Source organism: Bradyrhizobium sp. MOS001 (genome assembly GCF_004634465.1).
In the GTDB taxonomy this organism is placed as follows: domain Bacteria; phylum Pseudomonadota; class Alphaproteobacteria; order Rhizobiales; family Xanthobacteraceae; genus Bradyrhizobium; species Bradyrhizobium barranii.
This window is the reverse complement of sequence record NZ_SPVJ01000030.1, coordinates 1-56793: the sequence shown is the minus strand read 5'-3', so window position 1 is coordinate 56793 and position 56793 is coordinate 1. Positions and strand designations below refer to the sequence as shown.

Annotated in this window: 50 protein-coding genes and 2 pseudogenes (1 of these 52 only partly in view); 24 read left to right on the top strand and 28 right to left on the bottom strand. The window is 64.2% G+C overall.

Annotation, left to right across the window (positions count from 1 at the left end; all coding sequences use genetic code 11):
* Positions 1-1380: the 3' portion of an FMN-binding glutamate synthase family protein gene (locus CT676_RS28810; RefSeq protein ID WP_085398313.1), read on the top strand. 246 nt of this gene lie to the left of the window's left edge; the window shows 1380 of its 1626 coding nt (coding positions 247-1626); its start codon lies beyond the left edge, outside the window; its stop codon occupies positions 1378-1380.
* A 102-nt stretch (positions 1381-1482) separates the two neighbouring features.
* Positions 1483-1722: a PilZ domain-containing protein gene (locus CT676_RS28805; RefSeq protein WP_085398309.1), complete on the top strand. Its 240-nt coding sequence runs from the start codon at positions 1483-1485 to the stop codon at positions 1720-1722.
* A gap of 118 nt (positions 1723-1840) precedes the next feature.
* Here the strand turns inward: CT676_RS28805 and CT676_RS28800 are convergent, their stop codons facing one another.
* The 6 genes from CT676_RS28800 to CT676_RS28775 form a co-directional block, all read right to left on the bottom strand.
* On the bottom strand, positions 1841-3136 hold the full coding sequence (locus CT676_RS28800; protein ID WP_135215892.1) for a hemolysin family protein: 1296 nt from the start codon (positions 3134-3136) through the stop codon (positions 1841-1843).
* A 110-nt stretch (positions 3137-3246) separates the two neighbouring features.
* A complete protein-coding gene (locus CT676_RS28795; protein WP_085398312.1) occupies positions 3247-4560 on the bottom strand; it encodes a nitrate/sulfonate/bicarbonate ABC transporter ATP-binding protein in 1314 nt (437 codons plus the stop codon).
* A 13-nt stretch (positions 4561-4573) separates the two neighbouring features.
* Positions 4574-6307 (bottom strand): ABC transporter permease subunit, encoded by a 1734-nt coding sequence (locus CT676_RS28790; RefSeq protein WP_085404099.1) that lies wholly within the window; start codon positions 6305-6307, stop codon positions 4574-4576.
* Between the two features lie 28 nt (positions 6308-6335).
* The gene (locus CT676_RS28785) at positions 6336-8303 is read right to left on the bottom strand and encodes a carbohydrate porin (protein WP_135215891.1); all 1968 of its coding nucleotides are present in this window, start codon (positions 8301-8303) and stop codon (positions 6336-6338) included.
* Positions 8304-8699: 396 nt separating this feature from the next.
* On the bottom strand, positions 8700-8963 hold the full coding sequence (locus tag CT676_RS28780) for a hypothetical protein (protein WP_028170409.1): 264 nt from the start codon (positions 8961-8963) through the stop codon (positions 8700-8702).
* Positions 8964-9102: 139 nt separating this feature from the next.
* Entirely contained in the window at positions 9103-9909 is an 807-nt protein-coding gene (locus tag CT676_RS28775; protein ID WP_085402679.1) for a creatininase family protein, read from the bottom strand.
* A gap of 139 nt (positions 9910-10048) precedes the next feature.
* Here CT676_RS28775 and CT676_RS28770 point away from each other — a divergent pair, with 139 nt between their 5' ends.
* The 7 genes from CT676_RS28770 (at position 10049) to CT676_RS28740 (ending at position 16314) form a co-directional block, all read left to right on the top strand.
* Positions 10049-11071 carry an ABC transporter substrate-binding protein gene (locus tag CT676_RS28770; protein WP_085402695.1) on the top strand — a complete coding sequence of 341 codons (1023 nt, stop codon included), beginning with the start codon at positions 10049-10051 and terminating at the stop codon, positions 11069-11071.
* 10 nt (positions 11072-11081) lie between these two features.
* Entirely contained in the window at positions 11082-11897 is an 816-nt protein-coding gene (locus CT676_RS28765) for an ABC transporter ATP-binding protein (RefSeq protein ID WP_135215890.1), read from the top strand.
* A complete protein-coding gene (locus tag CT676_RS28760) occupies positions 11894-12712 on the top strand; it encodes an ABC transporter permease (protein ID WP_085402677.1) in 819 nt (272 codons plus the stop codon). The genes CT676_RS28765 and CT676_RS28760 overlap by 4 nt, the downstream gene beginning before the upstream one ends.
* Entirely contained in the window at positions 12712-13701 is a 990-nt protein-coding gene (locus CT676_RS28755) for a 2-hydroxyacid dehydrogenase (protein ID WP_085402676.1), read from the top strand. Before CT676_RS28760 ends, CT676_RS28755 begins: the two co-directional genes overlap by 1 nt.
* Positions 13701-14393 carry an AprI/Inh family metalloprotease inhibitor gene (locus CT676_RS28750; protein WP_085402675.1) on the top strand — a complete coding sequence of 231 codons (693 nt, stop codon included), beginning with the start codon at positions 13701-13703 and terminating at the stop codon, positions 14391-14393. Before CT676_RS28755 ends, CT676_RS28750 begins: the two co-directional genes overlap by 1 nt.
* A 99-nt stretch (positions 14394-14492) precedes the next feature.
* Positions 14493-14900: a YciI family protein gene (locus CT676_RS28745; protein ID WP_085402674.1), complete on the top strand. Its 408-nt coding sequence runs from the start codon at positions 14493-14495 to the stop codon at positions 14898-14900.
* A 133-nt stretch (positions 14901-15033) separates the two neighbouring features.
* The gene (locus CT676_RS28740) at positions 15034-16314 is read left to right on the top strand and encodes an RNA polymerase sigma factor (RefSeq protein WP_085402673.1); all 1281 of its coding nucleotides are present in this window, start codon (positions 15034-15036) and stop codon (positions 16312-16314) included.
* 14 nt (positions 16315-16328) lie between these two features.
* On the opposite strand, the gene CT676_RS28735 is transcribed toward CT676_RS28740, so the two are convergent.
* A complete protein-coding gene (locus CT676_RS28735; protein WP_085402672.1) occupies positions 16329-17717 on the bottom strand; it encodes a peptidoglycan-binding protein in 1389 nt (462 codons plus the stop codon).
* Between the two features lie 268 nt (positions 17718-17985).
* Between CT676_RS28735 and CT676_RS28730 the strand changes: the two are divergent.
* From CT676_RS28730 to CT676_RS28720, 3 genes and pseudogenes are all read left to right on the top strand, one after another.
* Positions 17986-18359, top strand: a pseudogene (locus CT676_RS28730) (hypothetical protein).
* A gap of 164 nt (positions 18360-18523) precedes the next feature.
* Positions 18524-18844, top strand: a complete 321-nt coding sequence (locus CT676_RS28725) for a hypothetical protein (RefSeq protein WP_063980706.1) — start codon at positions 18524-18526, stop codon at positions 18842-18844.
* 105 nt (positions 18845-18949) lie between these two features.
* Positions 18950-19813, top strand: coding sequence for a hypothetical protein (locus tag CT676_RS28720; RefSeq protein ID WP_244623292.1), 864 nt, complete (start codon positions 18950-18952; stop codon positions 19811-19813).
* 26 nt (positions 19814-19839) lie between these two features.
* On the opposite strand, the gene CT676_RS28715 is transcribed toward CT676_RS28720, so the two are convergent.
* Positions 19840-20628, bottom strand: coding sequence for a DUF4239 domain-containing protein (locus CT676_RS28715; protein WP_085402671.1), 789 nt, complete (start codon positions 20626-20628; stop codon positions 19840-19842).
* 27 nt (positions 20629-20655) lie between these two features.
* Positions 20656-20817: pseudogene (locus CT676_RS28710) on the bottom strand (JAB domain-containing protein); the annotation flags it as partial.
* A 1048-nt stretch (positions 20818-21865) separates the two neighbouring features.
* Here CT676_RS28710 and CT676_RS28705 point away from each other — a divergent pair.
* A complete protein-coding gene (locus tag CT676_RS28705; RefSeq protein ID WP_135215889.1) occupies positions 21866-22111 on the top strand; it encodes a hypothetical protein in 246 nt (81 codons plus the stop codon).
* 376 nt (positions 22112-22487) lie between these two features.
* Here the strand turns inward: CT676_RS28705 and CT676_RS45405 are convergent, their stop codons facing one another.
* From CT676_RS45405 to CT676_RS28690, 3 genes are all read right to left on the bottom strand, one after another.
* Positions 22488-25412 (bottom strand): autotransporter outer membrane beta-barrel domain-containing protein, encoded by a 2925-nt coding sequence (locus CT676_RS45405; protein WP_244623291.1) that lies wholly within the window; start codon positions 25410-25412, stop codon positions 22488-22490.
* A gap of 278 nt (positions 25413-25690) precedes the next feature.
* Positions 25691-26404 carry a DNA repair protein RadC gene (gene radC / locus CT676_RS28695; protein WP_085402669.1) on the bottom strand — a complete coding sequence of 238 codons (714 nt, stop codon included), beginning with the start codon at positions 26402-26404 and terminating at the stop codon, positions 25691-25693.
* 99 nt (positions 26405-26503) lie between these two features.
* The gene (locus CT676_RS28690) at positions 26504-26890 is read right to left on the bottom strand and encodes a VOC family protein (protein ID WP_135215888.1); all 387 of its coding nucleotides are present in this window, start codon (positions 26888-26890) and stop codon (positions 26504-26506) included.
* A 416-nt stretch (positions 26891-27306) separates the two neighbouring features.
* Here CT676_RS28690 and CT676_RS28685 point away from each other — a divergent pair, with 416 nt between their 5' ends.
* A complete protein-coding gene (locus CT676_RS28685; protein ID WP_244623290.1) occupies positions 27307-27747 on the top strand; it encodes an antibiotic biosynthesis monooxygenase family protein in 441 nt (146 codons plus the stop codon).
* A gap of 50 nt (positions 27748-27797) precedes the next feature.
* On the opposite strand, the gene CT676_RS28680 is transcribed toward CT676_RS28685, so the two are convergent.
* Positions 27798-28736, bottom strand: a complete 939-nt coding sequence (locus CT676_RS28680; RefSeq protein WP_085402666.1) for an EamA family transporter — start codon at positions 28734-28736, stop codon at positions 27798-27800.
* A gap of 133 nt (positions 28737-28869) precedes the next feature.
* On the opposite strand from CT676_RS28680, the gene CT676_RS28675 reads away from it, so the two are divergent.
* The 3 genes from CT676_RS28675 (at position 28870) to CT676_RS28665 (ending at position 30908) form a co-directional block, all read left to right on the top strand.
* A complete protein-coding gene (locus CT676_RS28675) occupies positions 28870-29466 on the top strand; it encodes an Ada metal-binding domain-containing protein (protein ID WP_135215887.1) in 597 nt (198 codons plus the stop codon).
* Positions 29467-29569: 103 nt separating this feature from the next.
* Positions 29570-30136, top strand: coding sequence for a TetR/AcrR family transcriptional regulator (locus CT676_RS28670; RefSeq protein WP_085402664.1), 567 nt, complete (start codon positions 29570-29572; stop codon positions 30134-30136).
* A 49-nt stretch (positions 30137-30185) separates the two neighbouring features.
* Positions 30186-30908: a 3-oxoacyl-ACP reductase family protein gene (locus CT676_RS28665; protein ID WP_094184218.1), complete on the top strand. Its 723-nt coding sequence runs from the start codon at positions 30186-30188 to the stop codon at positions 30906-30908.
* 72 nt (positions 30909-30980) lie between these two features.
* Here CT676_RS28665 and map read toward each other — a convergent pair whose 3' ends face one another.
* Positions 30981-31799: a type I methionyl aminopeptidase gene (gene map / locus CT676_RS28660; RefSeq protein ID WP_063980716.1), complete on the bottom strand. Its 819-nt coding sequence runs from the start codon at positions 31797-31799 to the stop codon at positions 30981-30983.
* 107 nt (positions 31800-31906) lie between these two features.
* Positions 31907-33223, bottom strand: a complete 1317-nt coding sequence (locus CT676_RS28655; RefSeq protein WP_085402663.1) for a mechanosensitive ion channel domain-containing protein — start codon at positions 33221-33223, stop codon at positions 31907-31909.
* A 210-nt stretch (positions 33224-33433) separates the two neighbouring features.
* Between CT676_RS28655 and CT676_RS28650 the strand changes: the two genes are divergently transcribed.
* Positions 33434-35227, top strand: a complete 1794-nt coding sequence (locus tag CT676_RS28650) for a potassium/proton antiporter (RefSeq protein ID WP_085402662.1) — start codon at positions 33434-33436, stop codon at positions 35225-35227.
* Positions 35228-35403: 176 nt separating this feature from the next.
* On the opposite strand, the gene modC is transcribed toward CT676_RS28650, so the two are convergent.
* The 5 genes from modC to mepA form a co-directional block, all read right to left on the bottom strand.
* The gene (gene modC / locus CT676_RS28645) at positions 35404-36066 is read right to left on the bottom strand and encodes a molybdenum ABC transporter ATP-binding protein (protein ID WP_085402661.1); all 663 of its coding nucleotides are present in this window, start codon (positions 36064-36066) and stop codon (positions 35404-35406) included.
* Between the two features lie 2 nt (positions 36067-36068).
* A complete protein-coding gene (gene modB / locus CT676_RS28640) occupies positions 36069-36764 on the bottom strand; it encodes a molybdate ABC transporter permease subunit (RefSeq protein ID WP_028148288.1) in 696 nt (231 codons plus the stop codon).
* A 13-nt stretch (positions 36765-36777) separates the two neighbouring features.
* Positions 36778-37563 carry a molybdate ABC transporter substrate-binding protein gene (gene modA, locus CT676_RS28635; RefSeq protein WP_085402660.1) on the bottom strand — a complete coding sequence of 262 codons (786 nt, stop codon included), beginning with the start codon at positions 37561-37563 and terminating at the stop codon, positions 36778-36780.
* A gap of 182 nt (positions 37564-37745) precedes the next feature.
* Positions 37746-38249, bottom strand: coding sequence for a hypothetical protein (locus CT676_RS28630; RefSeq protein ID WP_085402659.1), 504 nt, complete (start codon positions 38247-38249; stop codon positions 37746-37748).
* A 342-nt stretch (positions 38250-38591) separates the two neighbouring features.
* Complete coding sequence (gene mepA, locus CT676_RS28625) at positions 38592-39536, bottom strand: penicillin-insensitive murein endopeptidase (protein WP_085402658.1); 945 nt, start codon at positions 39534-39536, stop codon at positions 38592-38594.
* A 468-nt stretch (positions 39537-40004) separates the two neighbouring features.
* Between mepA and CT676_RS28620 the strand changes: the two genes are divergently transcribed.
* A complete protein-coding gene (locus CT676_RS28620; RefSeq protein WP_135215886.1) occupies positions 40005-42170 on the top strand; it encodes an EAL domain-containing protein in 2166 nt (721 codons plus the stop codon).
* 204 nt (positions 42171-42374) lie between these two features.
* Here CT676_RS28620 and CT676_RS28615 read toward each other — a convergent pair whose 3' ends face one another.
* The 4 genes from CT676_RS28615 to CT676_RS28600 form a co-directional block, all read right to left on the bottom strand.
* Positions 42375-43529, bottom strand: coding sequence for an acyl-CoA dehydrogenase family protein (locus CT676_RS28615; RefSeq protein WP_135215885.1), 1155 nt, complete (start codon positions 43527-43529; stop codon positions 42375-42377).
* An 11-nt stretch (positions 43530-43540) separates the two neighbouring features.
* Positions 43541-44761, bottom strand: a complete 1221-nt coding sequence (locus CT676_RS28610; RefSeq protein WP_135215884.1) for an MFS transporter — start codon at positions 44759-44761, stop codon at positions 43541-43543.
* Positions 44762-44920: 159 nt separating this feature from the next.
* Positions 44921-46030: a winged helix-turn-helix domain-containing protein gene (locus CT676_RS28605; protein ID WP_085402654.1), complete on the bottom strand. Its 1110-nt coding sequence runs from the start codon at positions 46028-46030 to the stop codon at positions 44921-44923.
* A 111-nt stretch (positions 46031-46141) separates the two neighbouring features.
* The gene (locus CT676_RS28600; RefSeq protein WP_085402653.1) at positions 46142-47728 is read right to left on the bottom strand and encodes a winged helix-turn-helix domain-containing protein; all 1587 of its coding nucleotides are present in this window, start codon (positions 47726-47728) and stop codon (positions 46142-46144) included.
* Positions 47729-47881: 153 nt separating this feature from the next.
* On the opposite strand from CT676_RS28600, the gene CT676_RS28595 reads away from it, so the two are divergent.
* The 3 genes from CT676_RS28595 to CT676_RS28585 are packed head-to-tail and all read left to right on the top strand — an operon-like array spanning position 47882 to position 50861.
* Positions 47882-48799, top strand: a complete 918-nt coding sequence (locus CT676_RS28595) for a DUF1127 domain-containing protein (RefSeq protein ID WP_085402652.1) — start codon at positions 47882-47884, stop codon at positions 48797-48799.
* Positions 48800-48845: 46 nt separating this feature from the next.
* Positions 48846-49820, top strand: coding sequence for a tripartite tricarboxylate transporter substrate-binding protein (locus CT676_RS28590; RefSeq protein WP_085402651.1), 975 nt, complete (start codon positions 48846-48848; stop codon positions 49818-49820).
* 24 nt (positions 49821-49844) lie between these two features.
* On the top strand, positions 49845-50861 hold the full coding sequence (locus tag CT676_RS28585; RefSeq protein ID WP_085402650.1) for a methyltransferase: 1017 nt from the start codon (positions 49845-49847) through the stop codon (positions 50859-50861).
* Positions 50862-50920: 59 nt separating this feature from the next.
* Here CT676_RS28585 and CT676_RS28580 read toward each other — a convergent pair whose 3' ends face one another.
* Both CT676_RS28580 and CT676_RS28575 read right to left on the bottom strand, forming a co-directional pair.
* The gene (locus CT676_RS28580) at positions 50921-51166 is read right to left on the bottom strand and encodes a hypothetical protein (protein ID WP_085402649.1); all 246 of its coding nucleotides are present in this window, start codon (positions 51164-51166) and stop codon (positions 50921-50923) included.
* Between the two features lie 129 nt (positions 51167-51295).
* Positions 51296-51505 (bottom strand): hypothetical protein, encoded by a 210-nt coding sequence (locus CT676_RS28575; RefSeq protein WP_014498566.1) that lies wholly within the window; start codon positions 51503-51505, stop codon positions 51296-51298.
* 299 nt (positions 51506-51804) lie between these two features.
* Between CT676_RS28575 and CT676_RS28570 the strand changes: the two genes are divergently transcribed.
* Positions 51805-52221 carry an SRPBCC family protein gene (locus CT676_RS28570; RefSeq protein WP_085402692.1) on the top strand — a complete coding sequence of 139 codons (417 nt, stop codon included), beginning with the start codon at positions 51805-51807 and terminating at the stop codon, positions 52219-52221.
* A gap of 192 nt (positions 52222-52413) precedes the next feature.
* On the opposite strand, the gene CT676_RS28565 is transcribed toward CT676_RS28570, so the two are convergent.
* A complete protein-coding gene (locus CT676_RS28565; protein WP_135215883.1) occupies positions 52414-53787 on the bottom strand; it encodes a (Fe-S)-binding protein in 1374 nt (457 codons plus the stop codon).
* Between the two features lie 530 nt (positions 53788-54317).
* On the opposite strand from CT676_RS28565, the gene CT676_RS28560 reads away from it, so the two are divergent.
* Positions 54318-55877, top strand: a complete 1560-nt coding sequence (locus CT676_RS28560) for a glycosyl hydrolase family 17 protein (protein ID WP_085402691.1) — start codon at positions 54318-54320, stop codon at positions 55875-55877.
* 674 nt (positions 55878-56551) lie between these two features.
* Here CT676_RS28560 and CT676_RS44875 read toward each other — a convergent pair.
* The coding region (locus tag CT676_RS44875) for a hypothetical protein (protein WP_205124613.1) at positions 56552-56793 on the bottom strand (242 nt) is incomplete at its 5' end.

The following is a 56793-nucleotide window of genomic DNA, read 5'->3' as shown; positions in this document are numbered from 1 at the left end:
CCCGAGATGCGGCAGTATTTCTTCGAGAGCGAGAAGGACGGCATGCCGTTCTCGCGCGATATCCGCGCGGTGGTCTATCAGCGCGCCAAGATGGAGCTCGACAAGCGTCCGTTCGGCACCCAGGAGGACGTCTACCGCGAGGGTTACGAGTGGATGCATCACTCGGTCTCGCCGAAGACGCACGCCGAGGAGAAGTTTCGCGTCCCCATCGGCGGCCCCGATTGCGCAAAGCCATATTCGGCATCGGTGTTCAACATCTCCGCGATGAGCTTCGGCGCGCTCAGCCCGAACGCCGTGCGCGCGCTCAATGCCGGCGCCAGGAAGGGCGGCTTCGCGCATGACACCGGCGAGGGCGGCTTCAGCCCCTACCATCGCGAGATGGGCGGCGACATCATCTGGGAGATCGGCTCCGGCTATTTCGGTTGCCGTCATCTCGACGGCACGTTCGATCCCGAGGCGTTCGCGCGCGTCGCGAGCCAGGACCAGATCAAGATGGTCGAGCTCAAGATCAGCCAGGGCGCCAAGCCCGGCCATGGCGGCGTGCTGCCGGCCGCGAAGGTGTCGGAGGAGATCTCAAAAATCCGCGGCGTCACGATGGGCGAGGACTGCATCTCGCCGGCCTCGCACCGCGCCTTCTCGACGCCAACAGGCATGATGCAGTTCATCGCCGAGATGCGACGCTTGTCCGGCGGCAAGCCGGCCGGCTTCAAGCTATGCATCGGTCATCCCTGGGAATTCCTGGCGATCTGCAAGGCGATGCTGGAGACCGGCATCTATCCTGATTTCATCGTCGTTGACGGCAATGAAGGCGGCACCGGCGCGGCGCCGCTGGAGTTCATGGATCACCTCGGCATGCCGATGCGCGAGGGCGTCAATTTCGTCCACAACGCGCTGGTCGGCATCAATGCGCGCGACCGCATCAGGATCGGCGCGTCCGGCAAGATCGCGACTGCCTTCGACATGGCGCGGGCGATGGCGATCGGCGCCGACTATTGCAACTCGGCGCGCGGCTTCATGTTCTCGCTGGGTTGCATCCAGTCGCTGAGCTGCCACACCGACCGCTGCCCGACCGGGGTTGCGACCCAGGACCCGACGCGTGCGCGTGCGCTCTACGTGCCGCTCAAGATCGACCGCGTGCATAATTATCACCATGCCACGCTGCACTCGCTCACCGAGCTGATCGCCGCGGCCGGTCTCGAACACCCGCAGCAGCTGCGCCCGATCCACTTTAGCCAGCGGACATCGACCACCCAGGTGCGATCCTTTGCACAGCTCTATCCGTCGCTGCGTCCGGGCGAGCTGCTCGAAGGCACCGAAGATCCGCGCTTCCGTGAAGCCTGGCAGATGGCGCGGGCGGAGACGTTCCAGCCGGCGCCGTAGGGGTCACCGCATGATACGGCCGCATCCTGCGGCGGTGAAAATTCATCGGGGATTGTGGTTGTGTTTTAACGTCTGTGTCAGCTTGGGGTGTAGATTGGCCCCATGGACGAGCGACGCGACAAAGCTAGGCGCCGCGTGCTGAAAGCCGGAACCATCGAGTTCGGCGGCGGCGCGATCGACTGCACCATCCGTAATTTCTCCGACACCGGCGCCGCGCTCGATGTCACCAGTCCGGTCGGTATCCCCGAGCGGTTCACCCTGGTCATCCAGGCCGACGGAACGCATCTCGCCTGCACGGTCGTCTGGCGCAAGGAGAAGCGGATCGGGGTGCGGTTCGGGTGATGGGTGCGCGTTTGGCGCGAGCGCGCACCACAAGCTCCGCTGTCGTCCCGGGGCACGACAAAGTCGCGCGCTTAGGGCGCGCTTGTCCGGGACGACGGGTGGAGGGTTGGGTGCGCGATCACCCCGTCTCGACCTCACTCAACCGGCCCGCCAGAATCTTGTCGATCCTGCGTCCGTCGAGATCGACCACCTCGATATGCCAGCCGGCGAAGTCGAAGGCATCGCCGACATTAGGCAGCACGTTGAACTGTTGCAGCACCAGGCCCGCCACCGTGTTGTAGCGGTGCGGCGGCAGCTCGACGCCGAGCAACTCGCCGAACTCGTCGACCGGCATCCAGCCGGAGACCAGCAGCGAGCCGTCATCGCGCCTGACATAGGCCGGCTCCGGCGGTCCCTCCTCGGAATGGAAGGCGCCGACGATCGATTCCAGAATGTCAGCCGTCGTCACGATACCCTCGAAGGCGCCGTATTCGTCGTAGACCAGGCCGACATGAACCGGAGCGGCTTTCAGGATCGCCAGCACGTCGCGGGCGTCGGCTGATGCCGGAATGCCGGGCGCCTCGCGCACCAGCGCTCGCAGATCCGGCGTGCGCTCGTTCATGTAGGCGACCAGCAGGTCCTTGGCCTGGAGCACGCCGATCGGCTTGTCGCGATCGCCGTCCGAGACGGGAAAGCGCGAATGCGGGCTCTTCGCGATGATCGCTTGAATGGCCTCCGGCGTATCGTTCAGATCGATCTCGTTGACCTCCGTGCGCGGCGTCATGATTGCGCCGACCGGCCGGTCGCCGAGCCGCATGACGCCCGCGATCATCTCCTTTTCGCCCGACTCCAGCACGCCCGCGTTCTCGGCTTCGCTGACGAGGTGATGGATCTCGTCCTCCGAGACCTTCTCCTCGGCCTTGCCGCCGCGGCCGAGCAGCGTGAGGATCAGCTTGCCGGAGAGATCGAGCAGGAAGACGAGCGGTAGCGAGATTCGCGCCAGAACGTGCATCGCGGGCGCGACCTTGACCGCGATGCTCTCGGGGTCGCGCAGCGCCACCTGCTTCGGCACCAGTTCGCCGACGATCAGGGTGGCGTAGGTGATGAGCGTGACGACGATGCCGACGCCGACGATGTCGGCAATCCCTGAGGACAGGCCGAGCTCGACCAGCCATTGCGTCAGCCGCTGTCCGAGCGTCGCGCCGGAGAACGCGCCGGAGAGCACGCCGACCAGCGTGATACCGATCTGCACCGTCGAGAGGAACTTTCCGGGGTCGGCCGCCAGCGTCAGCGCCCGCTCGGCGCCGCGCACCCCCTTGGCCGCGAGCAGCGACAGCCGGGCCGGGCGGGACGAGACCACGGCCAGCTCGGACATGGACAACAGGCCGTTAATGACGATCAGGACGACGACGATGATGATTTCGACGGACAACATTGTGCGCAAGGAGAAGGGATACTTGACCCGGCGAACGCCGGACCAAGCCCCTTATATATGAACTCGATGCACAATTTGTCCGGTTCCCGACCAAATTGCCGCAGGCGGGATCAAGCGCTCTCGCCCGGGTTTTCGAGGCTGAACGTCTCCGACTGCTCGTCATATGCGAACAGCTCGCCATAACGTCCCCAGGACACGACGGTCCTGAGCGTCTCGTCCGCATAGTCCTCGGACATGTAATCTTCGAGCTCGTTGCGGAACCGTGCCGCGGGGGCGGTATGGGAGGGACGTTCGTCGAGCACGCGGCGAATCAATCCCATCACCGGCACGTAAGTGACGAGATGTTCGGCGAACAGCTTCTTGCGTGCGTCGGTTTCGAGATGGGCAAAACGCTTGCCCGTGTCGGTGAGCATCAGGTCACCTTCGCTCAGCTGGGCGAAGCGCAGCAGTTGCAGGGACTCGCCGAGGTGGAGGATCTCGTCGGCCTCGAGCTGGAGCTGGCTTGCGAGCACGGGCAGGTCGGCGTGTCCGTGATAGGGCGGCCCCGCCAGCGTCTCGATCAGGCCCGACAGCACGTTGGACGAGACGTGGTGCAGGGTCATGCCGACACCGGAGCCGAGGATGCCTTCGACGGGGGGCGCCTTCGGTTCGGCGCGTTGGGTCATGCGCGCGTAGATGTTGTCGACGAGCTGCCGGAAATGGGGGTCGAGCCGGTTGCGCGGATGCGGCATGTCGACCTTGATCTCGGCGGCGACACGCCCTGGATTGGATGAGAACACCAGGATGCGATCGCACATCAGGACCGCCTCCTCGATATTGTGCGTCACCATCAGGATCGATTTGATCGGCAACCGGCCCTCGATCCAGAGGTCGATCAGGTCCGTGCGCAGTGTCTCGGCCGTGAGGACGTCGAGTGCCGAGAACGGCTCGTCCATCAGCAGGAGGTCCGGATGCACCACCAGCGCGCGGGCGAAGCCGACGCGCTGCCGCATGCCACCCGACAGTTCCTTCGGGAAGGCGGACTCAAACCCGTCAAGGCCGATCAGGTCGATCGCAGCAAGAGCGCGCTTGTGGCGCTCGGTGGCATCGACGCCCAGCGCTTCGAGCCCGAGCTCGACGTTCTGGAGCACGGTCAACCAGGGAAACAACGCGAATGACTGGAACACCATGGCGACGCCGTTCGGTGGCCCGACGATGATCTCGCCGCGACAGGTCGCCTGTCCCGCAGACGGGCTGACCAGACCGGCGATGATCCGCAGCAAGGTGGACTTGCCGGAGCCGGAGCGGCCGAGCAGGCCGACGATCTCGCCCGAGCGGATCGTCAGGTCGACCTTGTCCAGCACCAGGAGCTGTTCGCCGCTGCCTTTCGGGAAGGATCGGCAGACACCGCGGATGTCGATGAGCGGAGAGGGTTGATCGAGCATGAGGGTCTCCTCGTCAGCCGAGCCGCAGGCGACGCTCGCCGAAGGCATAGAGCGGCCGCCAGACCAGACGATTGAACAACGTCACCAGAATGCACATCGTGGCAATTCCGAGCACGACGCGCGGGAAGTCACCGGCTTCCGTGGCGGAAGCAATATAGGCACCGAGCCCGGTGGCCTTCAGATGCGTGTCGCCCCAGCTTGCGACCTCCGCGACGATCGACGCATTCCAGGAGCCGCCGGACGCCGTGATCGCGCCGGTGATGTAATAAGGAAAGACGCCGGGCAGTATCACCTTGAACCACCATCGCCATCCCCGGAGATGGAAGCTGCCGGCGGCTTCGCGCAGATCGGTCGGAAAGGCGCTCGCGCCCGCGATCACGTTGAACAGGATGTACCACTGCGTGCCCAGGATCATCAGCGGGCTCAGCCAGATGTCTGGATTGAGCTTGAAGCTGACAATGGCGACGACAAAGACGGGGAAGGCGAGATTGGCCGGGAAGGCCGCCAGAAACTGGGCCAGCGGTTGGATTCGTTCGGCGAGCTTCGGGCGAAGCCCGATCCACACGCCAACCGGCACCCAGATCAGCGTGGCGAGGCTGATCAGGATGGCGACGCGCAACAACGTGATGAGCCCGTCCCTGATGACGACGAGAACGTCGGACATTCCGAGACTGGCCGAGAGATAGCGATAGGTCAGCCAGGCGGCATAGGCCGTGCCGGCGAGGATCAATGCGATCCAGACCGTATCGACGAGGCGTGACGTCTGGTCTTTACCTGGTGCCGCGGGCGGCAGCTTTGGCAGCGGAATGCGCAAGTTCGAGATCGCGCGGTTCAGCGCCGCGAAAGGAAGGGTCAGCGCACGCAGCGCCCGAGTCCGGCGGAACAGGTCGAGCATCCAGGAGGCCGGCGCCTCGCCTGAGGCGGTCTGCTCGAAGCGGAATTTGTCGGCCCAGGCGACGATGGGGCGGAACAGCAGCTGATCATAGGCGATGATCACGAGCAGCATCGCCAGCATGGCGTAGAGGATCGCCGGCAAATCCTGCTGCTGAATTGCCATCGCGACATAGGAGCCGATGCCCGGCAGCGTCACCGTGGTGTTGCCGACCGTGATCGCCTCCGAGGCCACCACGAAGAACCAGCCGCCCGACATCGACATCATCGCGTTCCAGATCAGGCCGGGCATCGCGAAGGGGACGTCGAGGCGCCAGAAGCGCTGCCAGCCGGACAAATGGAAGCTTTGCGTGGCCTCTTCCAGATCCTTCGGAACGTTGCGGATCGACTGGTACAGGCTGAACGTCATGTTCCAGGCCTGGCTGGTGAAGATCGCGAACACCGAGGCGAGCTCGGCGCCGAGCACCTGCCCCGGAAACAAATTCATGAAGAACACGACGGTGAAGGTGAGGAAGCCCAGGATCGGGACGGATTGCAAAATATCCAGCAGCGGGATCATCACCAATTCGGCTCGCCGGCTCTTGGCTGCGATCGCCGCGTAGATGAAGGTGAAGACCGTCGAACAGACGATGGCGAGCAGCATCCGTAAGACGGTGCGCAAGGCGTAAAGCGGAAGGTTTGCCGGATCGAGCGTGACCGGTGCGCGCTCGAGCTCGGACAGCGGCACCGTGGTCTGCTCGCCGCCATAGACGATCAGGACCATGGCGCCGATCACGAGGATCAGCGCCGCGACGTCCCAGACATTGGGGAGTAGCGCCCGGCCGATCGCGGCCGTGCGGATATCTCTCGGCTTCATAGGCCCGCCCTTGGGCTGGAATTTTGGGCTAGAACTCTGCGTGCAGGCGGCCCGAGAAGATCGAGACCGGCCCGCGGTCGGCGTTATAGGCCGGGTTTGTGATCAATTGATAGTCCGCGGTCAGCGTGACGTTCTTGTTCACCGAATAGGCATAGTAGGCCTCAAGGATGCGCTCCTTGCGGTAGTTGAGAGCGCCGTCGCCGATGAGAACACCGAGGCCGCCGGCGGCCAGGAAGTCGCGATAATCCTGCGAGATGGCATTGACCGCGCCGCCGATGCCGACGACGTCGTCAGGCCGGCCCCATTTCGTGCCCTTGATCGACAGTCCGCCGGCTAGGCTGCTGTTGATGTCGGTGAAGGCGAGTGTTTCGGTCTTGCCGTCGTTCCAGCTCCAGCGGCCGAACAGCCCGATATCTTCTGTGATCGCCTGCTCGAGGTTGACGACGTAGCCGACCTTGAGGCGGCCGCGGCGGGTCTGCGCGATGTCGAGATTGAGCGCAGGATTGTCCAGCGTCTCGCGGAAGCTGCCCATGTTGGCGCTGTCGACCCAGCCCATGGTCCTGAGCTTGCCAGGTTGGCCGAGCAGCGAGAACCGCGTCTCCAGCTCGATCGCGTACTGACCGCGTTCCCCGACCCTGGTGTCGAAATGATTCGAATTGGACTCCGCGACCATCAGGAAATAGCCGCCGCGCAGCGCCCATTGCTTCTGGTTGAGCTCGGCGGTGACGCCATAGGTGAGACCGACCTTGTCGGCGGAATAGTCGAAGGCGCCCGGCGCCCACAGCGACCAGTTCATGAAATCCTTGCGGGTGTCCTTGGCAAAGGCATTGCCGTCGAACACGTCGATCACCGCGAACTTGCCGGCCTGCACTGTGAGGCGGGAAATGTCGACCTTCTGCGCAAGCTGCAATTGGCCGCTCGCGAGCTCTTCCTGCTCGCCGCCAAAGCCGAACGTCTGGCGCACGAACAGCCGCGAGGTGTTGTAATGCGGATAGGGGAAGTTCGACTTCTGCGCTTCGCCGTTGGGGAAGCCTGCCGCGCCCACCGTGTCGTTCAGTCCAAATCCCTGGAGCAGTTCGGGATTGTAGTAGACCTCGCCGCCGTCCCACAGCCGCGCGTTCAGGAACAGGCTGTTGCTCCAGGTCGCCTTGGCCTGGGTTGAAGGCGAGAGCGAGTTTGTTCCGCTGTAGAGAGCGGGGAACGACGGATAGCCTTGCGGCAGATAAGTGCTCTGACCGTGAATCTCCCAGCGATCCGATTCCGTGTCGATCAGGGAGCTCTTCGGATTGTAGCTCGGCATGCCCGGCCAATCGACCTTGCGGTTGAGCCCGAGCCTGATCGACTGGAAGTCGAGCGACGAGGAGGTGTATTGGGCCCCCGTGGAGAAGGCGACGTTGGCGCCGTCGAAGCGGCTATAGAGATATTCGAGCCGTGCGCTCCAATGCGGCGCGAAGCCGTATTCGATGCCGGCACCCGCGATCCAGCCGGGCCGCGTGTTCAGGATTTTCGGGACGTCGCCCGCGGCCGGCGTGTCGAAATAGCGCTCGCCCATCCACGCAAAGCCGCCGGTGGCATAGACGAGCCATGGACCGCTGGTGTAGCCGACGCGGCCGCGCAGGCTGGCGGTGTAGTCCCACTGCTGGATGACCGTGTTGGCAGGTGTCGCGAGGAAGGAAACGATCGAGTTGGAGGTGATGTAATTGGGAAACGAAAAATCGCCTTCGACGCCGACGAGCCAGCCGGAGTTGAGCCGGTAGTTGTAGCCGGCCTGCACGCCGCCGATCATGCCGCTGAAGACGCCGCTGCCGTTGATCGCGGTGCCGTCGTTCAGCGCGAAGCTGGACGAGCCACGGCTGTAGCCGGCATGCGCGCCGATATAGAGGCCGGTCCAGTCATAGACCGCTTTCAGCGCCGGCGCCTTCAGCGGCAGATCGGCCGCGTGTACGGCGGCGGGAAAAGCCAGCACGCCCGAGGCAATCGCCGCGGCCGTTCGCAAATACCGGTGTCGGTGACCTCTCAACTTCAAAACGCACGCCCCCAAACGCGAATGTGTCCCATTCGCCGCGATATCCCTGCAGATTCGCGGCGGCCCTGTCACGAAGTCTTGGTTGTTCACGCGATCGGACCAGACGATCCCGATTCGACGCGATTTCTTCCCAAGCCCCTGTGCCTGCTATCAACCTTATTGCGATTAATTCGCAATAGCAACTGGCGCCGATTGCCGCAGCGGATGGTTCGCACTCTTGTGTGACGGAGCTGCAACAAATTCTCAGGTCCAAAATGAATGACCCGCCCGGGGGGACAGCCGGGCGGGTCGGGGGCACGACACGGGGTGGATGAGGCGCCCGTGTCGAACGCAGGATCCACGTGAGATCGGCCTCAGGTACCCAAATCAGTAGCAAGAACGAACGCGGCCGACGTACTGGCCAAAGGCGTTGTACTGGGCGACCCAGCCGCAGCGGTGATAGCCGTAGTAATAGGGGTCGTTGCTGGCGGCGATCGCGGAGCCGACGACGGCGGCGGTGGCGATGCCGGCACCCACACCCCAGACCCAGCCGGGCTGCTTGGCTTCGGCCGAGGAGGTGGTCGACACGATGCTGCCGGTAACGGCGAGGGCAGCGAGCGCGACGGCGGCAATCCTGGTCTTGATCGACATGTGAAACTCCATCCGGGTTGAGGCGGTCCGTTGTGGCCCGCGTGCCCAGTTGGACGGAGGCTTGTCGCGTCCGGTTCGAATCCCGCAAAAGCAGGCGTGTAGCCCGGCTGTTTCCTGAATGATTCCAGTCGGATGCGAGCTAGCCGAGAGGCCCTTTGGCGAGCCTGTTCACGTCGAAGTTATCGACCTCGGCGAGCAGCTCGCAAAAGGCGCGTGCCCCCTGATCGACGAGCTGCTCACCCTTCTCGGGGACGGCCAGCGTCGCATTGCCGATCGCCCCGCTCGTGTGGAGATCCTGCGCCTGCCAGGCGAACGGCGCGGGCCGCTGCGTCGACAGCCAGCGATACTGCTTGTCCATGGCGATGCTGCTCGCGGGAAAATCCGCGATCGCATCCTTGCGCACCTGATCGGGATAGCGCGCCAGCATGATCGACGTCTCGACGGCGCCGCCGTGAATGCCGTGGCGCACTTCATCCGCCGGGAACAGTTTCTCCGCGCCCGACAGCCGCGACCACGACGTCGTCACCACAAAGAGCTTGCGATGCGCGCGAAGATCCTGCGCGACCAGCATCATTGCCGCGCTGTTGCCGCCATGGCTGGTGATGATGACGAGCTTCTTCAAGCCGCGCCGCGCGACGTCCTCGCCGATTGCGGTCCATCGCTTCAGCGCCACCTCGGTCGGCAGCGTCTGCGTGCCCGGAAAGTCGATATGCTCGGTGGAAATCCCGACCGGTTCAACGGGCAGGAACGTCGCCGGAACATTTGCGGGCAACAGCTCGCGCACGCGCGCGAGATACGCGTCCGCGATCAGCACGTCGGTCTCGAGCGGCAGATGCGGGCCGTGCTGCTCGGTCGCCGCCAGCGGCAGCACCGCGATCCAGCGCGACACGTCTGCAAGGCTCCCATCGGCCCAGTTGATGTCGATCCAGTCGCGGGACGGCGTCATCGTGGTTTCTTTGCCCGAATTTGTCGCGTATTTTGGGGTTATCAGGGGACGCGGGCCTGGCCGGCTCGCGTCCCCGAACTTCATGCGGTTCTATCGCGTTGCCCTCACATCGGCCAGCCACGATCGACGGAGTGCCATCATGACCCCCTCTCATCTGCGGCGAGCGTTAACGGCGAGCTTGATGGCCGCTTTCGTCTCTCTCGCGCCGGTGCGTGCAGAGACGCTGGACAAGGTCACCTTCGGCACGAACTGGGTCGCCGAGGCGGAGCATGGCGGTTTCTTCCAGGCGGTCGCCGACGGCACCTACAAGAAATACGGGCTCGACGTCACCATCGTTCCCGGCGGTCCGAACGAGAACAACCGGATGCTGCTGATCGCCGGCAAGATCGATTTCTTCATGGCCGCGAACACGCTGATGTCGTTCGACGCGGTGGCGAATAACGTCCCCGTCGTCACCATCGCAGCGGTCTTCCAGAAGGATCCGCAGGTGATGCTGACGCAGCCGGACGCCAAGGTCGCCAAGATCGAGGATCTCAAGCCGCTGACTTTGTTCGTCTCCAAGGAGGGCATGACCAGCTACTTCCAGTGGCTGAAGTCCGAATACGGCTTCAACGAGAAGAACGTCCGTCCCTACAATTTCAATCCGCAGCCCTTCATCGCCAACCCCAAGAGCGCGATGCAGGGCTACGTCACCTCCGAACCCTTCGCGGTCGAGAAGGCCGCCGGCTTCAAGCCGAATGTGCTGCTGCTCGCCGATTACGGCTTCAACACCTATTCGACCCTGATCGAGACCCGCCGCGACATGGTCGAGAAGAAGCCGGACCTGGTGCAGCGCTTCGTCGATGCCTCCATGGTCGGCTGGTACAATTACATCTACCGCGACAATTCCGCGGGCAATGCCATGATCAAGAAGCTCAACCCGGAGATGACCGACGAGCTGCTCGCCTATTCCGTCGCCAAGATGAAGGAATACGGCATCGTCGATTCCGGCGAGTCCTTGAAGAACGGCATCGGCGCGATGAGCGACGAGCGCTACACGTCCTTCTTCAACAAGATGGTGAAGGCCGGCGTCGTGAAGGCGGATCTCGACTTCCGCAAGTCCTATACGCTGCGCTTCGTCAACAAGGGCGTCGGCGTCGAGCTGCGCCCGAGCAAGCCGTAGCGCAAGGTCCATGTCATCCGTCAAAAGCTCGTCCGGGGTCGAGGCCGGACTGACGGCTCTCGCCGTCAGCCTGCGCGGCGTGACGAAGGCGTATGACAATGGCGTCATGGCGCTCGGCCCGCTCGACCTTGCCGTTCGCAAGGGCGAGTTCATCTCGCTGTTGGGCCCGTCCGGTTGCGGCAAGTCCACTGCGCTGCGCCTGATCTCAGAGCTCAGCGCGCCATCGTCCGGCATCGTGCGGGTGGCGCGCCACGAGGGCGATGTGCTGCCGGGGCATGGCATCGGCTTCGTGTTCCAGGAGCCGACGCTGATGCCCTGGACCAGCGTGCGCGAGAATGTGCGGCTGCCCTTGAGGCTCGCAGGCGTTCCGAAGGCGGAGGCGCGCGCGCGGGCAGATGAGGCATTGGCCAGCGTGGGTCTTGCCGATTTCGCCGATGCTTTCCCACGCGAGCTCTCCGGCGGCATGAAGATGCGAGTGTCGCTGGCGCGTGCGCTCGTCACCGACCCTGATATCCTCCTGATGGATGAGCCGTTCGCCGCGCTCGACGAGATCACGCGCTTTCGCCTCAACAACGACCTGCTCGCGCTGTGGCGAGCCCTGGGCAAGACCGTCATCTTCGTCACCCATTCGGTGTTCGAATCCGTCTACCTGTCGCAGCGGGTCGTGGTCATGACCGCGCGGCCCGGCCGCATCCAGGCCGATATCCGCATCGAGACGGTCGAGCCGCGCGGTGAGGAGTTTCGGACCTCGGCCGCCTATTCCAATTATTGCCGGAAAGTGTCGGCCGCGCTGGCGCCGTCCTATTCGGGAAAATCGATGCTATGAACGCGCAAGCTACCGTCACCGCAAAACCATCCGGCGCGCAACGCGCGATGCGCTTCGTGCTTCCCGTCATCGTGTTCGCAGCCGGACTCGCGGCCTGGGAACTGGTCGTCCGCATCAAGGACATCCCGCCTTACGTTCTGCCAGCACCCTCCGTCATCTTCCTGACCTTGATCAAGGACTGGGCGGTGCTGTCACAATCGCTCGCGACCACGCTGCTGACCACGCTCGAAGGTTTTGTCGCCGCCAGCATCGGCGGCATCGCGCTGGCGCTGCTGTTCAACCAGTCGAAATGGGTGGAATATTCGCTATTCCCCTATGCAATCGTCCTCCAGGTGACTCCTGTCATCGCGATTGCACCGCTGCTCCTGATCTATCTGGAGCAGCAGACCGCGGTCGTCGTCTGCGCCTTCATCGTTGCCTTTTTCCCGGTGCTGTCCAACACCACGCTCGGGCTGAATTCGGTCGATCGCAACCTTGCCGGCCTGTTCCAGCTCTATGGCGCCTCGCCGCCGCAAACCCTGCGCTTCCTGAAGCTGCCGGCGGCGCTGCCCTATATCCTCGGGGGCCTGCGCATTGCCGGCGGCCTGTCGCTGATTGGCGCGGTCGTGGCTGAGATTGCGGCCGGAACGGCCGGCGCAGGCTCCGGACTCGCCTACAGGATCGCCGAATCCGGCTATCGATTGAACATACCCCGCATGTTCGCAGCGCTGCTGCTGTTGTCGCTGGCCGGGATTGTCATCTATGGGGTGCTGGCGCTAGTTTCCCACCTCGTTTTACGGCGCTGGCACGAGAGCGCGCTTGGAAAGGAAAACTGATGACTACCGGTTCGATTTCGTCCGAAAAGATCGACCTTCTGATCTATGGGCCGGTGCGGCCAATTCTCGACAACGGCTTTTCCGATCATTTCGTCGTGCACAAGGCGGAGACCCGGGGCGATCTCGAGCGGCTGACACCGGCGATCCGCGAAAAAATCCGCGGCGTGGCGGTGACCTATCACACCGTGCGTGCCGACAGGGACTCGCTGTCGCAATTGCCCAAGATCGAGATGGTGGCGAGCTTCGGCGTCGGCTACGACCACGTCGACGCCAAATACGCGGCCGAGCACAACATCATCGTCACCAACACGCCCGACGTGCTGACCGAGGAGGTCGCCGACGTCGCGATGGGTCTTCTGATCTCCACCGTGCGTGAGTTCATCAAGGCCGACCGCTACGTCCGCTCCGGCCTCTGGCAGACGCAGAACTATCCGCTCAGCGTCGGCTCGCTGCGCGACCGCAAGGTCGGCATCGTCGGCATGGGCCGGATCGGCCAGGCCATCGCGCGCCGGCTCGATGCCTCGCTGGTGCCGGTGGTCTACCACTCCCGCAATCCGTCGAAGGACGTCTCCTACAAGCACTATCCCGATCTGATCGAGATGGCGAAGGCGGTGGACACGCTGATGGTGATCGTGCCCGGCGGCGCCTCGACCAACAAGATGATCAATGCCGAGGTGCTGAAGGCGCTCGGTCCGCGCGGCGTGCTGGTCAACGTGGCGCGCGGCTCGGTGGTCGACGAGGCGGCGCTGGTCCAGGCGCTGAAATCAGGCACCATCCTCGCCGCCGGTCTCGACGTGTTCGCGGCCGAGCCGAGCGTACCGGACGAGCTCAAGACCATGCAGAACGTCGTGCTGCTGCCGCATATCGGCTCGGCGTCGGTGGTGACGCGCAACGCGATGGATCAGCTCGTGGTCGACAACCTCAAGTCCTGGTTCGCCGGCAAGGCGCCGTTGACGCCGGTTGCGGAAACGCCGTTCAAGGGGCGCTGATGAGAGGTCTTCGGGTCGTTGCATTCGCCGTCGCGGCCTGCGTGGCCGCGATCGGCATCGCGCATGCGCAGGATGCGACGACCCTGAAGAAGACGATGCCCGGGCAGTGGGAGCTCTCGACCACCGAGCGCAGCAAGACCTGCGTCGTCACGATGAAGGGCGATGCCGCGGCGCAGGGTTTCAAGCTGGAGCTGGAGCCGGCCTGCAAGACCACGCTGCCCTTTACGAAGGATATCGTTGCCTGGAGCGTCAGGGGCCTCGACATCGTTCGTTTGCAGGACGCGACCGGTGAAGCCGTGATCGACTTCACCGAGGTCGAGGCCGGCATCTTCGAAGGCCTGCGGCAGGGCGAGGGCGTCTACATCCTCCAGGATCTCGCCGCCGCCCGCTCGATGGCCAAGTCGATGGACCAGATGATCGGCGACTGGTCGATGGTGCGCGGCAACGGCCAGCCGGTGTGCGGGCTGACGCTGACCAACACGGAAGCCGGCCCGGACAATTTCCAGGTCTTCGTCAAGCCGAAATGCGATCCGGCGATCGCTCAGTTCAATCCGGCGCAATGGCGGCTCGAGCGCGGCCAGATCGTCCTGATGTCGAAATCAGGCGAGGCCTGGCAGTTCGAGGCCGATGACAACGCGCAATGGCGGCGCGTCCCCGATACCGCCGATCCCCTGATCATGCTGCGGCAATAAATCTTCCGGTCGATGTCGATTTAGCCAAGGCTCAATCGTCACATCCATAGCGAGCCGGTTTGCAGCCGGAGCGGCTGCTGCTCGCCAAGGGAGTTTTTCATGCGCTTCATGTACATCGTCACCTCCAGCCAGCCGATGGCTGCCCCGAGCCCGGCGCTGATGGAGGCCATGCAGGACATATCCGAGCGGGAGATCAAGGCCGGTCGAATGATCGACAATGGCGGCCTGATGCCGCTTGCGACCGGCGCACGGGTGCGAATCGTCGACGGTGAGCTCAGCGTCATCGACGGCCCCTTCGTCGAGGCCAAGGAAGTGATCGGCGGCTATGCCATTTTCGAGCTGCGCGACAAGGCGGAAGCCGTGGCCATGGCGAAGGAATTCATGCAGCTGCACCTCGATCACATGCCGGGCTGGGAGGGGACCTGCGAATTACGGGCATTCGCCACGCCGGGCGTGGAGATCGCCTGCCAGGTCGACGCGCAGTCCAGGGTGGCTGCCCACGCCTGATGGACACCACCGCTCGTCCTGGAGCGTTTTCTCGCGAAGTGAATACCGTTTCGCGTCAAGAAAACGCGTCAAAACAAGAATCTAGAGCCCCGTTCCGATTCCATCGGAACGGAAAGGGCTCTGGTCGGCGGCGATGACGACCGCCGACATCGATCACGCGATCCGCGCCGCGATTCACGCAACCTGGCGCGTCGCGCAGCCACGGCTGATCGCCACGCTGTCGCGCATGCTGCGCGACGTGCCGCTGGCGGAGGAATTGACCCAGGACGCTCTGGTCGCAGCGCTGGAAGCGTGGCCGCACAGCGGGGTGCCGGACAATCCCGGCGCCTGGCTGGTTGCGACGGCCAAGCGCCGCGGGCTCGATCATCTGCGCCGGGCAAAGATGCTCACCCGCAAGCAGGACCTGCTGACGCACGAGCTGATGCAGGAGCAGGACGCGATGCCGGATTTCGACGCCGCCCTCGACGACGATATCGGTGACGAATGGTTGCGGCTGATCTTCACGGCCTGTCACCCGCTGCTGCCGCGGCAGGCCCGCGCGGCGCTGGCATTGCGCATGATCTGCGGCCTGACCACCGACGAGATCGCGCGCGCCTTCCTGGTCACGGAGGCAACCATCGCCCAGCGCATCGTCCGCGCCAAGCGCACGCTGTCGCGGTCGGGCCTGAGCTACGAGATCCCGGGCGGCGAGGCGCTTTCGGAGCGTCTCGCCTCGGTGCTCGAGGTCGTCTATCTCATATTCAACGAGGGCTATTCGGCCTCAGGCGGCGAGGAGTGGCTGCGGCCGCAGCTCTGCGACGAGGCTCTGCGCATGGGGCGGGTGCTGGTCGGGCTCGCGCCCCTCGAGCCCGAGGTCCACGGTCTGATGGCGCTGATGGAGCTGAATGCCGCGCGGAAGCAGGCGCGCACCGGCATCGATGGCGAGCCCATCCTGCTCATGGACCAGGACCGCAGGCTCTGGGACCGGCGCCAGATTGGTGGCGGCCTTCGCGCGCTCGATCGCGCGCGCGAGCTCGGTGGTGCCGGCCGGTTCTACACGCTGCAGGCCACGATCGTCGCGTGTCACGCGACGGCGGAGACGGCCGCTGCCACCGACTGGCGCCGCATTGCGGAACTCTATGGCCAGCTTGCGGCGCTGGTGCGCTCGCCGGTGATCGAGCTCAACCGGGCGGTCGCGCTTGGCATGGCCGAAGGGCCGCAGGCCGGTCTCGATCTCGTGGACATGATCGCTGACGAACCGGCGCTCGGGGCCTACCACCATCTCCATTCCGTCCGCGGCGACCTCCTGGAGAAGCTCGGCCGCTTCGCCGAGGCGCGATTATCGTTCGAGACCGCCGCACGTCTCGCGAACAATGCGCGCGAGCGCGTGTTGATGGAGCGGCGTGCGGCAGCTATTGCCAATGCCGACGGCTGAAGACGCAAACGGCTTTACGTCGTCGGCTTCGGCGGCGGCGCGGTGCCTTGCGCCCACTTCTCGAACTTGCCGAGCACGCCCCAGGCCGTGAGCGCCAGCGAGATCGGCATCGCGAACTGGCCGAGGCCCGGCACCGCCGATACGATCGTTCCGAGCAGTCCGGCAATACCGCCTGCATTCGGGCTCGCGGTCACCGAAGAGAGCAGCGCAGTGAGCACCGAGCCGCCGATGCCAAGTGCCGTCTTCTTGCCGTCGAGCAGCTTGCCGATGGTCTCGCCGAGCGCGCCGTTGACCTGGCCGAGCATGGGCTTGCCGTCCTTGTTGAGCAAGGTGCTGAGCAGGTCGACGACCTGCTTCAACTGATCGACGGGGGCCGGGTTGGTCGGACTGACCGGTCCTGGCACGGGCGCCGTCTTGTTGATGAGGGAGAAGAGCCGTTCGAACAGGCTGATCGGATCGTTGGTGGCGGGCAGCGTGTTGCCCGGTGTCGTCGTTCCCGGTGTTACGCCGCCGGCTGCCGGTCGCAGCAACTGTGCGAGGTCTTCCAGCCGCTTCAGGACCTTGGAAATATCGCCACTCGGCAGGGAGCCTCCCGCCTGCGTTGCACGCGTGAGCGCCGCGACCGTGGCCCCGTCGAGAAGCCCGGTATCCCTCAGGCCGTTCTGCTGCTGAAATTGCGAGACCGCGGCCCCGGTCTTCGGTCCACTGATGCCGTCCTCGACGAGCGGCGGATTGGCGCCGAGCTTGTTGAGCGCCTGCTGCATCAGAACAATCGTCGACGCGGCATCGTCCTCGGGCTCGGTGCGGCCGGCGAATTGCGGGCTACCGTCGAGGGTGATCGAGGAATCGAGCGACATCATCGCATGCAAGATCACCGCCGTGCCGAGCTGGGAATCGACGTGGTTCGAGTCGAACACGTGGTCGCGGACGAATTTGCCGGCCCTCGCCTCGGGCGGGCCGTACAGCGTCGAACCGCCATAGAGGTAGGGCGAATTGCAGCCCTTCGAGTGATAGCCGAAGCCGTTGAACGCCTCGAGCCGGAACAGCATCCGCGCGATGCCCCAGTCGTGGGCGCCGATGAAGTTCTCGATTCTGAACGCGTCCACGGCGCCGTCCACGAACGTGGTAAAGGGGCCGCGCCCCTTCGGAACGATGCTCGTCACGCGATGAAGCGTTTCGCCGTTGCCGAGATAGGTGTCGAAATCGAAGTTGGATTCGCGGTAGTGGCACAGCGCGGCAAAATACCAGGGGACTCCGGTCAGCCGCTCGATCTGCTGATAGGTCGCCTTGCCGTTGATCGCCTTGCGCGCGACTCCATTCGCGTCGGCGAGGCGGGAAGGCCGGATCTCGAGATTGGACCAATTCCGCTCGTACTCGCTTTTCAGATTCTCGAATGAGACCATCTTCCGCTCCCGAAAATTGATGAATTATCGAAATTTCGTGCAAGTCAGATATGGACGAGGCGCCGTGATAGGGGTGTGACTCCAACGGGATCTCCGGCAAATGTGGCAGGTTGCCGGCCCGGCGCATGTGAAATGGCTTACAGCCTGGGCGGGAAAATGTGCCGCAGGACGGGACCCGCGCCTTCGCCGGCGGCGCGACCCGCCAGTGGGGGAACCGGCAAGGTCGTTCGTCCGTTAGCATTTTAGATGATGCGGTAGGGAGCCCTGCATGGCCAAGCGCGTCCTCGCGATCGGCATCGAACCCGGCAGTGCGGATTACAGCGCATTCCGCAGCTCACGCCGGAGCTCGTGCGCCATTACATCGAAGCGCAATTGCTGCGCCTGCGTGATCTCGGCTACGAGGTCACGAGCTGCCTGATCGATCTCGACGCGACCGCCGAAGCCGGCGTCACGGCCGCACTGCGCGACGAGCGCTTCGACTGCATCGTGATCGGCGCGGGGCTGCGCGAGCCGAAAGAGCGCCCGCTGCTGTTCGAGAAGGTGCTCAACCTCGTCCATCAACTGGCGCCTGACGCCGCGATCTGCTTCAACTTCACGCCGGCCGACACCGCCGAGGCCGTGCAGCGCTGGATCTATCCCTGACGTCCGATTGGCCGGCCTGTGCGTCGCTCGCGGCATGGTTTGAGCCGTCTTCGCGCTGCGCCTCCGGCGCCATCGCGTAGGCGTCGCGAGCCGCGCTGCCGGCTATTTGTCTGGTCCGAATCCGCTTCCGGCGCTATGACTGGCTCATCACAGGGAGGGCGAGCATGCTTCGAGGTCTTCGCATTGGAAGTTTTGGAATCGCGGCATGTCTGACGGTCGCGATGGCGATGCCGGCGCATGAGGCTGCAGCCCAGGATGCCATCGGCGGTGCGATCATCGGCGGTGTCGGCGGGGCGATCCTCGGTGGTGCGCTCGGCGGAGGCCGCGGCGCCGCAATCGGCGCCGTCGTCGGTGCCGGCACGGGCGCTGCGATCGCTTCCGAGGGCGAGCGCCGCCGCTCCGGTTACTACGCCTATCAGCGCGGCTGTTATGTGCAGCGTCCCGACGGCTATTACGTCCGGGTCAGCCAACGCTATTGCTATTGATCGATCAACCGCCGGCGCCCACAGGATTGACGGCGCCCGGCAGTAGATTGGACGCGGAGGGGTGAGTATCGGCCGGCGAGCCGCTCTCCCGAGCTGGTGGTTCGCATGAGCATCCGATCTCGCATATGCCGGTGGCTGATCGCCGCGATCGTGGCCGGCGATCTCGTCGGAGCCGGGGCTGCCCGGGCGCAACAGATTCCAGCCGACGAACCCGCGTTTACGGCTTTCGTGGCCGAGCGTATCCGCGCCGAGATTCGTGACACCCCGGTCGTGATCAAGGGACCGCTGACGCTGTCGGTCGGTCCACTGCAAACCAACATCGACCGCATCTACGCCTTCTGCAAGGCCAATACGGGCGGCTGCGCCAGGGAGATCGGCGCCTATGTCAGCGGCGTCAAGGCAACGGCGAGCAGCCGGAACGATCCGCCGACCCGAGCAGCCCTTCGCGTGGTCGTGCGCTCGGCTGACTACATGCGGCAGGCGCTTCGGGAGGTCGATGCGCGCGGCCCGGCGCAGACGCGGCCCCTGGCAGAGGGGCTGGTGATCGTCCCGGTGCTGGACTCGCCGCGGGCGGTCAAGGTGTTCAACGACAAGGATCGTGCCGCGCTCGGCTTGACGCAGGACCAGGTCTTCGACATCGCCATCGCCAATCTGCGCAGCAGCGTGAAGCCGCTCACGACCGTTGCAAAAGCGGTCCCATCAGGACAGTTTGGCACGCTGACGGGGGACTATTATCAGACCAGCCGGCTCGCGCTGATCGACAGCTGGGCGCCGCTCGCGCAGGCCCAGGGCGGTGTCCTGATCGTCGCGGCGCCGTCGGCCGATCTCGTGCTCTATGCAAGCGAAGACGGCAGTGCCGCGATCGACGCGCTGCGGACGCTGGCCCGGAACATGATGGCGCGCGCCCCGAAGCCGCTGTCCGGCACGCTGCTGCGCTGGACGCCGAAGGGATGGCAACTCGTCCGGTGAGATGCCCTCTCGGGCGGCCGCTCTGCTCAACTCTTGCCGGGGTCTGCCGGCATGATCTGGAGCAGCGGCTCCGGCTGGATCGAGATCTGGCCGGCGAACGGCCGGTCATGCGCGGCGATGAGCAGCACGGAGGTGGCGACGCCGGTGGCGAACAGGCCCATCGCGATTGCCGATCCCAGCCGGTTGTCGCAATGAACGAGGCCGATCACCAGCAGCGCGCAGGCCGCCTGGAGGTACAGGCACCACCATTTGACCGGGTTCACTGCGGCGAGGCTGACGATGATCCGCTGCCGCCGCGCGTCCAGCGCCTGCTCCAGCGCGGCGATGAGCTCGCGCTGCACATTCGCCTGCCCGGGGCCTTGCGGCGTCATGGCAACGACGAACTGCAGGGCTTCGGCGAGCGCCGGCGGTGTGACCTTCAGCGACACCTCCTGATGCGCCATCATCGGCCATTCCACCGCGACGGCCTGCCCGACATAGTCGCGCACCAGGCCGCGCAGCTTCGTCTCCTGCTCCGCCGGCAGGCCGGCGGCCAGCAGCACGGCGCTGCGCAGCGCACTGGCCTCGCGGCTCACCGCAGCGCTGGCGCGGTCGCTGTCGCCCCAGACCTGCGCGGCGATGAAGGCGACGAACAGGCCGAAGATGATGCCGAGCACCGGCAGCATGCCCGGCGAGATCGCCTTCAGCGACTTCGCGCGCTCCTCCGTTGCGACCAGCGCGATGCCTGCGAAGATGGCCGCGGCGAGCAGGTACGTGAATCCAAAGATCACCAGCGCCATTGCAGGCACCGGCAGATTGTGCAGCCAGTCGCTCATTGTGTCCTTGTCATCTGATTTGAGGCTCTAGATCAACCGCATCCCGCGCAGCCTGGCATGCCTGCTCTTGCCGACGATGATGTGGTCGTGCACGGCGATGCCGAGCGGCTTTGCGATGTCGATGATGGCCTTGGTCATCTGGATGTCGGCCTGTGACGGCGAGGGATCGCCTGAGGGGTGATTGTGGATGAATCTATCGCTTCACGTAATGCGTTGAACACACAATAGATTTTTTAGGTTGGGTAGTAGCAGGGGACTGTAAGCAGTGATCGTTCGTGATGATCACGTTAACACGTGGAAGCGCCTTTATAAGCCATTTCACTCACTAGGGACCATCAGCGGACTTCAGCTCTCACCTCAGTGGCGGACATTCTGCTTCGGCGTCGTGAGGTCCGAGACGGGCCGATTGTGTTGCAAAAGTCGAAAGTTGCAGGGCTCAAGATTTTTCGCGAAAACACTAAGCAGCGAGCGATCGCTGATTCGTATGACCTCAATCGCGCTACCGAAGTCGCCTGTGAATTTTGCGTGAGGCCGTGAGGTCCCCCGCATCTTGTACGCGAAAGTCGCGCCCACGGCCCGCAGAATTTTGGTCATCGGCGAAAATCGACTTTTGCAACAATATCGGCCAGAAGCGGAAGTCGCCGTAAACAGATCAGCGCAAGTGATGCTTCAGTCCGACGCGCACGATGCAGCCCGGAATTGTCGTCATTTGAGCTGCGCGCAACAATTAGCACGGCGCGGCTGCGGCTTTATCCGGTGGCAGTATGGCCGCGCGCGCCTCGTCGAGATGCAGAAACAGCTATGTCTGATCCAGACGAACAGCGCTGAAATCCCGGAAGCGGATAGCAACGTCAGCAGTTCTGACGGAGCTAGTGATCGGGTTAGTGGCTTAGGCGACTGGCAGCACCAAGACCGCCGTCCGAGGCCAAGCTGAACGGTCTCAGAGAGCCGCTCCAAAGAGAGCCCCGACCGTAACAGCCGGGGCTCCAGGCCAGATCCGCGCGGCCGGGAGAGCAAGCCGCGCAATTTCGGAGTATGCCTGAGTCCATGCTGCCTCCTGTGATGGAAGTGCGGCGGTCCACAGGAAAGGCTGCTCAAAGCAATCCGCTCGCCACGAACATGCAACGAGTGGCCGCCACCGCGTAACAAGTGAGGTGAACTCCAGAACGCCACTGCCGCGCCACCAAATCGCCTAACGACTCAACGACGCATGTTGCATCGGGCCGGGGCGATGCGCATGGGTGGTGTAGTGATGCGCAATTGGTCCAATGTTTATGTGACTGCGTCCGTGAGCGGGCTGATGGTCACGATGCTTTTGCTTGGCGCGATCCTCGCTCGAAATGTCGGACTGGCGGAGAAGAAAGGCGACCGGGTCATCGCTGTGTCAGCGCACAGCGAGGCCCGCACCCAGACGACTTCTGAGAACGGTGGCGGAGCCACGGTAGATTTTGGTGTCGCGGACCTTAGAGGGTCGCTGCCGTAAGGAAGTGATCATCGGCCCGCCCTGCCGAGCTCGCTGAGAGACCTTCCGGCTGGCCAGTCATCTTGCCTAAAGCGCGATGAGATTGGGATGAATCGTCATCGCGCTTTAGGTTGTTGTTTGAGCATGATCTCCGCGCAAACGCGCTCCGCGTTTGTCGCGAGGGAAAACCGCTGCGCACTTTTCCGGATCATGCTTTAGCCGAGGCGATCGGCGCGTTGTAGGCTGCCAATCCGGGGCATTGGTGACCAAGCGAAGACGGCCGCATGGAAGCGGCCAAACAGGGCCGCATCCGGACATGCACATAGTGTATACGGCAGGCCGCGGAATGCGGGCCTCGCTGCGCGTAGAGATCGCAAGCAGCTTGATGAAACCCTATTCACCAGCTGTAGCGTATGCCCGCGGTGCCTTTGGCGCCTTGCGGGCCCGCGTTGACCGTGCTGCCGACCTCGAATTGATAACCGAATTGAGCATAGACGCTGTAGCTCTTGTCGAGCTTGCCGGTGAAGCCGACGAAAGTTTCGACCGTCTGCATCTTCTGCAGCAGCAGCACTTGATCGATGCCAAAAGTGGTGTCCGCTCCCGCGCCCCAGCTGCGCCAGTAATTGACGCCTGCATAAGGCTGCCAGAGCATCCCGTTGCTGCTCGTGGTATTCCACTGCCCGCGCAGGCCGAGCCGTCCGATCGGACCCGACGTCGTGCCCAGCCCGACCGGGCCCAGGCCGTCATTGGCTTCGTCGAACGAGACCCGTTGCCAGATGATCTGGGCCTGCGGCTCGAGCACGAAGCCTGGGCCAAGCGGCATCGGGATTGGATAGCCCGTCTCCAGCGAAGCAACGAAGCCGGCGCCCGTGAGCGGCAATTGCGTGAATTGCGTCGTCGCGTTGCCGCGATAGAGCGTCCCCTGCAGGATCGCGTCGAGGTACCAGCCGGTCGGACCGTAGTGTGTCCAGTAGCCGCCGGCCGAGTAAGCCTGGATGTCGTTGGTCCCGGTGTGGGTGAGCATGTAGCCAGTGGCCGCCGGGTTTGTGACCAGCCCGGTCACGTCGGCCCGCGCCTGGGTATAGGCGAAGTAAAGTCCAGCAGAGTCGCGGTGACCGGGGATGGTGCTGCCGCGCCAGAGATCGATTCCGCCTTGGAAGCCCGCCAGCCAGCCATCGGTGCGCGGGTCGGCGAAGGCCTGGTAGTGGCCGTTGATCTGCTGACCGAAAACGCGCGCCCAGTCTGACCGGCCCCAGCCATTGGGGTCGGCACCCGCATTCAACAATGTCATTGTGTCGCCGACTCGCTGGTTGAGCGTACCAAGCGTGGCGAGGCCGATTTGCCGGGCCATAGGTTGAACGGACCCGTAGGTTGCAAGTCCAGGCCCGATGATTGGGTAGGAGCCGGGCGGCAGGCCGTCCGGCGGCGGATCGGGCGGCAGGATCGGCGGCGGGACAATCGGCGGGTCCGGGGGTGTCGGCCCCGAATCGAAAGTCGAGCGCAGGAACCAATCCTGGGGCGCATTGCCGTTAATGCCGCCGCGAAACAGGAAGTAATCATAAGCGCCGCCGCGCACCTCGCCGGCGAGCGAGAAAGCGCCGGGCGCCGTGGTGGCGTTGTTGACGGTCTGCACCAAAAGGATGCCGTTCGCAACGGTCTGATCGCCGGGACCGGTCGTGTTCAATACTCTGAGAGCTGTCGAGCCCGTCGCTGCGCCGCCGTTGATGACTAACCTGTCGGATGGCGAAGTGTCGTTGCCGAGAAAAGTATTGAGCGTGATCGAGCCGCCTGCGCCCCCATAGTTATTCGCAATCAGCGTCTTGTAGCTCGACAGTTGTGTGGGGTCCGCGGTCGGCGGGGTGAAGATGATCTCACTGCTGTTGTTGGTCAGGTTGGTTGCGTTCGAATTGCCCGTCATCGTCCAGACGGTATTCTGCGCAAGGGTGACTGTGCTGATGCCGCCGGCCGCCGTCGTGATCACCCCTCGCAAGGTCGATGCCTGTGCGTTGAACGTCGTGCTGGCTCCAGACACCGTTTCGAGCAGGGTGTTGTTATTTGTTACTGCGACGGCATTACTAAGACTGATGTTGGCCGCGGCGCCCTGCACCGAGAAGGAGGCGGCGCTGGCCACGATGGTGGCGTTGCTGTACTGCAACGTGTTTCCGCTACCGTTGAACAGAAAGCCGAAGCCGCCATTTCCTGACGCGGTCGCGTCGGTTCCGGTCATAGTTACGTTGCCGCCGTTCTGCAGCAGCCCGCCCGCGCCGTTGACGACGGACACCGAGCCACCACTCGTCGTAACGGTGCCGCCAGTCGTCGCATTCACTCCAGCGTTTCCACCGCCTCCCGTCACGCTGACGACCACATCGTTTGCGGTAACCAGGCTGTTCGCCCCCGTCGCCCGAAGTCCTATCTCCCCGCCGCCAATGCCCGGAACGGTAACGGAGCCGCGCGTCAACGTTACCTGGCCCCCGGACACGGCGTTCACACCGACATCACCACCGCCATTACCTACCGACAAGCTCAGATCGGTCGCCGTGATCGAACTGTTGGCCCCTGTTGCCGATAGGCCGGTATTCCCGCCGCCTCCGGCGAACGTGATGCTGCTGCCGCTCGCGAGCTGGATACTCCCCCCGTTCTGCGCCGTAGCCGCGGTCATGCCGCCCGAAACACCCATGTTCACGGAAAGACCATTGGCGATGATTTGGCTTGTCGCACCGTCGGCGGTCATCAACTTGCCGAAGCCACCGGCGAGATTGATCGACGAGCCAGGTGTGAATTGAATCAGACCTCCCGCCGTGGCCTGCACTACCCCGCCCACCCCGACCGCGGCGCCGCCGTTCCAATTCACGGTCGTGCTATTCGCGATGATCGTGCCGGTGGTGGCGATCATGGCCGCGCCGCCGCCGCCAGAATTCGCCAGGGTGATCGCATTAATGATGATCGTGCCGCCGGTGTTCGCAATCAGGCCAGTGCTGGCGGCGGTTACATTTGCGTTTGCGGTGACCGTGGCGTTGGTGGTGGCCTGGATTCCTGTTCCACCACCATTGGCCGACACCGTGCCATTGGTCGTCACGTTTGCGCCGTTCAACGCGCTGACCGCGATGTTGAAACCGGTGCTCACCGGATTATTGGCTACGCAGGTTCCGCCGTTCTGAAGGATGCCGCCGTTGACGGGATCAGTTGTACATTGAGCGCGGGCCGCTTGCGGTGCGGCGATGATAATCACGCAAGGCAGAACAACGGAAAGCACCCGTGCTCGCAGAGGGTGCCGACGCGGCGCCTGACCGGCAAGTAATCGCAAAGGCTTGCGCAGTTCCATTTTGTTGCGCCCGATCACACGCGATCGCGAAAGGCAACGAGCACCAGAATTGTTGTGCGAAGACGCCGCATCTGTGGCGATCGCGGCAGCAATCCATTATCCCGACCGCTGTCGCTTACGAGTCACGCATGGGACAACAATGCTGATCCAACGGATCTACGCCGTGCTCTCTGGACAACCTCGAGTTGCCAGCGGGACTGATGACTGCTCTGGGGCAATCGCGTCGTTTTGCGAGGTTCGCGGTAAGGTCCGCTTTAGCCCCCAAGAGGGGACGTCGTTTAGATCAGCTTCAGTCCCTTCAGACTGGCGTGACCTTGTTTGCCGACGATGATGTGGTCGTGCACGGCGATGCCGAGCGGCTTGGCGATGTCGATGATGGCCTTGGTCATCTGGATGTCGGCCTGTGACGGCGAGGGATCGCCGCTGGGGTGGTTGTGCACCAGGATCAGCGCGGTCGCCGACAGCTCCAGCGCGCGCTTGATCACCTCGCGCGGATAGACCGGGGTGTGGTCGACGGTGCCGGTTTGCTGCACCTCGTCGGCGATGAGCTGGTTGCGCTTGTCGAGGAAGAGCAGGCGGAATTGCTCCTTGTCGGCAAAGGCCATGCTGGAGCGGCAATAATCGATTACTTCGTTCCAGGACGACAGCGCGTTGCGGCTGTTGACCTCGCCCTTGGCGACGCGATGGGTCGCCGCCGCGATCAGCTTGAGCTGGTGGATCGCGGCTTCGCCGATGCCGTCGACCTCGCGCAGGCGTGCCACCGGCGCGTGCACGACCTCGGCGAACGAGCCAAAGGTCTTGATCAGCATTTTCGCCAGCGGTTTGGTGTCGCGCCGCGGCAGCGCCGGAAACAGCGCCATCTCCAGCAGCTCGTAGTCGCTGAGCGCATCCGCGCCGGCGCTGTAGAAGCGCTCGCGCAGCCGCTCGCGATGGCCGTGATAGTGCGGCGCGTCCTCGGGCTTGCTCTTGTCGTGGTCGGTCTTGGCGGGCATCAGGCATAACCATGCCGTACGGCGCGTGTTTTGCAACCGGGAAGTGTCCGGCCCCGGCGGCTCGCTCATTGGCACGACCGCCGGCGCCTCGTCGTCCGCCTACGGCGAAAGCCCTCCCGGCGGGGGGCAGACCTCGACCAGGACATTGCCCGGCGCGGTGACATAGAAGTGCGGGACGCGGACGCCGCCGCCACGGTCCATGGAGGCGATCCTGCTCGGGTTGAGGCCCGCGGCCTTTAGCTCGGCGTGCTTGGCTTCCACCTCGGCGGCCTCGTCGTAGTAGAAGCCGATATGGAAATTGGCGGGATATTCGGCCGGCTCGCCTGTCTTGCCGCGCATCACGGTCAGGATGAAATCCTCCTTGTTGCGCAGGACGACGAGGGCTTCGCCGCGCGAGGCATAGGGTGCAAAGCGGAAGAAGCGCTGGAAGAAGGCGGCAAGCGCGGTGACGTCCGAGGTCACGAGGTTGAGATGTTGCAGTCGCATAGGTGCTCTCCGGTCAGGTGAAGGAACGGACGGAACGAGATTCCACACTGAGCGGCGGCCGAGTTGACACGATGACATGACCCGCCGAGCAGCGTGACGATCGCGTCACTCTGTCCGGCCGTGGGTCCTACCGTGGAGACGGTGGCAGAATTCCTGGCAAGTCAGGAACAGGCCGGGCTTACCAATCCGGCCATGCCTTTTTCGGCGCGCTCCGGGTAGCAGAGTTCGCGCGCATCGGCAACGCCGGGAGCCGGTCAGGATGTTGCCGGCCCGGATTCCCGGCGCCGCCTATGCTCGGGGCGATTGAGCCGTCGGAAAAAATTTCACACCAGCTGTCTTCGTTCTCCTGCCTCGTTCGTCTCAGCGCTGTTGGCCGGTCGAGTGGCCAGCCGATCTTCCGCAACAGGAGAATATCAATGTCCCGGACCAGACCTGAGCCGTCGCGCCGTGCCTTCGTTGCCACCGGCCTCGGAGCGGGCGTCTTGCTCGTCGCGCAAGCGGCGCCGTCCCACAGCCAGAACAGGAGTTCGAAAATGGAAGCGACCATTCGCACCGGTAGCGACGTCACGACCCTCGTCAACGTCTTCACGGTCGAGCCGGACAACCAGCAAAAGCTGGTTCAGTTGCTGAAGGAGGGCACCGAGACCTTCTTCAGCAAGCAGCCCGGGTTCATCTCGTCCAGCGTCCACGCCAGCAAGGAGGGCCGGCGCGCGATCAACTACTCGCAATGGGCAAGCGCGGGGGACATCGAGAATTTTCGCCGGGATCCGCGATTTGCGCCGTACATCCAGAGCCTTGCGGCGCTGTCGAAGGCCGAGACGATCCTGTGCGAGGTCGTCGAGGTCAATCACGCCTGATCGGTAACGGCGGTTCGGGGGCGGTCCAAGAGACCGCCCCGCTGACGCTCTCACTGTTCGAGACCACGCTGCCGCGCCGGCAGGGGCATCGTGATGGCGATGACCCCGGCGAGAATGAGCGTCATGCCTGCAAGGGCCGACCAGGTGAAGCGTTCGCCAAGCCATGCCGTGCCGAGCGCCACCGCGAAGCCGGCGCGCAGATAGCTGCCGCTGGTCGTGCCGAGTGGGCCGAGCGTGCGGATCAGGCGGAAATAGATCACCATCGCGAGCGCCGTGCAGATCACCGCGAGGCTGACGACGGCCGCGACCGCGTGCGAAGTCGGTGCCAGCGTCCAGGGTCGCTCGAGGACGAGTGCGGCAGGGACCATGAGGATCGCGGCACAGCTCATGGCGCCGGCCGCCGTGACGGTGGCGGGAAAGCCGGAGAACCGCTGCCCCCATATCGGTGCGAGCGCGTAGCAGAGGCTTGCGCCGAGCACGGCGGCCTGCGCCAGCGGGGCCGTCGTGCCCAAGGCGGACAGCGCATCGATGCCGATCGTCACCGCGACGCCCGCAAGACCGAGCGCGACGCCGATGATCTTCCGGCTGCTGATCGCCTGTCGCCCGCGTCCGGTCATCATCGCGATCGCGAGCACGAACATCGGCGGGGTCGCATTGAGCACGCCGGCGAGACCGCTTGCGATATGCAGCTCGCCCCAGCTGATCAGGGTAAACGGCAGCGCGCTCTGTAGCAGCCCCTGCGCGAAGAAAGCCGCCCACACCGGTCCCCGGGCGGGAAGAGCGTGCCCCTGAGCGCGAGCGATCGCGATCAGGAGAATGGCCGCGATCGTCACGCGCGCGGCGACCATCGTGAACGGCGGGATCGTCGGGATTGCGACCTTGATCAGCGTGAACGAGCTGCCCCAGATTAATGAGAGGAGGAGCAGGAGCCCGATCTCGAACGTGAGCGTGGTTTGTCCTGACGTCGTTTGTTGGGCCTGCGTGTGCATTGCGAATCTGCTCCGGGATGGACCGGGACCATGATCCGGCGTGGTGGCGCAGGCTGGCTGGATTCGGACCTCATCGCCCGATCGAGTCCGATTCCAGCTACTCGGCGGGCTGCGATGAAACTATTCTTCCGCCATGGCAACAGGCTCGGCACATCGGCAAACGCTGCCGCCGCATCTCGACTGGGACACCTGCGATCGGGCGCGGCTGGCGCGGGCACGCGCGTTCGACGGGCTGTTCTTCTCCGGCGTTCGCTCGACGAGGATCTACTGCCGGCCGGTCTGCCCGGTTCGCCCGGCGCGCTCCGAGAACGTCACCTTTTATGCGACCGCCGCTGCCGCCGAGCGCGCCGGCTTTCGCCCGTGCCTGCGCTGCCGGCCGGAAACCGCGCCGGGATCGCCGGCCTGGATGGGAACGGCCACCACCGTCGCGCGCGGGATGCGCCTGATCAATGACGGATTCCTGGATCGCGCGTCGATGATGGACCTTGCGGAAGTCCTGGGAGTCGGGCCGCGCCATCTGCTCCGCCTGTTCATGCGCCACGCCGGTGCGAGCCCGAGCGAGATCGCCGCGACCCGCCGTGTGCAGGAAGCCAAGCGTCTGATCGACCAGACCAGCATGACATTGTCGGAGATCGCCTTCGCCGCCGGTTTCGGCAGCGTTCGCAGATTCAACGATGCATTTGTCGCGACCTACAAGCGGCTGCCGTCGTCATTCCGGCGCCGCCACTAGGCCGCCGAGCCAGGCATCACCCGATCTGCTTCCCGCCATGTCGCGGGCAATGCCGCTGCATTTGATAATTGACTATTCGTTCCAGAATAACTATTGTCGTATCATGGCAAGGACCAAGGAATTCGATCAGGACGAGGCGCTCGATGCCGCGATCGGTGCGTTTCGCGAGCACGGTTTCGAGGGAACCTCTACGCCGATGCTTGTTGACGCCATGGGGATCGGCCGCCAGAGCATCTACGATACGTTTGGCGACAAATGGCAACTCTATTGCGCCGCGGTGCGCCGCTACGCGGCCAGCGAGGTCGAAGCCCATCTTGCCGCGCTGCGGGCGCCGCCGCGCGCGATTGACGGCCTCAGGGCGATGATCGACCGCGTCGTTCGCGACGCGAACGAGGCTTGCCTGGGCATCGGCTCGATCAGCGAGTTCGGCCGCTCGCGGGATGACCTCACCAGCATCCATGCGGCGTCAGGCCGCGCGCTCCAGGGCGCTGTTTCGAAACGCTTGCGCGAAGCGCAGGCCGACGGCGACGTGGCGCGGGATCTCGACGCCGACGACGCAGCCGAGTTTCTGCTGGCGAATGTTGCCGGTATTCGAATCGCCGCGCGCGGTGGCGCCAGGCCGCGCCAATTACGGGCGCTCGGCGCAATCGCATTGCGCGCCCTCGGGTAATTTTTTTTTGTCAAATCTGGAACGATCGTTCAAAAAGAGGAGAGAGAAAATGAGCAGCAAAGTCGCGTTGGTGTTTGGTGGAGCGCGCGGCATTGGCGCCGCGATCGCGGTCCGTCTCGCACGGGACGGGTTCGATATCGCGCTAACCTACGTGTCGCGACCGGACAGTGCCGCCGAAATCGTGGCCGCGATCGAGAACGCTGGCCGCAAGGCCATCGCGATCAAGGCCGATAGCGCCGATCCCGCCGCGATTCGCGCGGCCGTCGCCGAGACCGTGAGCCGGCTTGGGGTGCTTGATGCGGTCGTCGTCAACGCGGGCATTCTCCGCCTCGGTCCCGTCGAGCAGTTCAGCCTGGAAGACCTCGACCTCATTCTCGATGTGAATATCCGCGGCGTCTTTCTGGCCATCCAGGCGGCAGCCGGGCAGATGCGTGACGGCGGCCGCATCATCACGATCGGGAGCAACACGGCGATCCGGACAGGGACGCCGGGAGGCAGCGTCTATGCCATGACGAAGGCCGCCGTTGCCTCCTTGGTCCGCGGCGTTGCGCTCGACCTGGCGCCTCGCCGGATCACGGTCAACAACGTCCAGCCGGGCCCGACCGAGACCGACATGACGGCCACGATGGTGTCGCGGCTGAAAGAGATCGTTCCGTTGAAGCGCGTCGGTGAGCCCGGCGAGATCGCCGCGCTGGTGTCATATGTGGCGGGCCCGGAATCCGGCTATATGACCGGCGCCAGCCTCACCATCGATGGTGGCTACGTGCTGTAAGAGGTCCGCCTCTGACGACGGATCGTCGCCGGCGAACAGGATGGCAGGATCGCATCGCGGTCCTGCCGGGCATCACCCGATCTGCGTCTCGCCGTGCCGCTTCGACAGCGTGAAGATCTCGACGCCTGTCGCGGTCACGCCGACGGAGTGCTCGAACTGCGCCGACAGCGAGCGGTCGCGGGTCACCGCGGTCCAGCCGTCGGAGAGGATCTTCACGTGCGGCTTGCCGAGATTGATCATCGGCTCGATGGTGAAGAACATGCCGGGCTTGAGCTGAACGCCTTCGCCGGGCCGGCCGATATGGATGATGTTCGGCTCGTCGTGGAACATGCGCCCCAGGCCATGGCCGCAGAAATCGCGCACCACGCTCATGCCTTGCGGCTCGACGAAGCTCTGGATGGCGTGGCCGATGTCGCCGGTGGTGGCGCCCGGCTTGACCGCGGCGATGCCGCGCATCATCGCCTCATACGTCACCTCGATCAGCCGCTCGGCCTTGCGGGCGATCGGGCCGACCGCATACATCCGGCTGGAATCGCCGTACCAGCCGTCGACGATGAAGGTGACGTCGATGTTGACGATGTCGCCTTCCTTCAACGGACGGTCACCGGGCATGCCGTGGCAGACCACGTGGTTGAGCGAGGTGCAGGTCGAGTAGCGGTAGCCGCGATACATCAGCGTCGCCGGATAGGCGCCGTGGCTGAAAGCGAAGTCGCGGACGAACTGGTCGATGCGCTCGGTCGGCACGCCGGGCCCGACGATATCGGTGAGCTCGTCGAGGCACTTCGCCACCAGCGCGCCCGCCTTGTGCATGCCGGCGAAGGCGCTCGGCCCGTGCAGCTTGATCTGTCCGGTCTTGCGCAGGGAGGTATCGGAGGCTTCGACGTAGCTCATGCGGGGCTGGTCTCGATGTCGGCGGAAGGGCTTGATTTCAGGGCCATAATCTAATGATCACGGGCCCTCATGCAAGTCAGGTGTGGCTCTTGCGCCCGAAACAGGGCCTAATTCGGGACTTCTACGGTGGTTTCCACCGGCAGGGCGCCGCCCCGGACGCGAATCTCGCGGACGGGATAGGGAACCCGGATGCCCTCGCGCTTGAAGGCCTCCCATAGCGCCAGCATCACGTCACTCTTGACGCCATCCATGCCGTCGGGGTCCGCGATCCAGAAGGTCAGCGAGAACTTCATCCCGGCTTCCGCGAACTCGGTCAGGATGCTGTTCGGCGGCTTGCCCTTCTGCGCGCGGGGATGGGCGGCCGCGGTCTCCGCGGCGAGCTTGCAAACCAGCCGCGGGTCGGCGTCGTAATTGGTGCCGAAGGCGATCTTCACCAGCGTGTTCTTGTCGGTATAGGTCCAGTTGACGACCTTCTGCGTCACCAGGTCCTCGTTCGGCACCAGGAATTCGCGGCCATCGCCGGCGGCGACGGAAATATAGCGCGTCTTCATCGCGCTGATGCGCCCGGTATTGTCGCCGATGGTGACGAGGTCGCCCGGCTTCACCGACTTGTCCGCAAGCAGGATGATGCCCGAGATGAAGTTGGCGACGATCTTCTGTAGGCCGATACCGATGCCGACGCCGACCGCGCCGGAGAACACCGCGAGCGCCGAGAGATCGATACCGACCGCGCCGAGCGCGATGACGATTGCGATGGCCAGCAGCCCGATCCGGATGATCTTGACCAGCAGCACCTGCACCGACGGGGTCAGATCGGTGGTCGAGTTGATCCGGCTCTCGGCGAAATTGCTGGCGATGTTGGTGGCCCAGAGCGCGATGAGCAGGAGCGCGCCGGCCTTGATCACCAGCAGCGGCGTCAGCCGCAGGCCGCCGAGCACGATCGCAAAGGAATCGAGCAGCTCGACCGTCGTGTCGAGCTGTCCGATGATGGACAGCGCCGCGACGAACCACGCCGAGATAGACACCAGCTTGACGATGAAGGCGTTGCGCAGCACCGAGGTCACGAGCCGGATCGCAAGCCAGGCCAGTCCCAGCTTGGCGGCGACCATCAGGAGATAGCTGCGGCTCGGCCAGGTCGCGTGATACATCACCACGCGGGAGAGGATCACCATCAGGGTGAACACCGCCGTCGAGGCGCTCGAGACCATCACCCGGGCGAAGTGCCGGAGCGGCAGCGGCCAGTGTATCGCCAGCGTTGTCATGTCGATGCGGTTGCGAACCCCGGCTTCCGCGGCATAGGCGATGCCGGCCGCGGCCAGGATCAGGCCGAATTGCAGGTAGAACCAGGGCGAGGAGATTTCCGCCCCGACGCTGCGCGCGGTGGTCTGCACGAACTCCATGAAGTCTTTGAGGTCCATGTCCATCGGTCTCGTCGGCAAGCAGGCGGGAGGATTTGATTCGAGGGCGGCGCAGAATTCCACAAAGGGCGCCGCCGGGCCATCGATACACCGCTAAGTGAAGCGCGTTAAGGCCGCAAAATACGGGCAGATTGCCGCGAGCGGGAGAAAATGGGTTGGCGTGGGAGTCTGCCGACGATAAGGATGCAATTCCAGCGATTTGTACCCGGAAGGTGGATGGCTTCCCTCGACTCTGTCAGCCTCGCCATATTGCTCGGCGCCGTCCTCGTCATGGCCGGTATCCTGTCGAGCCTGCTTGCTCTGCGCTTCGGCGCGCCCCTGCTGCTCGTCTTCCTTGCCATCGGCATGCTCGCAGGCGATTCCGGCCCCGGGCAGCTTCAGTTCGACGATGTCCGCACCACCTATCTGGTCGGCTCGGTGGCGCTCGCCCTGATCCTGTTCGACGGCGGCCTGAAGACGCGCTTTGCCAGCATCCGCACCGTGCTCGCGCCCTCCGTTGTGCTCGCGACCGTCGGGGTGCTTCTGACCGCGCTGATCACGGCGCCGTTCGCCAAATACGCGCTCGACCTCAACTGGACGGAAGCGCTGCTGGTCGGTGCCGTCGTGGCCTCGACCGACGCGGCTGCGGTGTTCCTGCTGGTGCACACCCAGGGCCTGCGCCTGCGTCCGCGCGTCGGCGCGACGCTGGAGGCCGAATCCGGCACCAACGATCCCTTCGCGATCTTCCTCACCTTGATGCTGGTCGAATACATCTCGCTGGGATCGAGCTCGGCGGGCCATGTGGCGATGGAGTTCATCCAGGAGGCGGTGCTGGGCGCCGTCGTCGGCTTCCTCGGGGGTCGTCTCGTCGTCGTCGCGCTCAACCGGGTTGCGCTGCCGCAGGGCCTGCATGCGCCGTTTGTCACGACCGCGGCGCTCGTGATCTTCGGCGGCTCGCAGATCATGCACGCCTCCGGATTCCTCGCGGTCTATCTCGCCGGCATCATCATCGGCAACCGCCCGACCCGCGCGCATAATTCCGTGGTGGCATTCCTGGATGCCGCGACGTGGCTGGCGCAGATCGTGATGTTCGTGCTGCTGGGCCTGCTGGTTTCGCCGAGCCGGCTCGGCACCAGCGTGTTGCCGGCGGTCGGGGTTGCGTTCGTCCTGATGCTGGTCGCGCGGCCGATCGCGGTGTTCGTGTGCCTGGCGCCGTTCCGCTTCAACTGGCGCGAAAAGATCTTCATCGCCTGGACCGGCCTGCGCGGTGCCGTCGCGATCTTCCTGGCGTCGATCCCGATGCTGGTCGGCCTGTCGAAGGCCTATCTTTATTTCGACGTCGCCTTCGTCGTCGTCATCATCTCACTGCTGCTGCAAGGCTGGACGCTTGCGCCCGCGGCGCGCAAGCTGCACGTGGCGCTGCCGCGCGCCGAGCGTGGTCCACGCCGCGTCGAGCTGGATCTGCCCGGCCAGCTCGAGCAGCAACTTGTCGGCTATCCGGTGCGGCCCAAGAGCCTGTATTTCCGCCGCGGTCTGATCCCGTCCTGGTCCAAGCCGACGCTGGTCATCCGCAATGAGAACATCTTGACCCCGACGGAAGCCGAGCCGATCGCGCCCGGCGACTACATCTATCTGCTGGCCCCGCCGGAAAAGGCCGAGTCGCTCGACCGCTTCTTCGTCGACATGCAGCCGAGCTCGGCGCCGGATCCGCATCTGCTCGGCGACTTCATGGTCTCCGGCGAGCACACGCTGGCCGAGCTTGCCGAGATCTACGGCGTGAAGGTCGGCGAGGATGACGGCAAGCTGACCCTCGCCGACTATTTCGACGTCCATCTCGACCGCGCGCCGAAGGAGGGCGCCGAGCTGCCGCTGGACGAGATCGTGCTGGTCGCGCGCAGCATCTCCGGCGGCCGCGTCAACCTCGTCGGCCTGCGTCTGCCGGAGGACGAGGAAACGCCCGCGCCGCTGACGCGCCGGCAGGCGCTGCAGCGCAAGCTCGCGGATTTGTGGACGTCGGTGGCGGGGGTTTAGCGCTCACCATTGCTTGCGCGCCGCCGCCACAACCTCGCTGTCATCGCCCGGCTTGACCGGGCGATCCAGTAATCCGAGACGATTGTGATTGAACCGAGAAGCCGCGGCGTACTGGATGCCCCGCCTTCATGACAGCGATGGTGGGGCGAGGTGTCTCGGCAAGCCGTCAGCGCCCCTCACGTCAACACCTTCACCCCGCCGAACGACGTCACGCGGCCCTGCTTCAGCATCACGATCTGCGTCGCGAGCTGGCGCAGCTCGGCGACGTCGTGGCTGACATAGACCATGGGGACATTGGCCTCGTCGCGCAGCCGCACCAGATAGGGCAGGATCTCCAGCTTGCGGCCCTCGTCGAGCGCGCCGAGCGGTTCGTCGAGCAGCAGCAGGCGCGGCCTCGACAGCAGCGCGCGCCCGAGCGCGACGCGCTGGCGTTCGCCGCCGGAGAGCTTTCCTGGACGGCGATCAAGGAGCGCGCCGATGTCGAGCAGCTCGATGATGCGCTTGTGCTGGGCAGGATCGGGCGTGAGGCCGTTCATCCGCCTTCCATAGTCGAGATTCTGCGCGACGTTGAGATGCGGAAACAGCCGCGCGTCCTGGAATACATAGCCGATGCGGCGGCGATAGGTCGGCACATGGATGCCGGCCGCGGTGTCGTCGACGGTCTCGCCGTCGATCACGATGGTGCCGCGGTCGGGCCGCAGCAGGCCTGCGATCATGTTGACCAGCGAGCTCTTGCCGGCGCCCGACGCGCCGAACAGGCCGATGACGCGACCTTCGCTGGTGAAGGTTGCGGAGAGCGAGAATTCGCCGAGTTGTTTTTCGATGTCGACGCGCAGCATGGTCAGTTCCCGTGCAAGCGCTGTGTGGCGCGGCGGGCGAACCATTCGGCGGCGATCAGCGCGCCGAGCGCGAGCACGATCGAGATGATCACGAGTCGTCCCGCGGCCGCGTCGCCATCGGGCGTCTGGATTAGCGAGTAGATCGCCGAGGAAATCGTCTGGGTTTCGCCGGGAATGTTGGAGACGAAGGTGATGGTCGCGCCGAACTCGCCGATCGCCTTGGCAAAGCCCAGCACCATGCCGGCTAGCACGCCGGGCAGCGCCAGAGGTAGCGTCACCGTGAAGAACACTTTCCAGGGCGCCGCTCCCAGCGTCTCAGCCGCCTGCTCGAGTCGGCGGTCGATCGCCTCGATCGACAGCCGCATCGGGCGCACCAGCAGCGGAAACGACATCAGGCCGCAGGCGAGCGCCGCCCCGGTCCAGCGAAACGCGAAGACGATACCGAGATAGTCGGCCAGAAATCCGCCGACGAGTCCCTTGCGACCAAAGGTGAGGAGCAGGAGATAGCCCGTAACGACAGGCGGCAGTACCAGCGGCAGATGCACGAGCGCATCGAGCACCGATTTGCCCCAGAAATCATGGCGGGCAAGCAGCCATGCCAGCGCAATGCCGAACGGCGTTGCGACCAGCGTGGCGATGACGGCGACCCTGAGCGAGAGCAGGATCGCCGTCCATTCGGCGGGAGAGATCTCGAGCATCAAGTTGTAGATATCAAGTCGTCGGGCTGATCAGGAACTTGAAGCCGTATTTTTCCAGAATGGTCTTGGCAGCGGTCGAGCGCAGAAAGGCGAGATAGTCGTTGGTCTCGGGCTTCGCGGTGGTGGTCGCGGCAACCGGATAGATGATCGCGGGATGCGAATCCGCCGGGAAGGTGCCGACGACCTTCACGCCGGGCTCGACCTTGGCGTCGGTCGAATAGACGATGCCGAGATTGGCCTCACCACGCGCCACCAGCGTCAGCGCGGCGCGCACGCTCTCGGCCATGGCGAATTTCGGCTCCGCAGCCTGCCATGCGCCCAGCTTCTCCAGCGCCGCCTTGGCGTATTTGCCGACCGGCACGGACTTGACGTCGCCGGTCGCGATCTTGCCGTCGCCCGCGAGCTTGGCGAGGTCAAAGCCTTGCGCGATCGTGACGTTGTCGATCTTGGAGTCCTTCGGCGCGATCAGCACGATGCTGTTGCCGAGCAAATTGACGCGGGTCGGCTCGTTGATGGTCTTCTTCGAGATCGCGTAGTCCATCCAGTCGGTGTCGGCGGAGACGAACACGTCGGCCGGCGCGCCCTGCTCGATCTGCTTGGCAAGCACCGAGCTTGCGGCATAGCTGACGCTGAACTTGACGCCGGTCTTGGCGGTGTAGGCGGCGTCGATCTCGTCGAGCGCGTTCTTCATCGAGGCCGCGGCGAACACGGTGATGGTCTTGTCCTCGGCGGCGGCGGGCGAAAGGCTCGCGCCTGCGAGGAGGACGAAAGCGGTGAAAAGTCCGGCAATACGAATCATGGAGTGCGCTCCGTGCGAGTTCGCGCGCGCGAATGCACGCGCAAATCTGGCGTTGGGTGGGTTGGCGTGCGACGGGCGGAAAGCGCTGTTCCACGGGGCCTTGCGACGGCTTACGGCCGGCAGGGATATCGCAGCTGCGAAGATAGCAGGCCGGAGCCCGAGGTCAAAGGCGACCGTTTGGCCTATTGTGCCGGCAGGATCGCGATCGACAGCGAATTGTCCTTGGCGCCGCTGACCTGGAGCACGAAAGGCTGCGCCGACAGCTCGTATTTCATGGTCTTGCGGATGCCGTCGCAATCGGTCGCGCCGCTGAAGGCCACGGGCTTGAGGAAATGCCCGTCCTGGACCACGTCCACCCAGGCCCCGCTGGACAGGCTGACGGTGTAGAGCCCGGCCTTCGGCGCCTTGATGCTGGTGAAGCCCGCGAAGGTGCCGTCCTTCGGCGCCCTTTCGGGCGACGTCGGCAGCTTTGCGTCCGCGGGGGCCACCAGCCCCAGCGTGATGGCCGACGACGGCAAGGCCGCCTGCTCGCTCCCCGAGACGAGCTTGGCGCGGTCCGGCGCGGTGAGCGCGGCGCGCTCACGCTCGATCGGCCATTTGAACTTGTCGCAGCCGCTGGGCTCTTCGGCGGCCAGAGCGGAGGTCGCACTGAGCGAGAGCACGGCGAGGAAGGTGAGGACGCGCATGTCAAATCTCATCGTTGGCCACGCGAACGATGCGGGGCTTGCGGTCATTGCTGAAGGGCGGGATGCGCGTCCCGACAGGGCCGCTCGGCTTACGGCAAAGCGGCAAGGCGATCCTAGCGCATTTCAGAGGATGGGAGCCAGTAATGACTCTGTCATCCAGGACAAGCGCAGCGAAGCGGAGCGCAGATCCGGGATCCATAGTCCCAGGGAGGAATTTGACGAAGACTCGGAGTTACCGCTTCGCTCAACCACCGCCCCCTATGGTTATGGATCCCGGGCTCGCGCTTCAAGCGCCCCGGGACGACAGCGGTGGGCGAGGCGGCAGCTTGCCCAGCCAGCCGCCTATTGCTTCGCATCCACCGCGTGCAGCACCGCCTTGCAGGCCGCCGGCATCTGCGCCAGCGTCATCGGCGGCTTTGGCTTCGGCGGCTCCGGCGGAGGCTTCGGGTGCAGCACGGCGTCGCTGAACCAGTAGGCGAGGTCGGACGGCTTGCAGCCTTCGTCCTCGGATTGCGACGACTGGCCTTCGCATTCGCTCGAGCCCGCAGGGCAGCGCATGCGGATGTGGAAGTGATAGTCGTGGCCCCACCACGGCCGGATTTTCGACAGCCACGAGCGGTCGCCCTTGGCCTCCCGGCACAGCGCCTTCTTGATCGCGGGATTGACGAAGATGCGCTGTACTGCCGGCTCCTGCGCTGCGTCGCGCAGCACCAGCACATGAGCAGGCGTGAACACCTTGGGGTCGATGTCGAGCCGGTCCTGGCGCACCATCATCACCGCCGACATGTCCTCGCGCTCCTCGCGTGACAAACGACGGTCCGGCATCGGCGTCAGCCAGATGTCGGCATCCAGGCCAATTTGATGGCTGGCATGGCCTGACAGTGCCGGCCCGCCGCGCGGCTGGGCGATGTCGCCGACCAGAATGCCCGGCCATCCCGCGTCCTTGTGCGCTCTGGCCGCGAGCCGTTTGATCAGCGCGATCATGTCGGGATGACCGTAATTGCGGTTACGCGACAGCCGCATCACCTGCCAATTGTCGCCGTTGAGCGGCATTTGCATGGCGCCGCCGATACAGCCCTTGGTGTAGGAGCCGATGACATGAGCCGTTCCCTTCGACGGCAGCAGCTTTCGCGCGAACAGCTCCTTGGCGCCGATGCTGGGATCGTTTGGGTTGGCGAGCGGCGGTAGCGGTTTTGAGTTGACGCTGCCCTTGTCCTGGGCCAGCGCGGCGCCGACGGTCAGGAACGTCATGACAAGGAGGAGAGGGGCGAGGCGGCGGGGACTCATGCTGTCATCCTTATAACGCAACGCTGCGTCAGGGTTAAGAAACAGTCCTTCGGCCGAAATATTGTCCGAAAGTCGCAGTTCCCTACGCGCGGCCGGCCGATTTTTAACGACGCGATAACCCTCTCGTGCATTGACCAAAATTCGTGCGTGGGAGGCGTGCTCCCAGCCCTCTGTATGCATTCGCGCGCGATCTCGGAAATGATTCAAGGCAGCGCGCAATTTTGCGCCATCGCGTTCTCCGATGACGACGATGTGATGGGCTTGGCACGCCCGGCGGCGCTGTCGCGCCGCGCAAAGCGGCAATGAGGGCTGCTTTTCTGCGGCCACCAGACTGTGCGACCGACCGACAAGCCACCCAAGATTACTTTTTTTTCAGACACTTGCCCCAAAACTTGCTGCCACTGGGCGCGACTGGGACGCATAGAGTTGAGTTTGGGGTCTCGAAAAACAGCAAAGCGAAAGAGAGGCGTGCTCGCCCGGGCTCGCCGACAGCCGCGCAAGCCGCGCTTCGCGCGCGCGCCTCAACCCGTTTCCGAACGCGACGAACTCCTGCGCCGCCGCGCCGAGGCGGAAGCCGCGATTGCCGAGGCCCGCAAATCCCATGAGCGCCTGCGCCAGGCCATCGACATCCTGCCGCAAGGCATCGTGTTTCTCGATGCCGAAGGCCGTTACGTGCTCTGGAACAGGAAATACGCCGAGATCTACAGCAAGACCGCCGATCTGTTCGAGGAAGGCGCGCGCCTCGAGGACACGCTGCGCATCGGCGTCGCGCGTGGCGACTATCCCGAGGCTGCCGGCCACGAGGACGAGTGGATCGCCGAGCGGCTGCAGAAACTCTATCAGCCCGGCGCGCGCCACGAGCAGATGCTCGCGGACGGCCGCGTCATCCTGATCGACGAGCGGCTGACCGACGACGGCGGCGTGGTCGGCCTGCGCGTCGACATCACCGAGTTGAAGCAGCGCGAGGCCTCGTTCCGCCTGCTGTTCGACGGCAATCCCGTCCCGATGATCGTCTGTGCGCTCGACGACGAGCGCATCCTCGGCGTCAACGATGCCGCGATTTCCCATTACGGCTATAGCCGCGCCGAGTTCGAGAAGCTGAAGATCCGCTCGTTGCAGGCTTTCGACAGCGAGCCGCCCTGGACCACCGATCGGTCCAGCGAGGAGCAGGCCGCGCGCACCTGGAAGCACGTCAAGGCCAACGGCGCGCTGATCGACCTTGCGATCTATTCGCGCGAATTGACCTATGCCGATCGGCCCGCGGTGCTGCTGGCGCTGATGGACATCACCGAGCGCAAGCGCGCCGAGGCGCGGCTCGCCTTCATGGCCCAGCATGACGGGCTGACTGGCTTGCCGAACCGCAACCTGCTGCGCCAGCAGGTGGACGAGATGCTGCTGCATATGCGGCGCAGCTCCGACGAGGTCGCGCTGCTGATGCTGGGGCTGGACAATTTCAAGGCGGTCAACGACACGCTGGGACACGCGGTCGGCGACAAGCTGCTGCGCGGCGTCGCCAAGCGGCTGCGCTCGACCTTGCGCGAGGAGGACGCGCTGGCGCGGCTGAACTCCGACGAGTTCGCGATCGTGCAGAGCGGGCTAACGCGTCCCGAGGATGCGGTGATGCTGGCCAAGCGCTTACTGGAAGCCATCGCCGATCCCTATCTGCTCGATGGCCATTCCGTGGTGATCGGCGCCTCCATCGGCATCGCGATGGCGCCCGGCGACGGCGATGATTCCGAAAAACTGCTCAAGAGCGCCGACATGGCACTGTCGCGCGCCAAAGCCGATGCCCGCGGCACCTTTGCGTTCTTCGAGGCCGCGCTCGACGCCAAGGCGCAGAGCCGCCGCAAGATCGAGGTTGAGCTGCGCGACGCGATCCAGAACGACGTGCTGCGCCCTTATTACCAGCCGCTGATCGACCTCTCGAGCGGCCGCATCACCGGCTTCGAGGCGCTGGTGCGCTGGCCGCATGCCGAGCGCGGCATGGTCTCGCCGGCCGAGTTCATTCCGGTCGCCGAGGAAACCGGGCTGATCAATCCGCTCGGCGGCCTGATGCTGCGCCGGGCGTGCCTGGATGCCGCGACCTGGCCGGACGATGTCCGCGTCGCCGTCAACCTGTCGCCGCTCCAGTTCCGCAGCGGCAATCTGCTCTCGGTGGTGACGGACGCGCTGAAACATTCCGGCCTGCCGGCGCGGCGGCTGGAGCTCGAGATCACCGAGACGTTGCTGCTCGAAAAGAGCGCGCAGGTGCTGGCGACGCTGCATGCGCTACGCGCGCTCGGCGTCCGCATCTCCATGGACGATTTCGGCACCGGCTATTCCAGCCTCAGCTATTTGCGCAGCTTCCCGTTCGACAAGATCAAGATCGACCAGTCCTTCGTGCGCGATCTCGGCGCCAACCGCGAGGCCCAGGCGATCATCCGCTCCATCGTCAGCCTCGGCAAAGGCCTTGGCGTCACCATCACCGCCGAGGGCGTCGAGACCGAAGCCGAACTGAGCTGCCTGCGTGCCGAGGGCTGCGACGAGGGCCAGGGCTTTCTGTTCAGCAAGGCCCGGCCCAACGCCGAGATCATCAGCCTGCTCGCCGCCCAGCGCGGCATCGATGGTGACGAGAAGGCTGCGATGGTGGCGTGAGGTGCGCTGCCCCTTACCTCGCCCCGCTTGCGGGGAGAGGTCGGAATGCGCGCGTAGCGCGGATTCCGGGTGAGTGGGTACAGGTCCTTCAACGACCGCCCGTGTGGAGAGATGCCCCTCACCCCAACCCTCTCAGCGCGAGCGAAGCTCGTCGCGGCCCCGTAAGAACGGGGCGAGGGAGCGCAGCGTCGTTGCGGCTGTAGTTCAGCGTCCCTCCGCCAAAATCGCCTTCCCCACATCCTCATAATGCGTATCCCGCGCCTGGATCTGCTGCGCGATCGCGTGCATGTCGCGAAAGCGCCGCTCGAACGGATTGCTGCGGAACACCGCAGTCGCGCCGGCCATGTGATAGGCGGCGTCGACCACCTTGGCCGATTGATGGATGGTCCAGGTCGCGGCGAGGCGAACGGCGCTGCGATGCGCCGGGCTGAATTGGCCGGTCGCGCAGAGGTCGCGCCACATCGCATTCGCCGTCGCATAGAGATAGGCGCGCGCGGCGCGCAGATCGCCCTCGGTGCGGCCGATCAGGCCTTGGACGGCCTGGTTGTCGCGCATGGCGCTCGCTGCCAGCGACTGGTGCTTTGCCCGCGACAAAGCGATGGCCGCATCCAGCGTCGCGCGCGCCACGCCCAGCGAGACAGCGGCAAAGCCGAGGCTGAAGCTCGATCCGGTGCCGATCCTGTAGAGCGGACCCGTCTCAACCAGCGCGGACGGCACGTCACGGAACGCCGTGAAGCGCTCGGGGATGAAGAGGTCGCTCACCTCATAGGAGTCCGTGCCTGTGCCGGCGAGCCCGATCGCCTGCCAGACGTCATGCAGCACCGCGCTCGCGACCGGAAACAGGATGGTACGAACCTCCGGCGAACCGTCGGCATTTTTGCGCGGCGTCCCGTCGGCTCCGACGATGCGGACATGCGCCCCCAGCCAGCTCGCCTGCCGCGAGCCCGAGGCAAAATCCCAGCGCGCCGTGACGCGATAGCCGCCTTCGACCGCACGCGCCTCATGCGCGATCGCGCCCCAGGCAAGGATGCCGGGCGGCGTGTCGAAGATCTCGCACGCAATGTCGTGGTTGAGCGAAGCTGCGATCATCGCGCAGACGCTGCATTGGCCGAGACACCAGGCCGTGGAGGCATCGGCCTTTGCGATCTCCTCCTGCATCTCCATGAAGATTTCGATGGGGACTTCGGCGCCGCCCAGGCTTTGCGGCAGCAGCGCGCGATAGAGCCCGTTCTCGATCAGCGCGGAGACGACCGTGGACGTCAGCCGCCGCGTCCGTTCGATCTCGTCCGCTTCGCCCGCAATCAGCGGTGCGATGGCGCGGGCACGTTCAACGAGATCGAAGCCCTGCGGCCTGTTCATGCGTTGCCTCGTTAGGCCGCGGCGCGGCCAAGGTCGAGCTGTTGCCTGCGCTTGGTCGGAAAGCTCAGCGCCACTGCGACGGCGGCAAGCCCGATCGCGAAGGAGCCGGCGTGCAGCCATGTGTAGCGCTGGAAATTGTCGAACACGAGCCCGCCGGCCCATGGACCGAGCGCCATGCCGAGGCTGGCAAAGGCCGACACCGCGCCGAACACGGTGCCCATGATGCGCGCGCCGAAGTACTCGCGGACCAGCACTGCATAGAGCGGCATCACCCCGCCATAGGCGAGGCCGAACACGACCGAGAGCGCATAGAATTCACCGAGCTGCGCCACCGCGAGATAGGTCGCGATGCACATCGCCTGCACGAACAGGCCGCCGACCAGCACGGGCTTTGCGCCGATGCGATCGGCTGCCGCGCCGAGCAGCAGGCGTCCGCCGAGCCCGGAGACGCCGGCGACGCTGTAGACCGTCACTGCCGTGAGCGGGGCGATGCCGCACACCATCGCATAGGACACCATGTGAAAGATCGGGCCGGAATGCGCCGCGCAGCAGGCGAAATGCGCGGCTGCGAGCACGATGAATTGCGGCGTGCGCAGCGCCTGTGCCGCGGTCAGCTCGATCTCCGGTGCCGCGTCGGTGCTTGCTGGGCCAGCCGCCTGCGGCGCCGGCCGCACCAGGAAGCAGGCCGGGATCAGCAGCGCCCACGCGGCGATGCCGATCACCAGCATCGCGGTGCGCCAGTCATAGGCCGTGATCAGCCAGCTTGCGGTCGGCGCGATCGTCACCGGCGACACGCCCATGCCGGCGGAGACCAGCGCCACCGCGAGGCTGCGGTTCTTTTCGATCCAGGCGCTCGCGAGCGCCATCATCGGCGCGTAGAAGCTGCCGGCAGCGACGCCGATCAGCACGCCGAAGAACAGCTGGAATTGCCACAGGCTGGTTGCCTGGCTCGCAGTCACGAGACCGAGGCCCAGCAGCAGGCTTCCGGCAAGCACCACGATGCGGGTGCCAAATCGATCCGACAGCGTGCCCCAGAAGAACGCGGCAACGCCCATGCAGAGGAAATCCAGCGTCGCCGCCGCCGACACGCCCGCGCGCGACCAGCCCATCGCTTCGGAGATCGGCTGCAGGAAGACCGCAAGCGACAGCATCGTGCCGAAGCCGACACAGGTCATCAGCGCTCCCGCGGCGACAACGACCCAGCCATAGTCGAACCCTGACGGCTTGCTCATGCGTTTCCTCTGCGCTTTTGCTCTTGTTGATGGTGCGCGCGGGGATGGTGGCCCATCTATCGGCGGAGGGCAAGGTTACGCGCAATGCGCGGGTACAGAGCTCGTTACCTTGCAGCGCCTTGAGCATCGGCACGCGCGATGGGCCGCCGCAACGTCGGCTTAGGATGTGTCTTGTGCCGCAGTTTCGCTGCCCCCGCGTGCCCGTTGCCCCGGCCACCCGTAAGCCGAGATCAGGCTCATGTAGGCCTCAAAATCCGTGCCGGTCATATTGAGGGAGCGGCTGCACTGTTGAAGGGCTTCTTCATATTGACGGAGGTGCAAGTGTGCCACGCAGAGAAGCCGCGCTGCGATGGTATCCTGCAAGGCGGCCAGGTTTGCGAGGTCGCCGTCGAACCGATCCGACCAGATGTCGCGGGCGGTCTGAAGGTCGGTCAGAGATACGTTGACCCGCACCTGGTCTCCGTTGCGTCTCACCGCGCCCCGCACGGCCCAGCGGACGTGGAGATCCGTCCCGAGCTGCTGCAAATCGATCACCTTCTTCTTGTAGGTCAAGGCGGTGTCGCGTCCAACAACGAGAGTGGCGGGCGTTCGCGCGAGATCGGTGGTCAAGCCTGTCGAGATCAAGTCGGCAAAGGAGTCCTGCGCCGGACCGTCGTTGAGGCTGGCGAAGGGCAACACGACGAGAGAGAGGCGAGGCGCGATCTCGGGCCTGACTGTCGGCTGTGGCTGGATATTTTGAGCTTCCCGTTGTGCGTCGGTACGGACCGTCTTCCAGGCATTCCAGTATCCGGCAACGCCACCGGCAATTGCGCCGATGGCGGCGACCGACGCCAGCACGCTGCCGACGAGCTTCAAACGGCCTCTGAGGTCCTCCAGCCAGCCTGCGGATCGCCGTTCGCCAACAGCGTTTGCAGAGGTAACCGGGACCATGACTGCTGCCGTGGTTCCTGGTTGCCGATCCTCATCGTGCACGGCGCCCACGAAACGAAAGCCCTTGCGTGGAAATGTCTTGATAAGACGTTGTTGCTGACCGGAGTCACCGATCGCGCGCCGGACGGCGTTCACCCGGGTCGTCAGCGCCGCATCGGATACGATCCGGCCATTCCAAATCGCGTTGACGAGATCGTCCTTGCTGACGACGCGATCCCTGCTGCGGATCAGATGTTCGAGCAGATCGAGAACCTGGGGTGTCGTGGGCACCACATCGAGCCCGCGCCGCAATTCGCGCCGCTCGGTGTCCAACGCACAGTCCTCGAAGAAATAGCGCATGGCACCATTCTCCAAGCCTGCCCTCTATTCTCCGAGGGCGCGGGAGCAATAATCCGTGGAGAATAGGCCTTCGCTCCCGAAAATGTAAGCCGCGAACATTGGTCCACCCCGTCAGGGGGTGCCAACGTCGTGCTTTTCCGGAAGGCCCGCTTCGCAGAGACCCTTCTCGAAGATCGCGAAGTCATCTGCCCGGCGAAACGGTGCCAGATTTTCGAGATTGGCACGAAGATCTGGATTGCATTCAAGGGCTTGCAGGAGGGATCGTTGCGCTCGTTCACGCCGCCCAGCGAATGCGTTGCTGGCTGCGGCAATGCAGGTCACGAGCAGGAAACTCGTCTGACCGCGCAATGCGGTCTCGGCGCATGATACTGCCGCGTCATAGCGGCCCGCCAGAAAATGCGCATACGCCATGGCTCCCTGCGCGTCGTAGTACATGGGCGGATCGAGCGGGCTCAATCTCACGGCATGTGCGGAGTGCTCGAGGGCGAGATCCGGCTCTCCCCTCCAAACTCTCAGCCAGGCACTGGTGGCCCAGGCTTGCGCGAAGTTAGGGTTGTCAGCCAAAGCTCGATCCACGAAAGCAGCCGCGTCGTCGAACTCGTGGGCTATGAAGGCGAGCGCATATCCACCCACGGACAGTGCAACCGGATCATTTGCCCCCAGTTCTACGGCCTTCCGGGCCAGCCGGGTGGCTTCCGCAATTTCCTTCGCGGGATCGCTGATCCAGCCGTTCGCCTTGCGCCGGGTATAGCACCAGGCGGCCATGGCATAGCCACAAGCCAGTCGAGGGTCGAGTTCGGTCGCCTTGCAAAAGAGCTGCAACGCCTCGGTGTTTGCGTTGTTGGACCAACGGGATTTCGTCAGCCCGCGCAGATAATGATCATACGCATCCAGATTTTCGGGTGGCTTCCGCCTTGCCCGCTTGATTTCCTCACGCTGCAGCCTCGGGGCGATTGCGCCTATGACACTGGACGTCAGATTGTCCTGCAGATCGAACATGTCCTCGATCGGGCCCTCAAAGCGGTCTGCCCAGAGATGCGTTCCAGTTTCGGCATCGATCAGCTGCCCCGCGATTCGAATGCGATTTCCGGCTTTGCGCACGCTACCTTCGAGGACATAGCGTACACCAAGCTCGCGGCCGACCTGCTTTACGTCAACGACCCGGCCTTTATACGCAAAGCTCGAATTGCGTGCGATCACGAACAGCCAGCGAAAATGAGCCAGAGCCATCGTGATTTCCTCCACGATGCCATCTGCGAAATACTCCTGTTCGGGATCGGAGCTGAGGCTGACGAAAGGGAGTACGGCAATCGAGGGCTTATCCGGTAGCGGGAGGGCCGCTCCTCTCGCTTCTGACCGGTGAGGGACGGTTGAAGGATCCGGCTCCCGTACTTCCCGAACTGCTCCGACGAAACGGAAGCCCTTGCGCGGGATCGTCTTGATCAGGCGCTGCGCTTCCCCGCAATCGCCGACTGCCGTGCGGACGCCATTGATGCGGGTCGCAAGCGCGGCCTCCGATACGATGCGCCCCTTCCAGATCGCGTTCATGAGGTCGTCTTTGCTGACGACACGCTCCCTGTTGCCGATCAAGTAGTCGAGAATGTCGAAGACCTGTGGCGCAACGGAAACAGCATCGGCCCCGCGATGCAGCTCGCGCCGATCCGTGTCGAGCACGTATTCATCGAAGAGATAGCGCAAGTTGCCACTCCCGTCGTTGGATGAAGCCGCCTCTGCACCTGCTGGGGCGTAAAGTAAGGCGCCGGTCAGGAAAATGTAAGCTGCACGTCAAGCGTGCCCGGCGAAGTCCTGACATCCTGCCCTCGGTAAAGGTATCGCCAAGGGATATCGCCGATGAGTACCATCAACGGCGTTGCACAGGTGCGACGGACTGCCACACCCGTCCAGCAAGTGACCAGCCTTTTCCTGCGGGTCTGGAGCGCATGGCAGAAGCGCCGAAGACGACTGAAGGTACAAACCGCTCTCTGTGCCCTCAGCGATCGGGAGCTGATTGATCTCGGCGCGACGCGCGCCGAGATTGACTACATTGCCTTGCAGCAAGGCCGCGCAAGGCCCGATCGTCCGGCACCCTGGCGCATTGGCAGTGCGCTTGCGATCCTGTTGGTCGTCAACCTGTTCAGCTTGATTTCCGTAGATCGCGCCGAGGCTCAATGCACTGCGCAGGATGGTTTGCGGAGGCAGCTGGCGGTCAAGGTCGACCCGCCGGCTCGCAGATCGGAGATTCCGATCAGCTCGGCTGCAGATGTCCTGGCGTGGAAGACGATCCGGATAGGAACATTCACGGACACGTTCGCTCTTCGCAGCGCGATGAGCGCAATGGGCTGCGGCGTCGGAAATTCGGCTGATGAGATACTCGCTCGACCGGCCTTTACCCTAAGTCGCAAGAAGGCGGAGGTTGAGCTTGTTGCCGTGTCGGTTGCCGAGCTCGGCTTTCAAGGCGAGGCTTCGCTGCGGGAAATCTATGCGCGTGCACAACAGCTCGGTCTTGCTCTGGCGCCCGCCGAAATCGCGCCGCAGCTGAGACTTCAGTATTTGGACCAGCCGATCGGTGAGTTTCTCACCATCGGGATGGAGCCTATCGGAACGTGGGCGGGCGAAGCGGTCGTCCTGACGGTGGCGAATGGCGGAGCAGGCCTCATCCTGATCGGCCAGGATGGCCGTGAGGACGCGCAGATATCTGCGATATCCCGTTTTGTGTTCGTGCGACCCGGCTCATCCATGGCTCCAGAGACCGCAGCGATGGCCAGGTAGCATGCGGCGATCTCATTTGGTCTGGGCTCGATCAGGGAAACGGGTGATGATCACGCGTCGTGATGTGTTGTCAGCGGCAGCTGCCGCGTTCGCCGCTGCGCATATTTCACCGCGGGCGCTTGCACAGCCGATCGCGAGAACCGCGCATATCCTGACGGGCTTCACGCCGGGGCTGCAGGATGGGTTGGCGCGGCTCGTGGCCGGCCATATGAGCGGCTATGCGGAAACCATCGTGGTCGAGACCCGTCCCGGCGCGGCCGGTCGCATCGCGGTGGAGGCGGTGAAGAGCGCCGACGCCGACGGATCGGTCATGCTGTTCGCGCCGCTCGGCTTCATGATGTTCTTTCCGCACGTCTACAAGACGCTGAGATACCATCCGCGGGATTTCATACCTGTGTCGACCGTCGCCTCGACCCCGACATTGCTGACGGTCGGTCCCAGCGTGCCGGCCGACGTCAAGACGCTGGCGGACTTCGTGGCCTGGTGCCGCGCCAATCCGAAGCACGCCACCTTTGGTTCGCCGGGCGCCGGAACCTCGCTGCATTTTCTCGGTGCGATGCTGGGCCGCAGCGCCGGCTTCGATTTTCTTCACGTTCCCTATCAGGGCGGCGGTGCGATTCAGGATCTGGTCAAGGGCGTGATTGCCGCGACCGTCATGCCGATCGGCAGCTCGCTCGGGCTCGTCCAATCCGGCGATCTTCGCGCGCTGGCGACCACCGGACCGCGCCGCAGCCTGTTTGTTCCGGCGGTGCCGACGATGCGGGAGGCCGGATATCCGTCGCTCGAGGACCTCACATGGTTTGCGTTCTTCGTTCCGGCCAAGACGCCGGCGCCGATCGTCGATAAGCTCAACGCCGCGATCCAGGCGGCCTTGCGCACCGACGAGGTCAAGGCCGGCATGGCAAAGCTGGCCGTCGAGCCCGACGCGATCGCCATGGAAGACTTCGCCCGGCTGATCGCATCCGAATCCGACCGGTGGAAGGCGATCGTGCAGACAACGGGGTTCGTCCCGACCGATTGAACCGGCATTGACAGGAGGCAACACATGAGCGGGCCGGCATCCGTGCATGATCTCGTGCAGTCGCATCGCATCACCGCGGTGATCTATGCGGCGGCGAAGCTCAATCTCGCCGAGGCCATCGGCCACGAGGCGAAATCGGTGGCCGAGCTCGCCCGGCTGGTGTCCGCCGATGAAAGTGCGCTGCGCAGGCTGCTCGTTGGCCTGACGACACTTGGCCTGTGCAGGCAGGCCGACCGCGACCGGTTTGCCATGACCGAGCTCGGCCGGCAGCTCGACGAGACCGCCGATCCCTCCTTCAAGGACTGGGTTCTCTTCGAGGGCGAGATGCTCGCGCAATCCTGGATCGGACTGGTCGAGTCGGTTCGCTCGGGCAAGAGCGCGGGCGAGCTGCGCGGCGATGGCGACGATCGCTATGCCGCGACGAGCAATGCGCCGGAATTCACCCGCCGCTTCAACGCCGCGATGGTCAGCCTGACGCGGAGCATCGTTCCAAGGATCGTTGCGGCCCACGACTTCGCGACCGCGCGCGTCGTCATGGATATCGGTGGCGGCACCGGCGAATTGATCGGCGGCGTGCTCCAGCACAACCCGCATCTTGAGGGCATCGCCTTCGATCTGGCGCGCTGCGAGCCGGGAGCGCGGGCGCATTTTGACCGGCTTGGCATCGCCAATCGCTGCCGGTTCGTCGCCGGCAGTTTCTTCGAGAAGGTCCTGGGCGGCGCCGACACGATCCTGATGAAGAGCATCCTGCACAATTGGAGAGACGATCGTTGCGAAGTCATTCTGCGCAACTGCCGGGACGCGCTGCCGGCCAGCGGAACGTTGATCATGATCGAACGGATCATGCCGGAGCCTGCGACGACCGAGAGCCAGGACCGCTCCTGCGCCATGAGCGACCTCAATATGCTGCGGGGACTTGGCGGCCGCGAGCGGACGGAAGCCGAGTATCGCAGGCTTGGCGTCCTGGCCGGCTTCGCCTTCGTCGGCACCAGCGGTGTCGGCTCGTTCAGCCTGGTCGAATTCCGAAAGGTCGGACACTGACTGCCGTCCGTTGGGGCGGCAGTCGAGTCTCATTCCATCAGGCCTTGGCGCAGGATCGATCAGCAGCCCCGGCAGACGCCGGAGATCTTGCGATCGACGTCGGCATCCTCTTGGTCGAGGAAATCCAGCGATCCCGAACTTGCCGAGGGCACGTCGGAGGCGTGGGGCTGGCGGTGACCGACCGGGGCCGTCCACGGCCTGGTGGTCGTTTCCTTTCCGGGCAGCGACGGGTGGAAAGGTTGCGCCGAAGCTGCGCCCATCGTCGATACGATCGTGACCACAATCAGCATCTTTGAGGTGATCATAGGTGTCTCCAAATGCATCCCGCCCTGCATGTGCGGTTCAGACATTCAGATTTGCATCGAGGACCCGCTATTCCCTGTCATCGCGCAGGCGTGATGCCGCCGTGGTCCGGCCTTCCGGAACGACGTTTGTCAGGCCGGCGCTTTCCTGCCGATCAGACCGAAGACGATCATGACGAGGCTGATGCCGCCGACAGCGCCCGAGACCTCTCCGACCGTGCGCATCAGGGCGGCAGGATCATTGGACCACGGCGTCATGTCCCGCATCGAGAGGAAGAACAGGACGGCGAGCACCAGCAGCACCGAGCCTACGGCAATCAATCGCCAGTTTCGCTTTCGCATGACAGACACTCCCCCGTATCGCCCACGGATGGGCGGGGCCGCTTAGGACGCAGGGAGATAGTGTCGTCGAGCCCGGGTCGGGTTCAATGGCCACGGGCCGCATCGAACAAATGTGACCCTCATCCCCAATTTGTTCGCGGCCGCTGGTGGGTGGCCAACAGACGTTTTGACATTTTTGTGTTTTCAACGCTTTGACGGCTCGACCCTGTCGGCTTGGACCAGTCTCGATCGTCCTTGGATGGACCCCGCACACGTCAGTGATGCCGTCACCTAGAAAATTGAACCAGGAGCTTATGTTCATGAGGATCACCGTCGAAACCACCGTAGCAGCCCCCATCGATCAGGTCTGGCGTGCCTATACGACACCTGCTGACATCATGGAGTGGAACGCCGCGTCCGACGACTGGCATACGACCAAGGCTACGGTCGACCTGCGGGAGGGCGGGGTCTTCTCGTCGCGCATGGAAGCCAAGGACGGCAGCATGGGCTTTGACTTCGCCGGGACTTACACGACGATTGTCGAACACAAGCTGATCGAATATTCATTCGGCGATCGCAAGGCCGAAGTCGAGTTCGTGCCCGGGGCGAAGGGCGTCGTCGTCCGCGTTGTCTTCGATAGCGAACCGACTCACTCGGTTGAGCAGCAGCAGGGCGGCTGGCAGGCCATCCTCGACAACTTCGCGCGACACGTGCAGGCGAAGCAGAAGACGTCGTGAAGCCGTGCGGGGGCAGGAGATCGACGTCCTTGACGGGCGTCGTCGGCTTTCCGCGCAGAGCACCTGACGGAAATTGATCAGTCGAGGAATAGCCGGCTTCGGGGTCAGTCGCGTCGGTTGACCCCTCAGCCGGCGACCTCCGGTTTGCGCCGGGCTCACCGGCGCGGTGGGCCAACAGGTGACGTCAAGCTGCTACGACGGCTCCACGCCCCCGGCGCGCGTCTCCGGGGGCGCGCCACGCCTCAGGGGAAGTGGCTGGTCGCCAAGCAACACCTTCACCACCACGTCACGCGCACTGCCGGGATCAAGCGAGTGCTTTGCGATCAGGTCGCTACAGTCGGCGACGATCTGGTCGGCGTCCTGCATGATCTTGAGCTCTTTGTAGCGATCGTGCCGATGCAGGCCCATGCTTTCGCCAACCACTTCAAGGATATTTACGATACGGAATGGCCAGTCGCGCTCGTGCGCGCACAGTTCGCGATGATCGGAATGATAGACCGCGACCAGTGCATCGACACCTGCATCGCGCGCCGCCTCAAGCTCCATAAGTTGCAATTCGCGCTTGTACTTTGGAAGCGCGCCGACATCCACGCTCTGCAAACCCACCGCCGGCTGGTTCAGATCGACGAGTTCGATACCGGGTACCGCCGTCAAGATCTCAGCTGCGGATTCCACGACGCCGGCCACGCCGGGATGCCTGTGCAGCGCGACCCGCATTTCGACCCTGCGCTGAAGGTGCGGCTTGAGCTGCCCCAGCCGGTCGCCGAGAAAGCGCATGAATGGGCTCATCTCGAACGGGCGCGACCCGTGCTGTCGCTCCACCGTTGGCAGGATGGTCTCCGTGTACTGGACGTAGCACGACGGGCACCAGGAGATCACCTGCCCCGAGTTCGAGTGCGACAGCTTTTCCATCGTACTCGATCCCATACGACCGGCCATCTCTGCGTCGCCAGACTTGAGTTGGAGAATGCCGCAGCAATGGCTCGGCCCGCCCATCACCTGGTAACTGACGCCGAGCGCGTCCATGATATCGAGGGCAAGCAAGGCGATGTGCGGCGTCTTGAGCACATTGCAGCCGGTGTAAAACACGAAATCCGGCGCTTCAACGGGCGTGGCGACCGACGCCGATCTCTGACCCAGTCGTTCGAGCACGTCCGTATCGAGTTGCAGGCGCGAAAGCGCGTTCACGCCACGACTGCCGTCGCGATACCTCTCGACACCCCGCCGGCGCCGTTCGGCAAGCTCATTGTCCGACTTCGCGATGCCAAGCCGCGCCATGCTCAGCAGGAAACGCGGATTGACGCCATAGCTGCACGCCTTGATGCATGCCCCGCTCCGCATGCAGGACTGCGCCCATTTGCGCGACGCTTCCGGGCCGTTGCCGGTACGCACCAGCTCGAGAATGCCGCCGATGATGTCTTCGGACTTTGTCGTCCGCGAGATGCCGGCCGGCTCGACACTCGGACAGGCCTCGACGCATTTCCCGCATCGCGTACAGGCGTCGAGCATGTCTTCGGCATATTCAGCCAGGGACGTCTCGAAGGGGACCTCGTTCATCGGCTGCATGACCAACTCCCAGGCCTGCTGGAGGATCAGCTACGTGCGGCGCACGACAACGCCGGAACCTAACCCACAATTGGCGAGCTGTACACGAGCAGGCCGCAATGGGGATCTGTCGCCTTCGGGTCAATCGCGTCTGCTACGCGCTGGGTGAGCCCGCTGCCGGCGTGCCCTTACTACCGGACCACCCGTGACCGATCTGGACTTCGCATTCGGGCCAACAGGCGGCGTCCGTTAGCCGGCACGGCGACCGTCAGAGCAAGGCCACTCTGCTGCCGGTCCCCGAAGGCCATCTCGGGAGATGGGGAGGATTATTTCTACCCGCCCCGCGGTAGCCCTTAAGGCCTTTGTTTGACGTTGACTCGCCTCTTGCGGCACGGACGATCCGGCACCAGCTTTCACACGTCAGGTAGGGACCGGCGGACGATGATCTCTGTTGTTGTCGGGTCACGACAACATGCCGGTTGACCGACGATCTCTACGTTGGAGGGTCAACTATTTCGCCCCGCACGCCTCTGGCGCTTCTCATCATATCCCTGGGTGCGATCGCCGCGGTGTGGTGGTGGCTGGCCATACCGATCAACCTGGCGCGCGCGCCGATCGATCCGAATGCCAAGCTGCAATGCATATCCTACGCGCCCTTCCGCAACAACCAAACGTCGGAGTCGCCGACACCGGTGCCGCGGGACCAGATCGCGGAAGATCTCGCCCAGCTTGCCAAAATAACCGAATGTATCCGTACCTATGCGACTGATCTTGGTCTCGATCAGATCCCCGAACTTGCGTCCAAGGTGGGGCTGAAAGTCATTCAGGGAATTTGGCTCGATAGGGACCGACGGAAGAGCGCGACGCAGATATCCACGGGCATACGCCTCGCCCGGCAATATCCGGAAACCATCACCGCACTCGTGGTCGGCAATGAGGTTCTGTTGCATCGGAAGATGACACCTTCCGATCTTGCTGCCTTGATCCGCTCGGTCAAGGCACAGGTGCCGGTCCCCGTCACCTATTCCGACGTCTGGGAGTACTGGCTGCGCTATCGGGAACTCGGTGACGCCGTCGATTTCGTCACCCTTCATATCCTGCCATATTGGGAAAATGTCCCGGTCGCGGCGAAATCCGCCGCTGCTCACGTCGACGCCGTCCGAAAGCAGGTGGCGTCGGCGTTTCCGGGTAAGGAAATCCTGATTGGAGAAACAGGTTGGCCGAGCGAAGGGCGGATGCGCGAGTCGGCGCTACCATCGCGCACCAATCAGGCGCGGGTGATCTCGGAGGTCCTCGATCTTGCCCGGCGCGAGAATTTCCGCGTCAACCTGTTCGAGGCGTATGATGAATTGTGGAAGCATGAGTTCGAGGGCACCGTCGGCGGATCGTGGGGCTTATTCGATTCCGCGCAGCGCACGCTGAAATATCCGCCCGGCATCCCCGTCAGCAATTATCCGCTCTGGAAACTGCAAATGAGCAGCGGAATGGCGCTGGCGATCCTGGTGTTCGGCGCTGCATGGCTGACCTTGCGCCGGAAGCTCTCGCAGCCCCGGCTCGTCTCGTGGCTTGCGGTCGGAATATCGGCAACCACCGCCGGAGTCCTGTTCGGGGTGGCCGCTCAAAAGATGTTCTATGAAAGCTACGGCGCGGGCAGCTGGCTTCTGTGGGGCGCACTTCTGGCGGCGGCAACTGCCTCGCCGCTGTTCGGCGCCAACGCCCTGATGTCCGGGCGCGCACCGCCCACATTTCTGGAATTGCTGGGTCCGGAGGACTACCGGACCCCATCGGGGTTGGCGATCATGCACGGATTGATCTTGATCGTAATCATCGTGATCGGCACGGAGACCGCGCTGGGCTTGATGTTTGACCCGCGCGAAAAGGATTTTCCCTTTGCGGCGCTCACTATGGCGGCGGTCCCTTTTGCGGCGATGACGCAGCTCAATCGCCCGAAGAAAGGAATCCGCCCCATGGCGGAAGCGATGTTTGCCGTCGTATTCCTGGTGGCAGCCATCTATGCGGCGCTTAGCGAAGGACCGAACAATTGGCAGTCGCTGTGGACTTGTGCGGCCTATATCCTGCTTGCGGTTACGCTGTGGCGGGCGCGCGCTTGAGTAAACCTGGCCAGCCGACTTCCGTTGTGGGTCAATCGCGTCACTATGGCCGCGTGCCGATCTCTTCCGGTCTACCTCTGTGAACGGAAATCGTCAGACTGCACCGGCACGTCTCACACGGGCCAGAAGCGGACCCACGACCTAATCCCGAAATCCTGCCCTCGACCGCTCGCCTTCATATGCAAGCCAATCAGAGGATAATCTGTCGTATTGTGGTTTACTTATTGGAAATGAAGCGAGCCGCTGAATGCCATCTCCCATAGAATAGATCGCCACCGTGTACTCTCGGCCCCGTTGATCCGGTGTGCGGGGAATGGCGATGTACCTTCGGTGTTCGCTACGCTGGCCTAGGAAAACATCGAGCACTTGGCCGACTTCAGCTTTGCCTTTGAGAGTCTCCGTGATTCTCAGACGGGCGAACCATACATCGTTGGTACAAAGCTCGCAGTGACGGCCACCCATCCATATTACGGGTTGCTGCAAGCGAACTCTCGCAACGACGACATCCCTAGCGTCGGGAGACAAATTGTTCAGTGCCTCTACGAGATTGTCTGGCGCGCCTTCTGAAAAATACGCAATGGGCGTCTTGTTCTCCATCGCCGAGGAACGCGGCGGACCGACAATGATTGCGCTCGTCATCGCAGCGACAAGAGCTAGGCTTCGCTTGACCGATTTCATCTACAGCACTGCGCACCGAATGGTTGTAGTGGCACTATAATCCAATTTTGAGAAGTTGAACAGATTAGGTCTGCTAATGGGATGGTCCGGCCGTGCTCCTGCCCCGCCAGCGATAAGCTGGCCAGGGGCGCCAAGACAAGGAGCACGCCATGTCCCAGACACTCAATACCGCGATCGCCGTGATCGGCATCGATATCGGCAAAAACTCGTTCCATGTCGTGGGCCACGATGCGCGCGG

Coding starts and splice junctions, on each gene's coding strand:
- CT676_RS28805 (WP_085398309.1), top strand. CDS start 1,483: ATGGACGAGCGACGCGACAAAGCTAGGCGCCGCGTGCTGAAAGCCGGA.
- CT676_RS28800 (WP_135215892.1), bottom strand. CDS start 3,136: ATGTTGTCCGTCGAAATCATCATCGTCGTCGTCCTGATCGTCATTAAC.
- CT676_RS28795 (WP_085398312.1), bottom strand. CDS start 4,560: ATGCTCGATCAACCCTCTCCGCTCATCGACATCCGCGGTGTCTGCCGA.
- CT676_RS28790 (WP_085404099.1), bottom strand. CDS start 6,307: ATGAAGCCGAGAGATATCCGCACGGCCGCGATCGGCCGGGCGCTACTC.
- CT676_RS28780 (WP_028170409.1), bottom strand. CDS start 8,963: ATGTCGATCAAGACCAGGATTGCCGCCGTCGCGCTCGCTGCCCTCGCC.
- CT676_RS28775 (WP_085402679.1), bottom strand. CDS start 9,909: ATGACGCCGTCCCGCGACTGGATCGACATCAACTGGGCCGATGGGAGC.
- CT676_RS28770 (WP_085402695.1), top strand. CDS start 10,049: ATGACCCCCTCTCATCTGCGGCGAGCGTTAACGGCGAGCTTGATGGCC.
- CT676_RS28765 (WP_135215890.1), top strand. CDS start 11,082: ATGTCATCCGTCAAAAGCTCGTCCGGGGTCGAGGCCGGACTGACGGCT.
- CT676_RS28760 (WP_085402677.1), top strand. CDS start 11,894: ATGAACGCGCAAGCTACCGTCACCGCAAAACCATCCGGCGCGCAACGC.
- CT676_RS28755 (WP_085402676.1), top strand. CDS start 12,712: ATGACTACCGGTTCGATTTCGTCCGAAAAGATCGACCTTCTGATCTAT.
- CT676_RS28750 (WP_085402675.1), top strand. CDS start 13,701: ATGAGAGGTCTTCGGGTCGTTGCATTCGCCGTCGCGGCCTGCGTGGCC.
- CT676_RS28745 (WP_085402674.1), top strand. CDS start 14,493: ATGCGCTTCATGTACATCGTCACCTCCAGCCAGCCGATGGCTGCCCCG.
- CT676_RS28740 (WP_085402673.1), top strand. CDS start 15,034: ATGACGACCGCCGACATCGATCACGCGATCCGCGCCGCGATTCACGCA.
- CT676_RS28735 (WP_085402672.1), bottom strand. CDS start 17,717: ATGGTCTCATTCGAGAATCTGAAAAGCGAGTACGAGCGGAATTGGTCC.
- CT676_RS28725 (WP_063980706.1), top strand. CDS start 18,524: ATGCTTCGAGGTCTTCGCATTGGAAGTTTTGGAATCGCGGCATGTCTG.
- CT676_RS28720 (WP_244623292.1), top strand. CDS start 18,950: ATGAGCATCCGATCTCGCATATGCCGGTGGCTGATCGCCGCGATCGTG.
- CT676_RS28715 (WP_085402671.1), bottom strand. CDS start 20,628: ATGAGCGACTGGCTGCACAATCTGCCGGTGCCTGCAATGGCGCTGGTG.
- CT676_RS28705 (WP_135215889.1), top strand. CDS start 21,866: ATGGGTGGTGTAGTGATGCGCAATTGGTCCAATGTTTATGTGACTGCG.
- CT676_RS45405 (WP_244623291.1), bottom strand. CDS start 25,412: ATGGAACTGCGCAAGCCTTTGCGATTACTTGCCGGTCAGGCGCCGCGT.
- radC (WP_085402669.1), bottom strand. CDS start 26,404: ATGCCCGCCAAGACCGACCACGACAAGAGCAAGCCCGAGGACGCGCCG.
- CT676_RS28690 (WP_135215888.1), bottom strand. CDS start 26,890: ATGCGACTGCAACATCTCAACCTCGTGACCTCGGACGTCACCGCGCTT.
- CT676_RS28685 (WP_244623290.1), top strand. CDS start 27,307: ATGTCCCGGACCAGACCTGAGCCGTCGCGCCGTGCCTTCGTTGCCACC.
- CT676_RS28680 (WP_085402666.1), bottom strand. CDS start 28,736: ATGCACACGCAGGCCCAACAAACGACGTCAGGACAAACCACGCTCACG.
- CT676_RS28675 (WP_135215887.1), top strand. CDS start 28,870: ATGGCAACAGGCTCGGCACATCGGCAAACGCTGCCGCCGCATCTCGAC.
- CT676_RS28670 (WP_085402664.1), top strand. CDS start 29,570: ATGGCAAGGACCAAGGAATTCGATCAGGACGAGGCGCTCGATGCCGCG.
- CT676_RS28665 (WP_094184218.1), top strand. CDS start 30,186: ATGAGCAGCAAAGTCGCGTTGGTGTTTGGTGGAGCGCGCGGCATTGGC.
- map (WP_063980716.1), bottom strand. CDS start 31,799: ATGAGCTACGTCGAAGCCTCCGATACCTCCCTGCGCAAGACCGGACAG.
- CT676_RS28655 (WP_085402663.1), bottom strand. CDS start 33,223: ATGGACATGGACCTCAAAGACTTCATGGAGTTCGTGCAGACCACCGCG.
- CT676_RS28650 (WP_085402662.1), top strand. CDS start 33,434: ATGGCTTCCCTCGACTCTGTCAGCCTCGCCATATTGCTCGGCGCCGTC.
- modC (WP_085402661.1), bottom strand. CDS start 36,066: ATGCTGCGCGTCGACATCGAAAAACAACTCGGCGAATTCTCGCTCTCC.
- modB (WP_028148288.1), bottom strand. CDS start 36,764: ATGCTCGAGATCTCTCCCGCCGAATGGACGGCGATCCTGCTCTCGCTC.
- modA (WP_085402660.1), bottom strand. CDS start 37,563: ATGATTCGTATTGCCGGACTTTTCACCGCTTTCGTCCTCCTCGCAGGC.
- CT676_RS28630 (WP_085402659.1), bottom strand. CDS start 38,249: ATGCGCGTCCTCACCTTCCTCGCCGTGCTCTCGCTCAGTGCGACCTCC.
- mepA (WP_085402658.1), bottom strand. CDS start 39,536: ATGAGTCCCCGCCGCCTCGCCCCTCTCCTCCTTGTCATGACGTTCCTG.
- CT676_RS28615 (WP_135215885.1), bottom strand. CDS start 43,529: ATGAACAGGCCGCAGGGCTTCGATCTCGTTGAACGTGCCCGCGCCATC.
- CT676_RS28610 (WP_135215884.1), bottom strand. CDS start 44,761: ATGAGCAAGCCGTCAGGGTTCGACTATGGCTGGGTCGTTGTCGCCGCG.
- CT676_RS28605 (WP_085402654.1), bottom strand. CDS start 46,030: ATGCGCTATTTCTTCGAGGACTGTGCGTTGGACACCGAGCGGCGCGAA.
- CT676_RS28595 (WP_085402652.1), top strand. CDS start 47,882: ATGAGTACCATCAACGGCGTTGCACAGGTGCGACGGACTGCCACACCC.
- CT676_RS28590 (WP_085402651.1), top strand. CDS start 48,846: ATGATCACGCGTCGTGATGTGTTGTCAGCGGCAGCTGCCGCGTTCGCC.
- CT676_RS28585 (WP_085402650.1), top strand. CDS start 49,845: ATGAGCGGGCCGGCATCCGTGCATGATCTCGTGCAGTCGCATCGCATC.
- CT676_RS28580 (WP_085402649.1), bottom strand. CDS start 51,166: ATGATCACCTCAAAGATGCTGATTGTGGTCACGATCGTATCGACGATG.
- CT676_RS28575 (WP_014498566.1), bottom strand. CDS start 51,505: ATGCGAAAGCGAAACTGGCGATTGATTGCCGTAGGCTCGGTGCTGCTG.
- CT676_RS28570 (WP_085402692.1), top strand. CDS start 51,805: ATGAGGATCACCGTCGAAACCACCGTAGCAGCCCCCATCGATCAGGTC.
- CT676_RS28565 (WP_135215883.1), bottom strand. CDS start 53,787: ATGCAGCCGATGAACGAGGTCCCCTTCGAGACGTCCCTGGCTGAATAT.